This window comes from Paenibacillus sp. GCM10027626, assembly GCF_042676285.1.
GTDB lineage: Bacteria > Bacillota > Bacilli > Paenibacillales > Paenibacillaceae > Paenibacillus_Z.
Genome location: NZ_JBHTHC010000033.1, coordinates 1 through 57,671, shown reverse-complemented (window position 1 = coordinate 57,671; position 57,671 = coordinate 1). Strand labels below are relative to the sequence as shown.

At 50.4% G+C, this 57,671-nt stretch carries 43 protein-coding genes and 1 pseudogene; 9 read left to right on the top strand and 35 right to left on the bottom strand.

The window, feature by feature from the left end:
• Positions 1–17: 17 nt before the first annotated feature.
• A complete protein-coding gene (locus tag ACFQ0N_RS35425; protein ID WP_379334840.1) occupies positions 18–392 on the bottom strand; it encodes a DoxX family protein in 375 nt (124 codons plus the stop codon).
• Positions 393–610: 218 nt separating this feature from the next.
• On the opposite strand from ACFQ0N_RS35425, the gene ACFQ0N_RS35420 reads away from it, so the two are divergent.
• Entirely contained in the window at positions 611–1,102 is a 492-nt protein-coding gene (locus ACFQ0N_RS35420) for a MarR family winged helix-turn-helix transcriptional regulator (protein ID WP_379334839.1), read from the top strand.
• A gap of 130 nt (positions 1,103–1,232) precedes the next feature.
• On the opposite strand, the gene ACFQ0N_RS35415 is transcribed toward ACFQ0N_RS35420, so the two are convergent.
• A complete protein-coding gene (locus ACFQ0N_RS35415; RefSeq protein ID WP_379334838.1) occupies positions 1,233–1,700 on the bottom strand; it encodes a hypothetical protein in 468 nt (155 codons plus the stop codon).
• 158 nt (positions 1,701–1,858) lie between these two features.
• Here ACFQ0N_RS35415 and ACFQ0N_RS35410 point away from each other — a divergent pair, with 158 nt between their 5' ends.
• The gene (locus tag ACFQ0N_RS35410; protein WP_379334837.1) at positions 1,859–2,770 is read left to right on the top strand and encodes a PadR family transcriptional regulator; all 912 of its coding nucleotides are present in this window, start codon (positions 1,859–1,861) and stop codon (positions 2,768–2,770) included.
• A gap of 333 nt (positions 2,771–3,103) precedes the next feature.
• Positions 3,104–3,763, top strand: a complete 660-nt coding sequence (locus ACFQ0N_RS35405) for a PBECR4 domain-containing protein (protein ID WP_379334836.1) — start codon at positions 3,104–3,106, stop codon at positions 3,761–3,763.
• 133 nt (positions 3,764–3,896) lie between these two features.
• Here ACFQ0N_RS35405 and ACFQ0N_RS35400 read toward each other — a convergent pair whose 3' ends face one another.
• Positions 3,897–4,601, bottom strand: coding sequence for a hypothetical protein (locus tag ACFQ0N_RS35400; RefSeq protein ID WP_379334835.1), 705 nt, complete (start codon positions 4,599–4,601; stop codon positions 3,897–3,899).
• Between the two features lie 199 nt (positions 4,602–4,800).
• Between ACFQ0N_RS35400 and ACFQ0N_RS35395 the strand changes: the two genes are divergently transcribed.
• The gene (locus ACFQ0N_RS35395; RefSeq protein WP_379334834.1) at positions 4,801–5,583 is read left to right on the top strand and encodes a gluconate 2-dehydrogenase subunit 3 family protein; all 783 of its coding nucleotides are present in this window, start codon (positions 4,801–4,803) and stop codon (positions 5,581–5,583) included.
• A 20-nt stretch (positions 5,584–5,603) separates the two neighbouring features.
• Positions 5,604–7,319: a GMC family oxidoreductase gene (locus ACFQ0N_RS35390; protein WP_379334833.1), complete on the top strand. Its 1,716-nt coding sequence runs from the start codon at positions 5,604–5,606 to the stop codon at positions 7,317–7,319.
• Between the two features lie 107 nt (positions 7,320–7,426).
• On the opposite strand, the gene tatA is transcribed toward ACFQ0N_RS35390, so the two are convergent.
• Together tatA and tatC are read right to left on the bottom strand one after the other, a co-directional pair.
• Positions 7,427–7,624, bottom strand: coding sequence for a twin-arginine translocase TatA/TatE family subunit (gene tatA / locus ACFQ0N_RS35385; protein ID WP_379334832.1), 198 nt, complete (start codon positions 7,622–7,624; stop codon positions 7,427–7,429).
• A gap of 19 nt (positions 7,625–7,643) precedes the next feature.
• A complete protein-coding gene (gene tatC / locus ACFQ0N_RS35380) occupies positions 7,644–8,381 on the bottom strand; it encodes a twin-arginine translocase subunit TatC (protein WP_379334831.1) in 738 nt (245 codons plus the stop codon).
• A gap of 211 nt (positions 8,382–8,592) precedes the next feature.
• On the opposite strand from tatC, the gene ACFQ0N_RS35375 reads away from it, so the two are divergent.
• Together ACFQ0N_RS35375 and ACFQ0N_RS35370 are read left to right on the top strand one after the other, a co-directional pair.
• Positions 8,593–9,279 carry a response regulator gene (locus ACFQ0N_RS35375; protein WP_379334830.1) on the top strand — a complete coding sequence of 229 codons (687 nt, stop codon included), beginning with the start codon at positions 8,593–8,595 and terminating at the stop codon, positions 9,277–9,279.
• A complete protein-coding gene (locus ACFQ0N_RS35370; RefSeq protein ID WP_379334829.1) occupies positions 9,272–10,393 on the top strand; it encodes a sensor histidine kinase in 1,122 nt (373 codons plus the stop codon). The genes ACFQ0N_RS35375 and ACFQ0N_RS35370 overlap by 8 nt, the downstream gene beginning before the upstream one ends.
• On the opposite strand, the gene ACFQ0N_RS35365 is transcribed toward ACFQ0N_RS35370, so the two are convergent.
• From ACFQ0N_RS35365 to ACFQ0N_RS35335, 7 genes are all read right to left on the bottom strand, one after another.
• Positions 10,390–11,835, bottom strand: a complete 1,446-nt coding sequence (locus tag ACFQ0N_RS35365) for an alpha/beta hydrolase family protein (protein WP_379334828.1) — start codon at positions 11,833–11,835, stop codon at positions 10,390–10,392. The two genes, ACFQ0N_RS35370 and ACFQ0N_RS35365, sit on opposite strands and share 4 nt — an antisense overlap.
• 360 nt (positions 11,836–12,195) lie before the next feature.
• Positions 12,196–13,788, bottom strand: a complete 1,593-nt coding sequence (locus ACFQ0N_RS35360) for a choice-of-anchor Q domain-containing protein (RefSeq protein WP_379334850.1) — start codon at positions 13,786–13,788, stop codon at positions 12,196–12,198.
• Positions 13,789–13,853: 65 nt separating this feature from the next.
• A complete protein-coding gene (locus tag ACFQ0N_RS35355) occupies positions 13,854–14,798 on the bottom strand; it encodes a carbohydrate kinase family protein (RefSeq protein WP_379334827.1) in 945 nt (314 codons plus the stop codon).
• A gap of 25 nt (positions 14,799–14,823) precedes the next feature.
• The gene (gene melA / locus ACFQ0N_RS35350; protein ID WP_379334826.1) at positions 14,824–16,125 is read right to left on the bottom strand and encodes an alpha-galactosidase; all 1,302 of its coding nucleotides are present in this window, start codon (positions 16,123–16,125) and stop codon (positions 14,824–14,826) included.
• A gap of 29 nt (positions 16,126–16,154) precedes the next feature.
• Positions 16,155–16,979: a carbohydrate ABC transporter permease gene (locus tag ACFQ0N_RS35345; protein ID WP_379334825.1), complete on the bottom strand. Its 825-nt coding sequence runs from the start codon at positions 16,977–16,979 to the stop codon at positions 16,155–16,157.
• A 19-nt stretch (positions 16,980–16,998) separates the two neighbouring features.
• Positions 16,999–17,934 (bottom strand): carbohydrate ABC transporter permease, encoded by a 936-nt coding sequence (locus tag ACFQ0N_RS35340; RefSeq protein ID WP_379334824.1) that lies wholly within the window; start codon positions 17,932–17,934, stop codon positions 16,999–17,001.
• A gap of 17 nt (positions 17,935–17,951) precedes the next feature.
• Complete coding sequence (locus ACFQ0N_RS35335; protein WP_379334823.1) at positions 17,952–19,250, bottom strand: ABC transporter substrate-binding protein; 1,299 nt, start codon at positions 19,248–19,250, stop codon at positions 17,952–17,954.
• Between the two features lie 235 nt (positions 19,251–19,485).
• On the opposite strand from ACFQ0N_RS35335, the gene ACFQ0N_RS35330 reads away from it, so the two are divergent.
• Positions 19,486–20,514: a LacI family DNA-binding transcriptional regulator gene (locus ACFQ0N_RS35330; RefSeq protein ID WP_379334822.1), complete on the top strand. Its 1,029-nt coding sequence runs from the start codon at positions 19,486–19,488 to the stop codon at positions 20,512–20,514.
• A gap of 404 nt (positions 20,515–20,918) precedes the next feature.
• Here the strand turns inward: ACFQ0N_RS35330 and ACFQ0N_RS35325 are convergent, their stop codons facing one another.
• The 22 genes from ACFQ0N_RS35325 to ACFQ0N_RS35220 form a co-directional block, all read right to left on the bottom strand.
• Positions 20,919–22,709, bottom strand: a complete 1,791-nt coding sequence (locus ACFQ0N_RS35325; protein WP_379334821.1) for a cache domain-containing sensor histidine kinase — start codon at positions 22,707–22,709, stop codon at positions 20,919–20,921.
• Between the two features lie 13 nt (positions 22,710–22,722).
• Complete coding sequence (locus ACFQ0N_RS35320; protein ID WP_379334820.1) at positions 22,723–24,300, bottom strand: response regulator; 1,578 nt, start codon at positions 24,298–24,300, stop codon at positions 22,723–22,725.
• A gap of 35 nt (positions 24,301–24,335) precedes the next feature.
• Positions 24,336–26,012 (bottom strand): extracellular solute-binding protein, encoded by a 1,677-nt coding sequence (locus tag ACFQ0N_RS35315; protein WP_379334819.1) that lies wholly within the window; start codon positions 26,010–26,012, stop codon positions 24,336–24,338.
• 86 nt (positions 26,013–26,098) lie between these two features.
• Complete coding sequence (locus ACFQ0N_RS35310; RefSeq protein WP_379334818.1) at positions 26,099–27,808, bottom strand: extracellular solute-binding protein; 1,710 nt, start codon at positions 27,806–27,808, stop codon at positions 26,099–26,101.
• Positions 27,809–27,880: 72 nt separating this feature from the next.
• Complete coding sequence (locus ACFQ0N_RS35305) at positions 27,881–28,777, bottom strand: carbohydrate ABC transporter permease (RefSeq protein ID WP_379334817.1); 897 nt, start codon at positions 28,775–28,777, stop codon at positions 27,881–27,883.
• Between the two features lie 34 nt (positions 28,778–28,811).
• Positions 28,812–29,783: an ABC transporter permease gene (locus tag ACFQ0N_RS35300; protein ID WP_379334816.1), complete on the bottom strand. Its 972-nt coding sequence runs from the start codon at positions 29,781–29,783 to the stop codon at positions 28,812–28,814.
• Between the two features lie 708 nt (positions 29,784–30,491).
• Positions 30,492–33,581, bottom strand: a complete 3,090-nt coding sequence (locus tag ACFQ0N_RS35295) for a glycosyl hydrolase family 2 protein (RefSeq protein ID WP_379334815.1) — start codon at positions 33,579–33,581, stop codon at positions 30,492–30,494.
• A gap of 13 nt (positions 33,582–33,594) precedes the next feature.
• Positions 33,595–36,321: an alpha-mannosidase gene (locus ACFQ0N_RS35290; RefSeq protein WP_379334814.1), complete on the bottom strand. Its 2,727-nt coding sequence runs from the start codon at positions 36,319–36,321 to the stop codon at positions 33,595–33,597.
• 18 nt (positions 36,322–36,339) lie between these two features.
• Positions 36,340–39,267: a glycosyl hydrolase family 65 domain-containing protein gene (locus ACFQ0N_RS35285; protein ID WP_379334813.1), complete on the bottom strand. Its 2,928-nt coding sequence runs from the start codon at positions 39,265–39,267 to the stop codon at positions 36,340–36,342.
• Positions 39,212–39,472 carry a hypothetical protein gene (locus ACFQ0N_RS35280; protein ID WP_379334812.1) on the bottom strand — a complete coding sequence of 87 codons (261 nt, stop codon included), beginning with the start codon at positions 39,470–39,472 and terminating at the stop codon, positions 39,212–39,214. Before ACFQ0N_RS35280 ends, ACFQ0N_RS35285 begins: the two co-directional genes overlap by 56 nt.
• 21 nt (positions 39,473–39,493) lie before the next feature.
• Complete coding sequence (locus ACFQ0N_RS35275) at positions 39,494–40,327, bottom strand: carbohydrate ABC transporter permease (protein WP_379334811.1); 834 nt, start codon at positions 40,325–40,327, stop codon at positions 39,494–39,496.
• Positions 40,324–41,220, bottom strand: a complete 897-nt coding sequence (locus ACFQ0N_RS35270; protein WP_379334810.1) for a carbohydrate ABC transporter permease — start codon at positions 41,218–41,220, stop codon at positions 40,324–40,326. The genes ACFQ0N_RS35275 and ACFQ0N_RS35270 overlap by 4 nt, the downstream gene beginning before the upstream one ends.
• A gap of 67 nt (positions 41,221–41,287) precedes the next feature.
• Positions 41,288–42,589 (bottom strand): ABC transporter substrate-binding protein, encoded by a 1,302-nt coding sequence (locus tag ACFQ0N_RS35265; protein WP_379334809.1) that lies wholly within the window; start codon positions 42,587–42,589, stop codon positions 41,288–41,290.
• Positions 42,590–42,681: 92 nt separating this feature from the next.
• Positions 42,682–43,848 (bottom strand): response regulator transcription factor, encoded by a 1,167-nt coding sequence (locus ACFQ0N_RS35260; RefSeq protein WP_379334808.1) that lies wholly within the window; start codon positions 43,846–43,848, stop codon positions 42,682–42,684.
• A 10-nt stretch (positions 43,849–43,858) separates the two neighbouring features.
• Positions 43,859–45,643, bottom strand: coding sequence for a cache domain-containing sensor histidine kinase (locus ACFQ0N_RS35255; RefSeq protein WP_379334807.1), 1,785 nt, complete (start codon positions 45,641–45,643; stop codon positions 43,859–43,861).
• A gap of 249 nt (positions 45,644–45,892) precedes the next feature.
• On the bottom strand, positions 45,893–46,717 hold the full coding sequence (locus ACFQ0N_RS35250; RefSeq protein WP_379334806.1) for a carbohydrate ABC transporter permease: 825 nt from the start codon (positions 46,715–46,717) through the stop codon (positions 45,893–45,895).
• Between the two features lie 18 nt (positions 46,718–46,735).
• Positions 46,736–47,686, bottom strand: coding sequence for a carbohydrate ABC transporter permease (locus tag ACFQ0N_RS35245; RefSeq protein WP_379334805.1), 951 nt, complete (start codon positions 47,684–47,686; stop codon positions 46,736–46,738).
• A 534-nt stretch (positions 47,687–48,220) separates the two neighbouring features.
• Positions 48,221–49,684, bottom strand: a complete 1,464-nt coding sequence (locus tag ACFQ0N_RS35240; RefSeq protein ID WP_379334804.1) for an ABC transporter substrate-binding protein — start codon at positions 49,682–49,684, stop codon at positions 48,221–48,223.
• A 146-nt stretch (positions 49,685–49,830) separates the two neighbouring features.
• The gene (locus ACFQ0N_RS35235) at positions 49,831–51,381 is read right to left on the bottom strand and encodes a response regulator (protein ID WP_379334803.1); all 1,551 of its coding nucleotides are present in this window, start codon (positions 51,379–51,381) and stop codon (positions 49,831–49,833) included.
• Between the two features lie 2 nt (positions 51,382–51,383).
• Positions 51,384–53,078: a sensor histidine kinase gene (locus tag ACFQ0N_RS35230; RefSeq protein WP_379334802.1), complete on the bottom strand. Its 1,695-nt coding sequence runs from the start codon at positions 53,076–53,078 to the stop codon at positions 51,384–51,386.
• Positions 53,079–53,447: 369 nt separating this feature from the next.
• Positions 53,448–54,437: an alpha-L-fucosidase gene (locus ACFQ0N_RS35225; protein ID WP_379334801.1), complete on the bottom strand. Its 990-nt coding sequence runs from the start codon at positions 54,435–54,437 to the stop codon at positions 53,448–53,450.
• Positions 54,438–54,515: 78 nt separating this feature from the next.
• A complete protein-coding gene (locus ACFQ0N_RS35220; protein ID WP_379334800.1) occupies positions 54,516–55,388 on the bottom strand; it encodes a phytanoyl-CoA dioxygenase family protein in 873 nt (290 codons plus the stop codon).
• Positions 55,389–55,557: 169 nt separating this feature from the next.
• Here ACFQ0N_RS35220 and ACFQ0N_RS35215 point away from each other — a divergent pair, with 169 nt between their 5' ends.
• Positions 55,558–56,433: an AraC family transcriptional regulator gene (locus ACFQ0N_RS35215; protein ID WP_379334799.1), complete on the top strand. Its 876-nt coding sequence runs from the start codon at positions 55,558–55,560 to the stop codon at positions 56,431–56,433.
• Positions 56,434–57,222: 789 nt separating this feature from the next.
• On the opposite strand, the pseudogene ACFQ0N_RS35210 reads toward ACFQ0N_RS35215, so the two are convergent.
• Positions 57,223–57,671: pseudogene (locus ACFQ0N_RS35210) on the bottom strand (gfo/Idh/MocA family oxidoreductase); the annotation flags it as partial.

The following is a 57,671-nucleotide window of genomic DNA, read 5'->3' as shown; positions in this document are numbered from 1 at the left end:
GCGAATCACTTCCATTCTTAATTCAGGTTCAATATAGCAGATAACTCCGACAAATGCGAAAAAATCAGAATTAACGGTATAATCGCTAGAACAATTGGAGCAATATATTGCTTTGCAGGATCCTTGGCCCGAGCATGAAATACAACCGCTCCTGCCATAACGCAAGTAATGAGCAGCGCTGCTAGCGATAAAATGCCTTTATCCCAGAAGCCCATAATCAAACCGACAACGCCCGCCAGCTGTACCAATCCCGTTACGACTCGAAACCATTGCGGCAAGTTCAAATGCTTGAATGCTTGGACCTGCATCTGCGCCCCTGTTATTTTGCTCATTCCGCTAAACAAAAAAGCCACAATTAAAAAGCATTGCACAATAATAAGAAACACTGACATGACGACTCCTCCTTGTATTCGTTCCTCCGCTTCGTTTGCAACAACAAACGTAAGCTGATAACATTTATTAAGTGACATTACTCATAATGAGGATACTCAATATATCTTTAGCTGTCAACATGATTTTGATTATGCGCCTTACTTCATATCCTTAGGTTCCTTTGTTATAATGGACAGATAGCTTAATAACGTCAGCAGCACAATATGGAGGAATGCATATGACAACTCCGTCTGAACCAACCGGCTCACCGGAAGCCATTGATGTTATTCATCATTTAATCCGCACAACGCACTATCTACAAAGAGAATTTCAAGCACAGCTAGCTGCGCTTGAACTGCCTTTTCAAATATCTGGTCCACGTTTACGCGTATTATCGACCGTATCCGACGCCGGCCGAATTCGTATGAGCGAGCTAGCAGCCAAGCTAGGAATCAAAGCCCGCACCGTTACCGACTTCGTTGATGGCCTGGAAAAAGAAAATTTGCTTGTCCGCTGTCCCGACCCGCAAGATCGCCGGGCTACTTTGGTCGAGCTGACAGATTTGGCTCGTTCGCATCTTGCTGAAATTCTAACTTTTCAAGCAAGCATTGCCGAAAATATGCTGCAAAATATATCTGCAGAGGAGCGCACGCAGCTTTTAAATGCCATCGTAAAATTGGCGGCAGACAAAGATCTGTCCGCCATCTGTTTTGCGGAGGGCAATGACTAACAAAAAAAGATCGCTATCGGCACGCTCCTGCATGAAGGCGTCTATCGGTAAGCGATCTTTAAACTTTTGGCTCTGACGCCGTCTCTCTGGCCGGCAAGAAGGAAGAGTACAACAATTTCGTCTCATCTCATCATTGTTCCAGCACTAGCCAGAAGTTGTTCTCGTCATATCCTTTAACTGTACCGGTAATCCTATAGCCGGGGTATAGATGTTCCAGTTTGGCGGACTTGCGCACTTCGTTAAAGTCAGCTATTGCGTAGACATCCTCCTCAATTTTTACAATGACCCCCTGCGGGTAGAACATGGCAATTGCCCCGGCAACGGAATGATGGAGTGAATAACATTGTTTTGCCCGTTCCCACGCCGGTTTGTACGGTTCTATCGCCCTCGTCCACACCTCGCCAAACGCTTCTGCGGAAATTTCTTCATCGCCTTCAAAAATCTCCACTTCAGTCTCGCTAAGCTGAAAATCCGGCGCGATCGAGACACTGCAATGATCGTCTATAATCGTCACCTGGCGATACGCCACATTATCATCATCGATCTCAAAATAATACCACTCACCGTCTTCCACACCATGCGCCTTAAAATATTTCAACAAAGGCTCCCCCTTTACCCAGAGTTAAAATTATCCTTCCATCCCAAGTATAGTGAAGTGTTTACCGGAAGACAATTCAAGAAGATGAAATCGGCCCTTTATATCTTCAATAACATATGTTATTATTAACATAATAAATCAAGGAGTGAATGTATGCGATGTCCATTCAATATGCGATTCTGAGCTTGCTGAACAACCGATCTTTAACCGGTTATGATATGAAAAAGCTGATGCAAAATTCGGCGATAATGCCATGGTCCGGCAACAATAATCAAATCTACAAAGCGCTGGTTGAGCTGCTCGAAGACGGCTGCGTCACCAACGAGCTTCATCATCAGGAGAGCGCGCCTTCGAAAAAGATTTATACGATTACCCGGGCTGGCAAAGAAAAACTGCGGGAGTGGTCACTCTCACCGGTAGAACCGCCTGAATTTAAAAAGCTTTTTCTGCTGCGGCTCACTGCTGCATCACAGCTATCTAACGAGGAACTGCTCAGGTTAATCACAAGCTACGAAGAAGAAATCCGGATGCAAATTTTATTGCATACGGAGCAAGCCGCCCCAAGCTCGCCCCACACAAGCAGCCGGGAACGGCTCATTCAAGAGAGCATCCAGGACAACATCATCTCATTTTTCACCCATGAATTAAGCTGGGCGCAATCGCTGCGCGATTCGCTAACTAACAATGCCAAGGAGGCAAACGGATCCATGAACTATCAAGTCGTTAATAAAAATGAAAAAATTTATCTTGAAAGTACGCCATCCCACCCGCCGCTTCGTACTGAGGAGGATGCCCGCGAGCTGATCGCGGCTTGCATGGAGCACCAGACCTCCTATTTGCTGCTGCACGCCGGGGTACTTTCAGATGAATTTCTGAATCTGCGTACCGGCCTGGCCGGATTAGTGCTGCAAAAGCTGATCAATTATCGGGTCAAAACGGCTGTCGTGATGGATCAACAGCTTGCACTCTCCAAACGGTTTCAGGAGCTTCTTTCGGAGTCCAATAAAGGGAACGATTTTAGAGTGTTCGCGGATAAAGCCGACGCGGAGAAGTGGCTGCTGGGCGAATAAACGTACTCCCACAATAACGTATATTGTAAATCTATAGTTACAAAAAATTTCTATAAAGAAAATTTTCTGAGGAGTTATTTTTTATTTGTCCCGTTTAAAAAGGGGATTTTTGGGGTGTACAATTCCATAGGAAGTGGTTATAATACAGTTACAGCACTTCATTGTGACTGTTGAAAAATACGTGAATGGCGTCATCATTGCCGGCACTTCACGTACCGCGCCGGGCGGCACTTCTATTATTAGAAGTGGAAAATAATTAAGGCGTTTAATGCTACAATAGCGCTAGCAATAAAGGCGCTCTTGTCTAGGTGCTATCCCGCGAGGAGAATGTCCTTGCCGTTGCCGGACTATTATCATGAATCGACCTTGAGCGTATCAAGGTCGTTTCTCATTTTAGGAGAAAAAATCTTGTCCCTGAGTATAACAGATCTCCTTACCATTAATTACATACCGAGTCCTGAAGAGGTTTCTTTACAAACGATTGCTTTTTTTTATGAAGAGCACTTAATGAATCATCAGTTTCGTTTCCTTATCAAACACAAGGCTCAAGAAATCAGGGTTCGTTTTGAGGACGGCGCATTATGCCATTTGCTTGGCATTCACCATTTCGTATCTGGACAAGCGGGTAAATCTCATCAAGGACATATAAGCTTAATTGACGGAACCATAACATTTGAATCGTTAAAAAAAATGAATTCTGGCCAGTTCGAGAAAGATAAGCAAAGGTTATTAGCCTTCCCACTAGTGTACCAAATCGTCAAAAAACCTTTATTTTTGGAATTGGACCCACGAATCGATGAAGTACGAGCAAATTGGCAAGTATACAATCGCTTCGAAAAAGTCTTTGTTCAACTCAAATTACGAAGGCAGGACCCAAAACGTCCAAAATTTTATGTTCCTGTATCTTTGCTAGTCCGCGAACACCTTCCAGCTAAGAAACGGATCGACGTTAAAGAAGTTGAAGTATTGTCGTTAAATGAGGGATGGTCATAATTTTTTATTTTATATTTGAATGAAAGCCACTTAAATAAGTGGCTTTTTAACATTTGATGTCCTGTGTTTAAAAGTGCAAAGCTCGTTTCAAGATATTAAGGGCACCAACGAGTGCCCTTATCAGTCTACTGCGTCACTTCTTTTTGCCCGCCAGCTCCAGCAGCTTCTTAACGCCTTCCGCCACTTGCTTTGGGGTTCCGCCATGATCCGCTGACGCGCGCAACTGCTTGATTGTCTTTACCGCCTCCGGGCTAACAACTGTGAGTACCCGTACATCGCCCCCCACAAAAGTTTTGATCCGGCTTTCCGCCTGCTCCAAGTTATCGGCCATCGTGTTTCCCGTTCCGTAAGTCCCTGGCTTGCTGCCCGGCTGCCTGCCGTGGCCCGAGAATCCGGCCGTTCCGCTAAGTACCTTTTGCTGCATGGAATCATATTCCGTTGCCGTGAACTCGCGCTTGTCCGTCGCCAGCACGACCATATCGTCGAGGACGAAAACACTCACCCCATCGATTCCGGCATTGCTCAGCCTCGACTCCAGATGCGATGAGAATCCGCCGCTGTTCAGCCCCGAACTGCCAATCATGCTGTAGACTGTCGTTCCCATCCCCGATGTCGTCTTCCCGTGAACATTGGTCGTCCGAATCTTCATCCGGTCGATGCTTGGTATAACTTTGGCGTCGCTTAAATTTTTTGTATGACTGCGGTACGGGTCATGGCTTTGGCTTTGGCGGACAGTCTGAACCTTCGCCTTCTTTTGTGATTGACCGCTATTTGCCGCACAGCCGGTTAACGCCAGCGAGCCGATCACAATCACTGATAATAATAAGGTTGTCCTCATAACGATTCCTCCATCATCGCAAGATATAGAATTGAACGAGAAGTCATGAACAACCTCCGCGGCGGCGAGACTCCACTTATTCGTTCAATCGGTATATCGAAATTAAATTTGCTATTATCTTCTCCCTCGCCGCATAAATGTATAAACGTTTATTATTGGAAAAATAATAACAGCGAATGATCTACAGGAGGTGAATGTTTTGGATCAAAACGGCGAGCATAAGAAACCCGGAAATGATAATGTTCAGGAGCCTTCCCGCAGAAAATTCCTCGTCAATACCGGGTTCGCGATCGGCGGTGTCGTCGTCGGCGGCGCACTTGGCGCCCTCCTTGGCAAGAAGTCGAAGGGACCGGCTGCCCCTGCACCTGCCCCGGAAACAGGGAAACCTGCCGGGCCGGCCAACTATAACCGCGCTTTGATGTTTCTCACCCCGGAACAGTTTGCGATTGTGGAAGCCGCGACAGAGCGGATCTTCCCTAAGGATGACAATGGGCCCGGAGCGAAGGAACTGGGGGTCGCTTTCTTTATCGATCACCAATTGGCCGGCGACTGGGGCTTTAACGCCAGAGAATATATGTCTCCCCCTTATTTCAAGGGCGAGAAGGTACAAGGCTACCAAGGCCATCTGAAGCGGCGCGAAATGTATGATATCGCCCTCCAGGAAATGGAGAATTACAGCCACTCCCAGTACCAAAAGGGCTTCGCCCAGCTTTCCGGCGAGCAGCAGGACGAAATATTAAAGGCGTTTGAAGACAATACCGTCCAGCTTGGAACGATATCCCCGAGCGGATTTTTCAGAGTATTGCGCAGCAGTACGTTGGAGGGGGTATACAGCGACCCGCTGTACGGCGGCAATGCCAATATGGAAGGATGGCGCATGCGCAATTACCCGGGCAATCAAATGAGCTATACGTCGATCATCGACAAAGATTTTCAAATCATCGCTCCAAGCAGCCTGCAAGATCATATGGCAGCTCATTAGCGAAACGAGGGATCCCACATATGGCTACGAAGCTACCGAAAACTGATGTTGTCATCGTAGGCGTCGGCTGGGCCGGCGGCATTATTGCCTCCGAGCTGACCAAGAATGGCTTAAAAGTCGTTGGCTTGGAGAAAGGCAAATCGCGGAAGACGGAAGATTATTATATGGTCCATGATGAGCTGCGTTATGGGGTACGTTACGACTTGATGCAGGATTTATCCAAGGAAACGGTCACCTTCCGCAGCAATGATAAAATGCGTGCGCTGCCCATGCGGCAATACGGTTCATTCCTGATCGGCGACGGTTTGGGAGGCTCCGGCGTACATTGGAACGGACAGACTTACCGCTTTCTGCCGTACGACTTCGAAATTCGCAGCAAAACGATCGAACGCTACGGCAAAAATAAAATCCCGGCCGATATGACCATTCAGGACTGGGGAATTACATACGATCTGTTGGAGCCTTATTACGACAAATTTGAGAAACTGGCGGGTATATCTGGCGAGGAAAATCCCCTTGGCGGCAAACGATCCGCTCCTTATCCAACGCCTCCGATGATAAAATCGCCTGCCTTGGTCAAATTCACCGACGCCGCGAAAAAGATGAAGCTTCATCCGTATATGATGCCTTCCGCCAACCTGTCCGAGACCTATACGAATCCGGATGGCATTTCCCGCGCTGCCTGCCAATATTGCGGTTACTGCGAGCGCTTTGGCTGCGAATACGGCGCAAAGGCCGATCCGGTCGTAACGGTGATCCCGGTCGCCAAAAAAACCGGCAATTTCGAAATTCGGACCCATTCGCAGGTGCGGCGTATCCTGCATAGCGGGAATAAGGTGACAGGGGTCATGTACACGGACGTCACAACCGGCAAAGAATATGAGCAGCCCGCCGATATCGTTGTGCTGACGGGATATGTATTCAATAATGTCCGATTGCTCCTCATGTCCGGCATCGGCAAGCCTTACGACCCGAGCACGGGCACGGGCGTCATCGGCAAAAATTATGCCTATCAGGTGATCAAAGGCACTGCGGTCGGCTTTTTTGAGAACGAACAGTTCAACAATTTCGCTGGAGCCGGCTCATTAGGCGTTAGCCTGGATGATTACAACGGCGATAATTTCGACCACACGGATCTGAAGTTCATCCATGGCGGCTCGATCTCAATCAGCCAGACCGGCCAGCGCCCGATCTTGAATAATCCGGTTCCCGCCGGGACTCCTGCATGGGGGCCTGAGTTTAAGAGCAAATCGCTCAAATACGCGAATCGTACGCTCTCCGTCGGCGGTCAGGGATCGTCTATGTCGTTCAAGCATCATTTTCTCGACCTGGATCCGACCTACAAGGATGCGTTCGGCGATCCGCTCATACGCCTGACTTTCGACTTTGAAGAGCAGGATCGCGAGCTTGCCAAGTTCTTGGCCGGCAAGTGCGGTGAAATTCTGAAGGGGATGGGCGCGAACCATGTCGATTCCTTAAAAGAACTCGGACCCTATGACATCGTCACCTATCAGTCGACGCACAATACGGGAGGCGCCATCATGGGTACATCCCCCGACACATCGGCGGTAAACTCCTATTCCCAGATGTGGGATGCCGAAAATTTGTTCGTCGTCGGTGCGAGCTCCTTTCCGCAGAATGCAGGGTATAACCCGACAGGTACGGTAGGCGCGCTTGCTTATAGAGCCGCAGAAGGCATCGTGAAATACCGTGCCAAAGGCGGACTCGTGGAGTAACCGGCGTAAGAAGGCATCGCACTGGCGGTGCCTTTTAAATTGAAAAAGGCAGTCCGGCTTGGTTACGATTGCTCCCTTGCCGGACTGCCTTTTTGCACGCACGATTGTTAGACCAGTTTCTTCGGTTCATCTTCTTTCCGCGCTTCGATCACTTCTTCCTCGACAATTCCTTTCGTCGAATTGCGGAATTCCCGCAGCGTATCGCCGAATGCCCTCCCTAGCTGGGGCAGCTTGGCCGGACCGAACACGATCAGCGCAATCAGCAAAATGATGACTAGCCCCGAGATTCCGATATTGTTCAACATATCATATATTCTCCTTTCGTTAGCCGCCCGACGGCAAAGGAGCGGCAATTTTGCGGTTGTAATACCTCACAGATATGAGGACGCTCAATTCGAACAACAAGATTAGCGGAATAGTTACGGACAGATGCGAGACAAAGTCCGGCGGCGAGATGCAGGAGCCGACAATCGCCAGTCCGACATAAGCATACTTTCTCGTTTGGCGAAGTCTGCTTGGCGTAAGCAGCCCGAGACGTGTCAGAAACAAGATGACGAGCGGCATCTCGAAGGCAATGCCCAGCGGAAAGACGACATTGAACAAAAAGCCGAAGTACCTGTCGATGCCGTAAGTTTCAGTTGCACCGATGCTTTGATTCATCCGCATCATGAAGCGCAGCATCATCGGGAAAACGAGGAAGTAGCTAAATGAGATTCCGCTTAAAAACAGCAGGAACGAGGCCGGAACATACGCAAGCGTTCCCTTCGCCTCCCTTTCCGTCAAACCGGGGCGGATGAATGCCCACGTATGGAACAGCAGCACGGGAAGTGTGAACAGCACCGCCAAGACGAAAGCGCAGCGGAGATAAACGAACAGTCCGTCGGTAAAGGAGAAGACGTTCCATTCGATCGGTACGGCAGCAGGCTGCGCTTTGATATAGATCAGAATTTGCGGCGAGACGTACAGCCCGCCTCCAAGTGTCAACCCAAACCAGCATAAGACGATAATTAACCGCTTGCGGAGCTCCGTCAAATGCCGGATCAGCTCTTCATTATTTTCCATGTCAGGCAAGCCTCCCCTAGAGGAATAACATGCAGTTATCCCAACATTTTCATGAAGGGTATGCTTATTTTTCTCCAATCGGCCTCCTATTATGCACGTGCAGCCAATGATCCTTCAGATATTCTTTAGATTTTCCCCGACGAAGTCTTCATATTTTTTTCTTATGCTGAGAGCAAAGACCAATTTTGAGTAGATAATCAGGAGGTTGCAGATGAATAAGGCCACCGTATTGGTTGTGGATGACGACCCCGAAATTAGGGACTTTATACAGATCTTCTTGTGTAATGAAGGATATGATGTGCTAGAAGCGGAAAATGGTTTACAGGCATTGGAGATTGTCAAAACATCACCCGTTCAATTGATCATTCTGGATGTGATGATGCCCCATATGGATGGGATCAGGGCATGCCAGAAAATCAGAGAAACCTCAAAGATCCCCATTATCATGCTGTCCGCCAAAGAAGAAGACATTGATAAAATAACCGGGTTAACGACCGGGGCGGATGATTATGTTACCAAGCCTTTCAGCCTCCTGGAATTGGTGGCCCGGGTCAAGGCGCAACTGCGTCGGCAGAGCTATTCCGTCAAGGACCAAGAGGAAGACGTCATTTTAATCGGGGACTTAAGTATGGACAAAGCCAGGCACAAGGTAACTGTAAAGGGTAAGGAAATATCTCTGACACCTCTTGAATTTGCCATACTCGAACTGATGGCAAGTCATCGCGGATATGTGTTCAGCGTGGATAAAATTTACGAACGGGTTTGGAAAGAAACTTCCAGCATCTCGGATAATACGGTTGTTGTTCATATCCGAAACCTCCGGGAGAAAATTGAGGAAAACCCCCGGGAACCCCGGTACGTCAAGACGGTCTGGGGAGTGGGATACAAAATTGAATAACAAACTCTTTTCCCTGATTTCCGGTAAAAGCAGCATTCGTGTGCGCATGTTTTGGTCGTTTATTCTCAGCTTAATCATTGCGATGAACGTATCATCCGTTGTCAACGAATCTTTGTTAAACCATCTTCTTGCCGCTAGCCGCTTTCCTTTTTTATCAATCATTCTATATGCCGTTTTATCTAGCGTTTCGTTTATCGTCCTGTTTATTTTGAGCTTTTCCCTCATGACCCGTCGCATCGTACAATATTTGCTTCGCCTGGCGGAAGGACTTGATATTATCGCCAGAGGAAATCTGCATTATCGCGTCCCGCTCTCAAGGAAAGACGAGCTAGGCAGAGTTGCAGAAAATATTAACGCTATGGCCGAAAAACTGGAACGTCAAATCGAAAAGGAACGCCAAATCGAAAAGTCCAAAATGGACTTGATTACAGGCGTATCCCACGATCTGCGAACACCCCTTACCAGCATCATTGGATATCTGGAGCTGTTGCAAAACAAAGTCTATCACAATGAGCAGGACCAGGAACGTTTTGTTAACAACATCTACAATAAAGCCATGCAGTTGAAGAACCTCATTGATGATTTATTTGAGTACACACGTCTCACAACCAATGACGCCAAACTTGAAACGGGTCAGTTCGATATACGGGAATTGCTCACACAAATTCTGGCCGAATTTCAACCCTTCGCTAAAGAATTTGAGATCACTGTGGAGACGTTTTTGGCGTTTAAGGCAATGCCGATCCCAATGGATCCAGGAAAAATAAGGAGAGCTATCGATAACCTTTTGATGAATGCTTTGAAGTTCTCTGTGAAGCCGGGAATTGTTCGCGTGTCATTGGACGCACGTTCTTCTTTTGTTGTCATCAAGATCGAGAATGAAGGAACTCCGATATCGAAGGAACAAGAGAAACTATTATTTGAGCGGTTTTATAAAGCCGATCACTCGCGAGCGGCCCAAGCCATCCAAATCGGTTCAGGATTGGGGTTATCCATTGCCAAAAATATCGTCGAACGGCACGGCGGCACATTAAGCCTGATTCATTCATCGGGACATTATACTTTTATCATTGAACTTCCCTTGACCGCCGCCGCCCATGACGATGAAAATTAGTCGTTCACCTTATAATTCACTTCCGGGTATTTGGCTGCCAATGCTTGCAGTGCGGAATCGTCCTTTCCTTTTAAATACCGATCGAAAAAGGCAACACTGAATTCGTTCACGATGCGGTGATCCCGCCGCGGGTCTGCGCCGCCCAAGCCCAGCAGCGGAGAGAATAATGCAAGATCGGAGTAGCTTGCATGCTTTGAACCCGGAATAAGGATCGATAACCCCCCGCCTGCCAAAGCATTGCGCGATTTTTGTATATATTCTTTTCTCGGGGCTTCAAACTCTTCGCGGCTTACCCCACCTAACTGCTTAGCGACATCGTCGTATGAGGCCATCACCAAATTGTGGATCTCCTCGGAATACATCTGAAAGAACGGTTTTCCCAATCCTTTGTCGGAAACCGGCGGACCATAAATCCCGCCGTCCATGCACAGGGCAGCCTTCACGCGCGAATCGTTCTTCGTCATTTGCAATGTAACGGCTCCCCCGAACGAATGTCCAAGCATGCCGATTCGATCGATATCGATTTTGCCGGTAAAACGGCCTGCAGGATCGTTCCGATTAAGCTTCTCCACTTGATTGAGCACAAAGGTAGCATCCGCGGTCCAAAGCGGGATATGCTGTTCGTACTGGGCATTGGAAGTCAATTTGCTGTCCGTTCTGCTCGGGGCTACTCTTCCGTCGGGAAACACGGAAGCGGCAGCTTCATAAGCATAATCGATGCCTACCACGATATAGCCGTGGCTTGCCAGTTCTTCCACCTGGAACATATTTTGATTGCGATACCCGTTCATTCCGTGAGAAAAAATCAATACCGGATAACGGCTTTCCGCATCCGAAAGCTTGGCTTCCAACAAAGCATGCGTTTTGATCAGTCCCAGATGGCTAAACGTGAAACCCGGAAGGTCGAGTGTTTTGGACGATATTCCTCCAGTCACTTTCGACGCGTTTAAAAGATAAGGACTCCTCTTTTCCCCTCTTCCTTCGGCGGCCGGATACCAAACTTGCACCATCAACTCGCGTCGGTCTTCAGGGTTGCTCGAATACGTTTCCCGCCGCTGTTCATCTATCCAGTGATAAACCGTCGTTCCGACCGCATATGGCCCCGTCGGTTTCTCAAACGAGAATACCGGCAATATCGCAGGCGGCGCAACCGAAACCAACAAATATACGGTCAATAGCACCGCTTGAACCGTAACCGCAATCCGGCTTCTGCTGCCCTCCTTCCGCTTGCCAATGAAGAAATAAGCCGTCAATAAGAGTGGTGTCAAGTAGGCCGGAACCATCTCCCACCGTCCACCTTCCACGACAATCTGCACAATTACCAAACTGTAGGCGATCCCTAAAGGAATGAACAATCCCCGGCCGCCTTTCTTGTTCGCGATTACCGCCCAGTACAACAGGCCAAAATTAACCACGATCAAGCCTATCTCCAAAAACCTCATGCCTATCTTCCTCCCACTGCAATAAATATGAACTAGTTCTAACTTACAAAAAAGTTATAAAGATGAAATGGAGGATTTAATAAATTTCTTATGAAGAGGGGTTATCATCATCAAATAGCAGCGCACAGTTCCGTTACAATCTCAGATCGGTCAAATTTGCGGAAATAGCGGCCGTGACTTCCGTTAGCGTTCGTTCTTCATGGACGGAAGCGGGCCGGAGCGGACCAGTGGATCCGTTATCTGTGAACAAAACAGCAAAAGCGGCCGGTCGCGGACCGTATCGGAAAATAAGCCGTTCAGAGACAAAACGAACCCATCTTCCACATAAAGTGGATTGACAGGTTCGTTTCTTCCCTCTACTTAATATTCATCCGCGCCGATATCGACAGCACTGCCCGCTACGCGGTTATTCCCCTTAAAATCCAGTTCACCCATCTTATAGCCCAGGTTCGTACCGGCATTAATGGCCGGCGATCGCAGAGTCAGACGATAATTGCCCACCGCCGGATTGGCAAGCAGCGGATCGGCGAAAATCGCGTTGTTATCTTGGCCCGCTCCCGCTTTATAAGCGGCGAATCCGCTATAGCTGACATTTTTCCACTGCCATTTGGCACCCCCGGCGCTGCCCGGCGCGAAGTAAAGATTATAATTTACCTGGTTGCCGCTATTTTTTTGATACGGGTTGGCAATCAGCAGCTTCGACACTCCGGCCACGAAGATGTTGTTTTTGATCACATTGTTTTTAGTGTCGTATTGCAGCAACAGTTGGCCGCCGCGCAATCCTTTCGTATCATTCATATACACGGTGTTGCCGATTACCGCACAGCCCTCGGTCGATCCCCGTTTTTTGTCATAGCCGCCCATCGCGATGCCGGTATAGTTGTTGCCGGCAACAATATTACTGCGCACAATAATATTGCTGGTAGCCTTTCCCCTATGTTCGCTGGCAATCTCGATGCCAATATCATTGTTGTAGCTGAAATTGCGTTCAATGATCGTGTCCTTGCCCCCATCGACATAAATGCCATCTGCGCCGTAGGAGTCGTTGGGAAGCGAATCGCCATAGGCTGGATTATTGACCGAAGTAATATTATAGACCAGATTTCCGCTAATCAGCCCATTACGCGCCTGATCGTAAGCAGGGTCCGGTGCCGTTCCTTCGAACCCGATCACATCGATGCCGATATTGTCATTGTCATGCACCGTATTCCCTTTTATCGTGAATCCGTCCACATTGCCATTGACCACCATCGACTCGCTTGACCCAAGAATCAAATCACGGAGTGTATTACCGATGATCGAAATTCGGCTCAGCGCATCAGGTGCTCTCGTCCCGTATACGGCAATGCCGTGCGCATTGCGTCCCGACAGGTCCGCCCGCACCGCAGCCGTATTACGGATGCCGTGGATATAATTGTTGCGGATCACGATATCGCTGCCTGCGCCGCGCACGAGAATGCCGGAAGGCACCTTGTCTCTTGTCGCTGTCTTATAATTGCGAATCTCAAAATCTTGCACGACGATATAGCTGGCATCCGTAATTTCGATCATACCCTCGTCATCTGTTACGGATAACCCTGCCCCGTCGAGAACGACCGTTTGCGAGTTATAGCTCTGGAAGGTGATAGGCCCCGCCTCTGCTGACCCTGAATGCCTGATTTTCAGCTTTTGCTTGTAGATTCCGCCCATCACATGTACCGTATCGCCGGCCGACACACTGTCGGCTGCATGCTGCAGCGTCTTCCATGGCGTGGCAGTACTCGTCCCGGAATTGCTGTCGCTGCCGGTCGTGGACACATAATAATTAATCCCGGGTCCTCTCACCGTAACCGGCAGCGGCACCGTCCCATCTGCATCTGTAGCCGCGGCCGCGGAAACGGCGGCATCGCCTGCCCCCGCTCCGCCCAGCATCATACCCACGGCCAGCGTCAGCACAATGCCATACAGCTTCATCTTGCTCAAGGCCGAATTGCGAATCGCCGTCGTTAACGCCACCAGCATCCTCTCCCTCCGCGTTATCAAAGCTCCTGCCCTGCCTCGCTCCCCATCAATCGTTCAGCTGCAGCGACTGTCGGCAAACAGCCCGTACCACCGACGCCCTGCACCGACAATGCGCCGCAGGCACAAGCGAATTGCAGCAGCTCCTCGCCGCGGCGGCCGGTTCTATAGCCGTATATGAGACCGGCATTGAAGCAATCGCCCGCGCCCGTCGTATCCCGGACGGTCACCGGATAAGCAGGCACCGCCACCGGCGGGTAGCCGGCGCGATACAAAACGGCGCCGCTCGCTCCACGTTTGACCGCAACCGCGCCCTCTCCCACTCCGGCCGGCATCTCTTCCCAGGCTGCTTCCAACGAATCGGCCCCGTACAGATGCAGCAGTTCCTCCTCGCTCGGAATAAACAGATCCGTCACCGGGAGCAGCCGGTCGATTCCTTCGCGCCGCCACTCATTGGATACATCCCATCCCGTATCGAAGGACGTGGTCTTCCCTGTGCTTCGCACCCTGCCGAACAAGGCCGGCCATTCGTCCCGCATGCCGCTTTGCAGAAAATACGAGCCAAAATGAACATGGTCCGTCTCGGCCAGCAGCGATGCCGGAATATGCCGGGGTTCGAGCAGCGGAATCGTCCCCGGAAACGTGAGCAGACTGCGGTCGCCCGCTGCCGAGAACGACAGCGTTACTCCTGTCTGCAAGCTGGCATCTACGCTGACATGACGGGTCGAGACCCCCATCCTGTTCAGCTCCTGCAGACAGAAGCGGCCAAAATCGTCATCGCCCACCAGGCTGACGAATTCCACCTCCGCTCCAAGCGCCGCCAGGGCGCATGCTGTAATCGCCGATGAGGAGCCGAGCACAATGTCCATCCCGTCCAGCAGCTTCTCCCGATTCATCTCTGGCATAATATCCGTTCCCGTCAAAATCATATCTACATTTAACTCGCCTAGTACCGCTACTTTCATCCCTGTCGCTCCACTCCTTGCATCCTCACTTCATATCCGGTATAAACCGCCGCTCCGCTTCGAACAGCTCCTCGAACATCGCCTTAATTTCTGCCAGCGAGCATACCGCGGCGGTAAGCGGATCAACCATCAGCGCATGCATGGCCATCTCTTTATCATTGTTCAGCACCGCGGAGACAGCCAGCTCAAAGAAGGCCATATTGCTGCGGCACATCGCGGCCAAATGCTCCGGCAAGGAGCCGAAACGGCACGGGTTGATGCCATTGCGGTCGATCATGCAAGCGACCTCGACCACCCCGTCATGCGGCAAATTGGCAATTAACCCGCCGTTGGGCACACTGCCATAGATCGTCTTTACTTCATGTTTGACCATCGCCTCGATAATGACTGCGGCATATTCATGGCTGGATTCCAGTTCAATCGGCCGTTCCCCCGACAGCTGTCGCTTGATCTCCTCGTCGTTGTTCCGCCGCCAGGTCGGCCAGTTGTTGGCGTAATAACCGGTAGCTCCGTTATACCCTGAACTGCAATGGCGGTCAATCAATACCTGCCTTTTCCGGTAATACGGATTGTACTCCGAAAAGTGGCCGCTGGATTCCGAGACGAACGCGCCGAGATATTTCATTGCATCGAAACGGACCGGATCTTTGGCCAGTAGTTCGAATTTGGAGATATTATCCAGAAGCACTGGATACAGGTCGCGACCCTGATGCGTCAATTCCACAAACCAGGACATATGATTAATACCGCCTGCCCGCCATTTCAACTCCTCATAAGGAACGCCTGCATATTTGGCCAGCTGCCGAGAAGTATTTTGAATCGAGTGGCAAAGCCCTACGACTGGCAGCTCGGTAATTCGCGACGTCAGCAGTGTAACAGCCGACATCGGGTTCGTATAATTCAAAATGACGCAGTCCGGACAGAGCTCCTCCACATCGCGGACAATCTCGATCCAGCTCGGCAGCGTCCGCAGCGTTTTGAACAGCCCGCCCGGGCCAAGCGTATCGCCGATGCACTGATTGACGCCATATTTTAACGGAATTTCATATTCGTAACGCACCGTTTCCAGACCGACGACCTCAATCTGGTTGATGACGAAGTCGGCGCCTGCGATCACTTCCCGGCGGTCGGTAGAGGCCAGCACCTGCCATCGCTTGCCCGTCATTTCGATGATTTTGCTAACCAGATCGCGGGCGATCGCCAGCCGGTCCGGATCGATATCTACTAGGGCGATCGTCCCCTCGGCCAATCCTTCAATATTGAAAATGTCGACGATTATTTCCCGGGTAAAGGCGCTGCCTGCGCCGATAATGGCAATTTTGGTCATAAACAGGTTCTCCATTCCTTAATAAGTTGTTATTTCATTCCGGTCATCGTCAGCCCTTTAATGAACTGCTTCTGGAAAATAAGGAATACGACAATAACGGGCAATGTAATGAGCACTGCCGCAGACATCACGACATTGTAGTTTACCTGATGCGCACCGTTGAAAAAGACAAGCGCCATCGGCACGGTCATCCGGTCCATATCGTTGAGCACGATAAGCGGCCACAAGTAGCTGTTCCATGCTGCCATGAAAGTGAAAATCCCCAGCGCAGAGAGCATCGGCAAAATAAGCGGCGCCACGACGCCCCACATAATGCGCAATTCCCCAGCTCCGTCGATCCGGGCAGCTTCCAGCAAATCTTTCGGAATATCCTCGATAAATTGCTTTGCCAAAAAAACGCCGTAAGAGCTGATCAAATTAGGCAGTATAATCGCGGCCAAATTGTTGATCAGTCCCATTTCGGAGACGATTAAATAAGTTGGAATCATGACAACCTGAAACGGTATCATCATCGTTGCCAGGACGAGGACGAACAACAGCCGTTTGCCGGGAAAAGTGAACTTGGCGAATACATAGCCGGCCAGAGCGCTCGTAAACAATGTCGCTGCTGTAATAAGCACCGACGTCACGGCGCTGTTCAACAGCCAGGTAAAAAACGGCGCCTCCTCAAAAACTGCCTTGTATCCGTCTAATGTCGGATTTTGCGGCCAAAAGGTCGTAGTCGATGAAATAATCTCCAGGTTACTCTTGAATGAGGCTAATACCATCCACAAATAAGGCATTAGCATGATTACGGCGCATATCGTCAGCACGGCAATGATGACAGCTTCGAACACACTCCAGCGCTTGCTCATTTTGATCCATTCCTTCCGTTCAATGTTCCCATTGGGAGCGGCCCGCCTTCAGCTGTATGAGCGTAACCAGCAAGATGATGAGCAGCAGCACAGCCGCCATCGCAGAAGCATAGCCCATATTGGAACTCGAGAATGCCTGGTCGTAAATATGTAGCGCCAGCACTCTCGTTTCGTTGAACGGCTCCCCCTTGGTCATAATCTGAAATTGCGGGAATGCCTGGAAGTAGGATACAACCGTCGTCACCGAAACGAATAACGTCGTTCTGCTAAGCAGCGGAAGCGTAATATGCCAAAAGGTTTGCAGCCGAGTCGCGCCTTCGAGTTTGGCTGCTTCATAATACATATCCGGCACCGAATCGAGTCCTGCCATGAACAGGACGACATTGTAGCCGATATCCGCCCACAGCGTCATCATAATAACCGAGACAAGAGCGTATGCCGGATCGCCGAGCCAATGAACCGGTTCCAGATGAAGCTTGGTCAAAATCATATTGAACAGCCCGCTGTCATAATTGAACATCGTGCTCCAGACTACGGCCGTTCCGGCAAGCGGCGCAATTGCAGGCAGAAAAAATACGGTCCGGAACAGGCTGCGCAGCCGCCGGTAGCGCACGCTGTTGATGGCCAGCGCAATCAGCAGCGTAATGATGATGTTCGACAAGACAGCGGCGATGACAAATTTAAAGGTAACGCCAAGCGACTTCAGGAACAGCTCATCGCGAAATAAGCGAATGTAGTTCTCCAGCCCGGTGAACGGCGACTTGTCGCTTAGCGGACTGTATTGATAGAAAGACAAGATCAGACTCCAAAAAATCGGCACAAATGCAAACACAGCGAACAGGATGAGGATGGGCGTCAAAGACGCCGTTACAAACAGACGCTGCTTGCGGTTTTGGGCGGAGGAGCCAGGCAGCTCCCCGGCCCCTCTCCCCCTTTTAATACTGCTGGTAGCCATGCGCGAACACTCCCGGTTTACTTATGTTGATCTTGACTGGCATTGACAGCTTCTTCGATTTTGCGCAGCCCATCCTCTACCGTCGTTTTGCCGGCAACCATAAGCTGAAAATTGTCGTTAATTTGTTTGAACAAATAGTCGCGGTCCCAAACCGGCCCGATCCATCGGCCATGCTGCAAAATGTCGATCGAAGTCTTCATATACGGATTCTCTTTCACAAATTCAGGATCTTCGGCTACCTCTTTCTTGGCCGGAACTGTGAACGTATCCAAGTTCCACTGCCGCAGTTGCTCCTTCGAGGTCAAGTAGTTGATAAAGTCCCAAGCTTCCTTGGCATGCTTGCTTTTTTGCGAAACGACCAGCCCCCAGCCGGATTCGGCCGCGAATACCGGCGGTTCGGAGGTGAAGGACGGCACCGGCACATAGTCAAAGTCGTTCACTTTATAGCTGTCCAGGCCGCTCGCGATTGTCCACGGGCCGCGGTAGGTCATCGCTGCCCCGCCCTTGAAGAAGTAATCCGACGTGTCCAGCTGTCCGCCGAATGTTGTCAAATCGGCGACTTTGTCACCCACAATGAGCTCCTTGAGCGCGGTCATCGCTTTGATTGCCTCAGGCGTCTGGAAGTTGACATGGCCGTTCTCCCCCCAATACTCGCCCTTCTGCTGCAAAATGAAAGAAAGGAACGTAAACGTAATATTGTCGCTGGACACGAAGTCGAAGCCTTTCACTTTTAGATTGCCGCCTTCCGCCACCGTAAGCTTCTTGGCCGCCTCAACCAGCTCCGGCCACGTAGCCGGCGGATATGAAAGTCCTTTGTCCTTGAACATCTGCGGATGAATGAGCATGCCGCCATTTTCAATATTGTATTCCATTGGCAGTCCGTATAATTTGTCATCGTGCATATACCCGCCTAACGGAGCTTCATAAAATTCGTTTTTCTTGGCTGCGCCGTCCGGCACTTCCGCGAGCAAGCCGTTCTTCGAATACTCCGGCACCCATGTGCCGAAAACCTCGGCAATATCCGGCGGATTTTTCGCGGAGAATGAAGCTTTCAGCTTCTGGTTGTAAACGTCATAGGGAAAGTTTTGAAATTCAATTTTCACATTGGGATGATCCTTCTCATAACGATCAATAATGGCACGGTAGCTTTTAATAAAGGCATCCGCCTGATGGCTCCAGAAAACCAGGTTGACCTTTCCGCCCTCATTGCCGCCCCCTGCCTCTTTGGAGCCGGAACAGCCGCTTAATGCAAAAACTGCAAAAATTGCAAGGACCAGAACAACATAAAATACGGCCGGTTTTCGAACGCTTTTCATTGCAAAACCCCTCTCACCGTTTCTTCTCACATAAACCGCTTACACGTTGAAATGTAACTTTTTTCTAGGCAAAAGTCAACAACTATTTTTCAGTTATTTGCGGCAAAATATAAATTATTTTTCATCATTTTTCATGAAAATTTGCATACATATTAGTTGACCTTATTGTCTTTTTTGCTTAACATAGAGATTGTGCAAACTAGTGTATGAACGTAATAGAAAGGGACGGTTGACTATGGCGACTTTAAAAGATATTGCGGTGCGGGTAGGCGTCTCTGTCTCCACCGTTTCCCGTGTGCTGGCCAATGATTCCAACCGGCTCGTGAATACAGACACAAAGCAAAAAATTTGGGATGTCGCGCATGAGCTTGGCTATCAGGTAAAATCCCTACAGCCGGACACTGCCCAGGCGGTCAAGCTGATCGGCTGCGTCGTGTCTACCTTGCAAAACCGTCATTACCATCCCTATTTCTCTGTCATCTTCGATGGAATTGAGAAAGAGCTGTCCAAGCATGGCTATAAAATTGCTTATACCTATACGCAGGAGGAACTGCAAAAGCCCGAGGTGCTGCGCAGCGCCCTGCACGACAGCCCGCTCGAGGGTTTGATCGTGATCGAGGGAATCGATAGCAAAATTTATGAGCATTTCAAGAAGCATGTGAAGGCGATTGTCGGCATTGACGTCTCCGATCCGAATATTCCTTGCATCGCTTACGATCGCGTGGAGGCAGCGCGGATTGCAGTCAGCCATATGATCGGGCAAGGCCACAGGGACATTATGTTTATCGGGGGTACCGGCCTGTCGGGGCGCTTCGAGAAAGAGAAGCGTTATCGGGGCTACAAGCTGGCTATGGAACAAGCGGGGCTGGCCGTTCAGGAAAATCGCGTCTTGGATGCAGCCTGGGAGCCGGACAATGCGTACCGGCTGATGCTGGCTTATTTGGAGGAGTATGCGGGGAATCTGCCGACAGCCGTCTTTGCAGCCAGCGACATTATGGCCATGGCGAGCATGAGGGCGATTTCCGAGAAAGGATACCGCATTCCGCAAGACTTTGCCGTCATTGGCTTCGATGACAACGAGCCTTCGCGCTATACAGTCCCGCCGCTGTCTACGATCCGCATCCCGACTTTCGAAATCGGCGTCATTGCTGCCAAGACGATGCTGCAATGTATTCGCGATCCATATCCGCTGCCGATTCGCATTTACGTACCGTTCGAGCCCGTTTTCCGTCAGTCGACAGCAAGAGCGGCCGAGGCCGACTAAGCAGCCGAACGACAACAAGTCCGGCCCCTCGCTTCAAAGCAAGTAGAGGGAGCCGGACTTTCATTATATTTACAGCGGACGCCAACGCCAAAACTTGAAAATTGCCATTGTTTCTGTTGGCGCCACGCGGGCATGGGTGTAAGCGCGGGCAAAGCGGGCCGTAGCGGACCATGGATCCGTTATCTGTGAACAAATGTGCCAAAACGGCTCGAACGCGGACCATGGTTCCGTTATTTGCCGCAAAACGGCGCGAAAGCCAGGCAAAATACGCAAATAACGGATCGTGTGTCCGCGAAAGCATCCCCTCACTGGTTTTCGAGCAAATTACGGATCGTATGTCCGCTTGACCTCACAGTTGTCCGCTGCATGACGGCGATCGGTCGACAACATACGTCATCGTGTCCCTAAAAATCGGGACCGGCCAGGCGGAGCGGCCGCTTGCGTTCTTTGGCCGGAATGCGGATCTGCACAGATGTGCCAATTCCTGGGCGGCTGCAGATGGAAACGCCATACAGATGACCATACTGCAGCTTGATCCGCTGATCGATATTGCGGATGCCGTATCCGGTTTCGTTCTCGCTTGACGGATTCAAAATTTCCTTGATCCGCTCCGGCCGCATGCCCATGCCGTCATCGATGATCTGAAACCAAATCTCATCGCCTCGCTTGCGGGCGGCAATGCGTATATGGATGCGGTCGCCGGACCAGGCATGCTTGAGGACATTTTCGATAAAAGGCTGCAAAATAAGCTTGCTCGTCTCGTAAGGCCAAACATTGACATCAATATCAAATATAACCTCCAGCCGCCTGCCATATTTTACCTTTTGAATGTCCAAATAGGCATTCGAATGCTCGATTTCTGCCGAAATCGGAATTAATGTACGGCCCGAGCTCAAGGTCAGCCGATAGAACTTCGCCAGCTCCACCACCATTTTTTGCAGCTTTTCATTCTCTCCGAACTTGGCCAGCTGATTAATCGATGATAATGTATTATACAAAAAATGAGGATTGATTTGCGCTTGCAGCATCTCCAGCTCGGCTTCTTTTTTTTGCAGCTGGGTCAAATAAACTTTATTGATCAATGCCTCGACATCTTCCCCCATGCCGTTCAGCGCTGTAGCAATCTGCGAAAATTCATCCTTGCCCCGGTAGGCGATTCTTTTGTGCAAGTCTCCTTCGCGGAACGCGTTCAGCACCGATACAAACTTCGTAATCCGAATCGAAAAGTAGCGGGAAATAAAAATGCTGGCAAATGCAAACAAAATAAAACAGAGCACGCATATGCCAATAATAAAGGTGCGGACCTTTTTGGCCTCCTGATCAATGATCGTCATGGGAACTTGGGCGGCAATCGTCCAGCCCTGTTTTGCCATCGTCTCCTCAATCGTCATATACTTGTTTTCCGGATTGCCCCGTTCACTGCCGCCGGCAGCCAGGCTGCCCGTTGAATAAAGAATGCGTCCCTCTTGATCCTTGACGGTCAGCATGCTTCCCTCGCCCAATTTGGCATAATCCACACTATCGAACAAATCGGTCAGACGGACGCTCAATCTCATAATGCCGATTTCTTCAAGCTTAAGCGGGTTATTCGTATCGACGATTCTGCGGATAAGGGAGATGCGGTTTTCCTCGGCATCAAGCTCTACCTGCTTCCATTGCATCGTCAAACTATACTGCTCTTCCGGCAATTCCTTATACCATTCCTGGTCGATGATACGGTTCATATGATAAATATCGTAGGTTTGCTCGATCAGCCCCGTATCTCCTCCTTCGACCCGGAATTGGTAAATTTCATTCACCGAATCATTATGGAAATAGACGGACAACCGCTGGCTGAAGCCGATCGACCTCGATGTGCTTTCGATTTTGGGGATGATCGTCTGAATCATCCGATAATAATTGTCTTTGCCGGTTTCATCCGTACGCAAGCTCTGCACCAGATTATAATCATCATACAGCAAAGATGAAATCCGGGTCATATCGTCCGTCTTGTACGCTACATTGTCCCTGATTTGCAGCAAGGTGCCTTGAAGATTTGTCCGCGTCTGCTTGCGCATCGAAGTATCATACATGGATTGCGTTACATAACCGTTCACGGACACAAGAATAATGATAAAAATCATGTAGGATAACATTAACTTGTATCCGATCGGGATGTACCGGTGTTTGGTTCGGTTTGTCCGGATCAACTTCATTGCTGCCACACCCTCATTGCTCTCGCTTGCGATACTCAAGCGGCGTCATTCCGAATTTGTCCTTGAATTGTCTGCTGAAATAAGGAAGATTCCTGTACCCGACCTGGTCGGCAATCTCATAGATTTTCATTCCCGGCTGCTTCAGCAGCTCGCAGGCGCGCTCCATCCGCAGATGAACAAGCAGCTCGTTAAACGTGAAGCCCGATTTTTCCTTCACCAGAAATCCGAGATAGCTCGGCGAGAAGGAAAACTGTTCCGCAAAATCCTTCAAAGTGACATTCTCGCTCATCCGTTCTTTGATCGCCTTGACGATGCTGCGCATAAACTTGCTGCCGGCCGTATTGGACTTCTCGTGCAGCCGTTCGGAAATTTCGAATACCCGGTGCATCAGCCAGGAACGGATATCGCTTATCGTCTCAAATTGCAGCAATATATCCAGATTATGCAGCTCGATATCCAGCAGCTCGAACAAATTTTCATCGATCGAGTTTAAGTGCTGCTCCAGCTTCCATATAATGAAATTCGCTAAGTTCAGGACGGTAAACTTGGAACGGAGATTCGTCAGCGATAAAAACAAATTTTCAAATTCATCGTAAATTCGTACAAGATCATATTCTGTCATCGCTTTCAACAAGGCTTCCATCCGGGCATCCAAAGCCCTGGCATCGAGCATCTCCGGCTCACAGCGCACTTCCTCATACTTGATCAAGGTGCCTTTGCCGAGAAACATCTTGCTTTCAACCGCCTCTACTGCCTGCTGATAAGAGACATGAAGCTGCGCCAGATCAGCCACGGGTTCGCCGAGGCCAGTCGTAATCGATACGGCCAGCTGCTGCTGAATAGAGGCATATAAGTTATTGATGCAATGCTCCAGCCCCGTCTCCGCCAAAAGGAGCGCAAAGCGCTGGGAGTTCAGTTTGCAATAAGGGATCTGCCGTTCTCCCTTGACCGCTTCATGCAGCAGCTGCATCAAGATCCGCGACATTTCCTGCAGTGTCTTGCGGCTGTCCGCAAATTCCCAGGTCAGCTTGTCGATCTCCATAACGGCAACCCGGACGGGCCATTCCAGCCGGTCCAGCCCATAAATTGACGCCTGCTTTGATGACGTTTCCCGGTCTGCAGCCGAATCGCCCTCCAGCAGCTGAACAAGCAAATTGCTCTTGGCGATCGGCATCATCTGCTGATAAGCCTGCTCCACCTCACGCTGCTTGTTTGCTTCGTCGAGATCCTCCTTCACATTGCGCAAGGTGGCAATCAGCTCGCTGTCATCCATCGGCTTCAGCACATAATTGTAAGCTTTCAATGACAATGCCTGCTGCACATAGCTGAATTCCTGATAGCCGCTGACAAAGATAATGCGGATGTCCGGCGTCCGTTCCAGCGCGGCCCGCGCCAGCTCCAGCCCGGACATATAGGGCATATTCACATCGCTGACCAAAATATCGACCGGATATTGTCCGAGCAGTTCGCTGGCCGATAACGCATTGTTTGCAGATCCGATTACTTCCATTCCGAGTTTCGACCAGGGGATGAACCGCCTCATCCCCTCCAGGTCCAGCTCTTCATCGTCTACCAATAGAACTTTATACACGAGAAGCCAACCTCCTTATCCAGTCAGAGACTCAACTAGTCCGAGTTCAACATCAATAGATTCGAATGCCATTTGGCCGTAATGTAGTCGAGATACTGCTGAAATCCAACCGCCATCGACTGGTTGTGGGCATCGTCCAAAATCTTCAACACTTCTTCATCCGTCGCGCCAAACATCGCATCGGCCCTGGCCTTCAGCCATATATCCTTGACTCTGCGGTAAATGACCCCTTCCTCCGATTCAGGCATCGGATGCAGGTTAATGAACGGGGTCGCATCCCCTTGCGATTTCCAGGTCACCTTATGCTGCCAAGTTGAAGACCAATTGCGTTTCTCCTCCGGCAGCGTCGCCTCATACTCGCTTTTGGTCTGATCCAGATATACAGTGTTGCCTACCCAAATCAAATCGCCTGAAATGGCTTGAATCTGTGTCAGCCCTTCCGGATCGTCGCCATATTTGCTCGTAAACGCCGGGGTAATGCCGTCTTCTTTGAAGCCGTTCCAATATCCGTCCGGTCCGGGCGGCCCCCACATTTGCACGGCCGACCCCTCCGGCCCTGTCATCCAGTCCAGCATCGCAAAGATCGCCTCCGGATTTTTAGCCCCTTTCGTAATCGTCGCGACGTTCCATCCGAGCAAATTGTAGGTGCCGGGATAAATCTTGCTTCTGTCCAAGCCTTCCTTGTAGATCGGATCGATGAAAAAATAACCGTCCTGCGGATTTTTTTTGGACAGTTCAGCATCTGCCGTCATCACCATTTTCATCGGATCGGCACTGGCGAATACGGCTACGCGGCCGCTCATCAATTTCTCGCTGACCTGATCCTCTGTCTGAGTTAGCGCATCCGGCGTCATCAATCCTTCCCGCATCAGTTTGGCCACATAGAGCGCCGATTCGCGAAAGCCTTCATCTTTATAGATCGATGTCATCTTGTCGCCGGTTGTCACCGCAAAATTGCGCGTAAAGCTGAAATTGTTTTCTTTGAAAGCAGAGAACAGCTGATCAATGCCGATTCCCTCCTTGGCCAGCCCGGTTTCAAACGGAATCACTTGCGGGTAGCGCTCCTTGACCTGCTTTAAGTAGTGATACAGATCGTCGGTCGTTTCCAGCTTCGGTGAGCCCAAAGAGGCATAAATCCTTTTATTTACTACATAACCCGCATTTCCGTAGGGCCGATTGGAATAATAGTTGGGAAAATAATAAATATGACCGTCCGCCGCCCGCAGCAGATTCAATATTTTGGGTCCTGCCCACTTTTTCAAATTCGGATACTTTTCAATATAATCGTCAAGCGGCACAAGCAGCCCTGCTTCCCGCAGACGCTCCAGGTCGGAGTCGCGCTGGCCCCATATAATATCCGGCAGCTTTTTGCCCGCTATCATTTTCTGCAGCTTCTGTGCAGCGTTGCCTTCGGCGCTGATGGCCGTTATATGAATATTTAAATGATCGCGAATCCACTTTGATGACGGATCCGCCCCCCACGCAGGCATATTATAGTAGCTGTAGTGCGCATAGAATGTCACATTCAGCGCTTCTTTCCCCAGCTCATATAACGCGCCGTCCTGCTTGACGCCGGTTGTATCCGGCTCCTCTTCAGGCTGAACAGTCACAGGCGGGGGAACAGGCTTTTCAGCATTATTGCAGGCAGCGAGCGCGCAAAGGATAAGCGCAACCCAGATCAGCCTTAACCTCCCATCTCTCTTTTTGTCCACTGCAATCCCCCTTGTAGGCGAAATAGAGATATCCCAAAAGGTTCGACAAACCTTTTGGGAATACCTCTTTTTTACACAAATGGACCCTATTTTCCGGCTAGCTTCGCTTTATTGGCCTGCCATCTTTCTGTACGGAAGTCCAGCAGCTTGTTATAGCCCAATTGCTGCGCATCTTTCTCCGCTTGATCCAACATTTGGTCTACTTCTTCATCGCTCTTGGAATTGGTAATCACATTGGCATAAACCTGCAAGAACAGATCGACAATGCTCTGCCGGATAGCGCCCAGATCGCTGTCCTTCGGCGGATCCAAATTGATAAACTCCGTGACATTGTATTGCGTCGGCCATGTAATCGTGCTTTGATAACGCGCCATCCAGTTCTGCTCCTCTTCCGGCTTCGAGTTCTCATATTTCATTTTTGCCGGATCGATATAGCTGGTATTGCCGTTAATCATAACCTTTTCGTTTTTATTTTGGATGTCTTGCACCTCGGCCGCATCGTAGTTGGCGGTAAAGTTAGGCTGCCCGTTCTCATCAAATCCGTCCCAGTTGCCGCCTTCCGGACCGAAGAACTGTAAATTTTGCCCTTCCGGACCCGTGTACCAGTCCAGGAAAGCAAAGATCGCTTCCGGATCTTTCGCCGCTGTCGTAATGACGCTCGCATTCCATCCCAGACTCGTGTACGTTCCCGGAAAAATTTTATTTTTATCGAGTCCGGGCTTATGAATCGGCCAAATCATAAAGTAACCGGCATCAGGATCGGTTTTCGTAAGCTCCTTGTGACCCTTGCTTGCATAATCGGTAGGGTTCGCGCCGGCATAAACCGCCACTCGGCCGTTCAATACCTTCTCCTCAACCCGATCGGTCGTTTGATTAAAGGCCTCCTGGGAAGTCAGCTTCTCCCGGTACAATTTGGCAATGTACTTGTTCGCTTCGCGGAAGATTGGATCTGTAAATATACTCGTCATCTTCCCGTCCTTCGGTACAGCCAGCATACCGCTGTTCAAATAGCTGTACAGCGCCTGATCGCCCTCGCCGAACGCGGTATACAGCACGCCGAAGCCTTGCGCGTCAACAGCGCGGTGCGGTTCGAACGGCACAATCTTGTCGCCGTACTTCTCTTTCACTGCTACCAGATACTTATACAGGTCTTCGGTTGTTTCCAGCACCGGCGAACCTAACTCCTTGTAAATTTTCTTATTGATCGCATAGCCGGCATTGCCCATTGGGCGGCCTGTGTACCAGTTAGGGAATTGATACAGCTTGCCGTCATCGGCGCGCAAAATATTCAAATCGCTCATCCACGTCTTCAAATTCGGATATTTGTCCAAATAATCGTCAAACGGAACGAGCTTGCCATGTTCGCGAAGCTGTTCTACATCGGGATGATTGCGGCTCGTCCAAATCACTTCCGGCAATTCATCGCCGGCAATCATCGCGCTCATCTTCTGGGCGGAATTGCCGCTAGCGGTAATCATTTTAATATCGACCTGCTTGTTCTCCTTCAGCCATTTGCCGGCCGGCGTGCTGTCCCAAGCCGGAAAATCAACGTCGTCATAATGCGCATACATCGTAAAACTAAGCGGCTTGTCGCCGAGCACCCATTTGCCGTCCTCGCCTTTGCTCGTGTCATTTTCTTTCGTATCGCCGCCATTATCGCCATTGCCGGTTGCTGGCGGAGTAGTTGGCGCAGGCTCCTTATTGCCTTTGTCCGAACTGCTGCACCCGGCCAGCACAGTAGCGAGAACGAGGATCGCCGATACCGTAAGCAGCATTACCCTCTTCATCTTCTTCATGCTTTGGATTGCCCCTTTCAATAGTAGAATATATATGTTCAAAGCGGTAATCGCCTTAAACCGGAAGAAGTGTTATTCTTTCAGCGAACCCACCAGCACGCCCTTGACAAAATATTTCTGAACAAACGGATAGACGAGCATAATCGGGATCGTAACGACCATCATCATCGCCATCGTCAGCGATTTTGTGCTAACGGTACGCGTTTGCTCCATCAAAGCGATCGATGCGCTATCCAGCACCGAGGATTGATTGGTCACAATCGTGGAATTGAGCGTTTGCCGCAGCATCGTCTGAATCGGCAGCAAATGGTCGCTCGTAATGTAGATGCTTGGCAAAAACCAGTCGTTCCAGTGCGCGACGGCAGTGAATAGCCCCAAGGTCGCAATGACCGGTCCGGATAACGGCAGCACGATCCGCCCAAAAATTCCCCAATTGCTGCAGCCGTCGATTTGCGCCGACTCTTCCAGACCGACGGGAAGGTTTTTAAAGAATGTCCGGAATACAATCATGTTCCAGACACTGATCAAGGAAGGAATGATAAATACAAGGAATGTATTCATCAAGCCGAGCGAGCGGTTTAACAGATATGCCGGGATCAGGCCGCCGCTAAAATACATCGTAATAACAAAATAGACCATATAATATTTGCGGCCGATCAGATTGCTCCGCGTCATGCCATAGGCGAGCAGCGCGGTCATCAGGATGGCGCTGATGGTACCGGCCACAGTACGGCTAACCGAGATAAAAAATCCGTTCAGCAGCCGGGAATCGCTCAAAATAATTTTATAGTTTTCCAGCGTAAAAGCCCGCGGCCAGAACGTAATGCCACCCAAAGCGGTATCTTTGCCGACATTGAAAGAAACAACGAGCGCATTCCAAAACGGATAAAGCGCTGTAAAAGATAACAAACCGAGAAAAATATAGATGCAAGTGACCATCAACCGGTCACTGTAGCCTAATCGCGCCAACAGCCCCGCCTCCTACTCGTAAAAATGTGCCGCATTACCACAGGCTGTTGCCCGACCTGCGCGCGATAAAGTTCGCAAGCGTTAACAATCCGATATTAATGACGGCTTTGAACAACCCCACTGCAGCGGCATAAGAATAGCGCTGATTGCCCAGGCCGACCCGGTAAACATAGGTATCAATAACATCTGATACCGGCCTTAGTACAGGGTTGTTTGCGAGCAGCAAAATATCCTCGAAGCCGGCGCTAAGCAAATTGCCAATCGCCAGAATCATAAAAATTGCAACAACAGGCATAATGGTCGGCAGCGTGATCATGCGAATCTGCTTGAATTTGCTTGCCCCGTCGATATCCGCGGCTTCATACAGATGCGGATCGACCCCGGCGATCGCCGCTAAAAAGACGATGGAGTTGAAGCCGATCTCCTTCCAGACATTCGTCGTGACAAGAATACTCCAGAAGTATTCCGGCATCGAAAGAAAATTGACCGGTTCATCGATCGCTCCTGCCTTCTGCAGCAGCAGATTAATGCTTCCATTCTCTGTTGAGAGCAATGCTGAGGCGAACCCTGCTACGATAACCCATGAGAGGAAGTGGGGCAGATAGGTGACCGTCTGTACCATTCGCTTAAAAAACAAGTGGCGCACTTCATTCAGCATCAGCGCCAAAATAATCGGCGCCGGAAAACCGACGATAAATTTCAATAAACTAATGAAAATCGTATTGCGCATAACAGTTCCAAACTCCGGCGCATTAAAAAACATTTCAAAATGCTTGAAGCCGACCCAGGGATTCCCCCAAATTCTCCCTCCCGTAAATATGCTGTAATCCATAAAGCTAGTAAAAATCCCGTACATAGGCAGGTATGAAAATATAAATACCAGCAAAATTCCCGGCCACACCATCAATTGAATATCCCATTGCTTTAGGAGACGGGAGGCGAAACTTTTCTTGTGCGAGTTCCGCTGCGGGGGCAGCGCCTTATTTTCTGCAGATGTTACGGACATGCTCATCCTCCCTTGCCAAAAAGTATTGTACCGATCTGCTTGGGCTTACACATTTATTCTAGCCTTCTAAAAATTGTGAAACTATATAACAAAAACCCGATTTTTTGCACTTCTGCACGAACTTTATGCTCGCTGTGCAAAAAAGCGGCACTTTCCGAATACAAGAAGAAACTGTCTGTGCAAGAAAGGGCCGCTAACGAACCTGGCAACCCTTATTCGGCCCAAAATGGGGTCTTGTGGGCCGTAACGAATCTACCGATCGTTATTCACCGAAAATCAGCCGCTTCCCCGCCTTTTTTCCATCAATAGCGTGTCTCAGGTTCGTTAGCCCCACTCGTCAACGTGTCGATTGGCCGTGTGTGCTTCTAACCAACTTCTCATGCGCTTTTAGCGAATCCAATCTTTCTGTAACGTTAAAAAAAGCTATCTCGCAGCAGTTAAAAACCTACTGTTGAGATAGCTTTCCGTTCTGAGTGTGTCTATTACTGGGTAAATGCGGTGAAGCGGGCCGCATACGGACCATGGATCCGTTATTTGTGAACAAACCTTCCAAGACGGCTTGCACGCTGACCGTAGATCCGTTATTGGCCGCAAATCGCCGCCAACCCCCGGCAAAATCGGCAAATAACGGAACGTGTGTCCACGAATCCTCCCAATGAGCCGGTATTCGATAAAATAACGGATCGTGTGTCCACATACTCTTCGCAATCACGAATATGAAACTAATGTTACTGTTCCATTTAACCCCGAAACAGCCGGATGTTTGTTGTACAAATTATCAAGCGTATTGGCAATACACAGTTTTAAATCATTGCTTCGGCTTTTTAAAAGACCTGTGCAATCCCATTCATAAGGCGGCCACAAACAAGTGCCTGCCTTAACGTTGTTTACATACAAAACTGCGCTTTCACGGATATCGCTGCAGCGAACAACGATTTTCTTTCCCTCAATCTTTTCGGGGCCAAGAGTTACAGTTGTTGTATATACCCCTACTCCTGAATAATGAGGAAAGCCATTTGCCGCCCAATCTGCCGCTCCACGCTCAGGCGCAGCCCCGATGGTCTGACCCTCAATTCCAAAATTGCCTGTGAGATAGGCTGGATAATGCAAGCCTTGCATCGGTTCCAGCAAGGAGAACGTCAGCAATTCCAGTTCGTTTTCACCGGGTATCAGCGCTTGTTTCAACTCAACCTGCCGATAAAACGGGTCCTGCCACGCAGAAGGCTGCAGTGCATCAAGGCGAACGCCGTTCAGATACAGCTCCAGATTCCGTCTTCTTGTCAGGAACCCGATATGGGCAGGAATGTATTGCGCCATCTCGTCCAGTATAAGCCTTACATAGGCAGAGGGATCCTCTTGAACGGCTTTCAGCCAGCCGGGCTCCACCATAAACCTCGTGCGGTAGGTGTTCGTTTGTCCCGGCATAATGGTTTTCATTCTGGACTGCCGATCGTTCAGGATTACTTCCCATCGATCGAGCAGCAGTACATTCGGCTCGGCCGGATGAAAGAAAAACTGAGCGGGATCAAGCTCTGCAACAATCTCGGCGCTTTTATCCGCGTATATCGTTTTTTGCCCTTTTTCCGTCTTTCCCGCTGTTGCCGAAACGCGGCAAAAGATGCGCATCTCTCCGCTTTCGAGGGAGAATCCCTCGCTAACATAAGCGGAAGCGTCGCTGCAGCTCCCGTTTTCCAGATGCCATTCTTCCCATCGTTCCTGCATTCCTTCGTAACGGATGGCAGCGGCATGCTCCGCCGTGTTCAGCACCCAAAAAAAGGAGGTTCCATCATTGCTTACCGTATGCTTGACAAAGAACCGGTCAGGTGCGGTGGAATGCCAGCCGGCATTATCGCCCAAAAACGGAATCTGGCTGCGTTCCGCCAGTACATGAACAAGTCCGCAGGCATTGTCTTTACGAACGGATGCTTCATCCAGCAGCAGCAAGCGGCCACCGCAGCCTTCCGTCGACTCCCATCGATCCCACACCGCCTTCAGCTCGCCGCTGGCGGAACACTGACGATCAGAGGCTGCTTGCGCCCCGATGACAGCCACGATTCCCCCCGCTTCCATGTAGGCTTCCAGCCACATCATTGCATGCAGATCAATGACAGAAACCTCCGGCAAAATGACAGCCGGTATTCGCTTCGCCGCTTCCTGCGGCGTTCCCAGCGCAGCGAGCTGACTTTCATCCGCATAAATATAATCGCATTTGGCCCGCAGCAGCCGGTCGGAGAGGAAGGCAAACAATTCATCGGCCGAAATCGACATCCGCGCTTCCCCGTAATCGAACATCTCCCGGTAGACGGTGCGAATCGGCGAAACGATAACGACAGGGTATGGCGCTGCGGTCTTGGCTCCAAGCAAACTGAGTCTGGCCGTATAATCGGCAAAATGGCGATAATGAGGCCAATGGGGCGCATGATAGAACTCGGTTTGGGGAAAATCGGTTTTGCGATGCCCCGCGAATGAATAATAAAACGCATGCGGGATAAATAAATTGACGCCGAGAAAGCTCATAAAATTGGCATCCAATCTCCGCTGGCGCATCGAATACTCATGATTGCTGGCCCCGAACGCCTCACATATGACCCGCTCCCTGTTCTTCAGATACGCAACGGAAGAAGCGCATTTGACGGACAAAATGCGATGTGGATGATCAGGATCCCCAATTCCCGCTTGCAAATAATCCAGTCCGGGATAGGTGAACGATTCCAGTACCTTCAACTGGTTGCCTTGCGAGCGTGCTTGCCCCCACAGCGGTTCTTCCAACGTATGGCCGATGTAACAAAGCCCGCGGCTCTCGCACCAATGGCGCAGCGGCTCATGATACGATTCGATGTACCAGCGGGTCACCGTATCGTAAAATCGCTGTCTGCCCGCATGGCAGCTGCCGTCAGCCATCCGATACACCAGACCGGCGACCTCCCCCAGCAGGTCTCGGCCATGCATTTCTTTAAACCGGTCCACCGCTTGTTCGGTCCAGGGCAGTATATAACCCGGAAGGCTGTATGACGGATCCTCGACCGTCGTTTTAATCGCCTCTACGCCAAAGAAACCGTCATGGGCCATCAGTCCGGGTTCGTCCGTAAAAACACCTTGCACAACCGTCCCGAAATAACGCGAGAATCGCTCAAGCGGCTCATAGGCTGCATTCATAAACGCCTGTACGGCTGCAGGATTCATCGTATCGAGGTAGTAGCCGCTGCCAAACGTCAGCCGTTCATCCGTTTCACATTCCCAGTAGGCCAGAAGCACATATTCCGCATCCCCAGGAGCTTCCCACTCCCACCCCCACTGTTGATCCAAATCGGCAGATGCCGCAAAGACAGGCTGATTCACCAGCTTCACCCTATTCCCGTCGCGCTCTTCAACCGGGTAAGCAACAGCAGCAAGCAGCCGGTTTCCTTCTGGAACCGGGGATTTGAAGGCAAATGCACGCTGCTTGCCGGAAAGAACGGCTAATGTTTCAACACGCAAATATTTCATACGAAAGGAAGGATGCTCCCGCGTCAACTTTCCGCCGACCGTCCCGCTGGGCCAGTTGTCTTCATCATAGAGCCAGACCAGCATGCCAAGCCGCTCACAGATTTGCATGCAATACTCGAGCATTTGCATATAATCTTCGGAGAGAAATTCGGCCCCCTTACCGTGCCGGGAATGAAGCACAACACCTCCCACGCCTTGAAGATGCATCTCTTCCAGCTGACGGCACAATTGATCTTTATCGTAACAGTGGTTAAGAAACCAAAAAGGCTGGGGCCGATAAGCGGCCCCGGGATTTCGAAATTCGTTCTTCATTTGTGCTGTTCTCCTATCGATGCAGTTTAAATGTAAACAGACCGAATGCCGGCAGCTCAACGGGAACAGTACCATTCGCTGAGGTCAGTCTGCAGACCGGCGTTTCTTGCAGATCGGTTACGGTTATCGATTCCCCACATTTCAGCCCGCTAATGAGCGCTGCCGCCTTTTCTCCGGGATTCCAGAGCCGGAATATAATGCCTGAACCGTCCTCTGCCAGCTTCGTACAGGAAAGATGCGGCGGCTCCCCCTCTGATTCAATCGCGATGGGTGAAAAATTTTCCTGAAGCTGTCTTCCACTCGCCCCCGGATCAGCAGACTCCGCTATGACATCGACTGCATAATTGAGCGCCTCGCGAACGATTTCCCCATCCGCGTCCGTTCCAAACGGATACAGGCTGTAAGCATAAACATGTTTACCATGATTTTGCCCGCCGGGAACCGGATGATCCGCTCCCGCCCAGGGACCGAGCCGGCCAAAACAACGCAGCAGCGTAAGCTGCAGCTCCGTCTGCCCTCCGGCCGTTTTCGCTTGACAGGCGGGCAAGCCTTTACTGAATAAGGAGATTCCCCTGCTTTCATTTTTCAAATAAACGGCATGCTGAAACGGCTCATCCGACCAGAAGTGATCGCTCGTCGCCGCCCGCTTCATCACGCGAAAATGATCGTATGCGTAAATGCTGTCCGTTTTCTCGCCGAATGGGAATGCGACACGAAGCATGTGATCCTTACACAGGTTGTCTACAGCAGCTTCGATGTCGATGCGAGCCGAATGGCTGTATACAGTAATAGCAAGATCAACTTGAACCGTTTTTGTCGTCAGGCTTCTGCGGCCGCTTGCCCAGTCATACCGGGCCGGAAGCGAAATGGGGAACGAGGTTTCAGCCCTGTAACATCCTTCATGCACCTGGCCGATATGCCACTGAACCTCCCCGGCAGGCGCCCCATACTCTTCCAATTCCAATTGCTCCTGATCTTTATGTTCGTACGCGTCCCCGAGCTCAGCCCGGTCCCTGAAGGCATGAAGTCCGCTGTAGCGGATGCTGTTTGCCTTGTCTGCCAGGTCAAATGTTCCATCGCTGTTGAGATGTACGGTCAAGTATTCATTCTCGATCGAACTTCCGGACGCAATCCGAATCCATCCCTCATCGGCCGGCTTGGCAGTCTCTATTACCTCATCCTCTTGCACAAGATAATAGACCGATGGACCGATTCCTGTAACGTCAGACAAATTCGCCCTTACATGCACAACGGTGAAACAGGCATCATCCGGCTTGCTTTCGTCATCCTGCTTGGAGAGTACGGCAATAAGCTGTTCATGGGTCATATAGACACTTTCCAGATCCTTTTGTTTGACCGCCTTGATTTCAATTCGCGCAGGATACTGCTTGCCCTCGCCGTCAACCAGCGCCCATGCCTCTCCCGCCAGTCTTCGCGGTACGCGGATAAGCGAATCCAGAACGGCAGTCTTCCGGTACGGGAGACTGTTAAATACGACAATCGGAACGGCATCCCTATACGGATGCCGGGTTTGCATGCGCCCGGCAAGCTTTTGCATCCCGTCTTTCAACAAATAACGGCCGGCAGCCATAATATCGTCAAACCGCGTCTCCATATCTTTATGCACCTGATCCAGCGAACAGCCGCAAATCGAATCATGCGGATGATTCAGCATCAGCAGCCGCCAAAGCCGCTCAAGCACGCCTTTAGGATAGGGCCCGTCAGCAGAACGGTGTAAAAAGCTGTATAGAGGCTCAAGCTTTTGCTGCAGCAGCAGCTCCGCCTCTTCATTCAACTGTTTTAACCGGAGGCGGGAGCTGAGCGTACCGTTGAGCCGGATAGGCTCACTGGCTGATCCCCTCATCTCGCCGTTATAAACCGCCAAATTTGCCGCCGGCGCTCCCTCCGCTACAGCATGGAAATAAGCTTCCGGGCCAGACAGCACAAACTCGCTCTCTGCAGCTCCGTCTTGTCCGCGTGCGCGCTCGAGCAATCGAAGCAATGTCTCCCTCGGCTCCATATGGTCGATACCGGCGGATAAATAGACATAGGGAGTTGCGGCATGGGCAAGCTGCTGCTGAACGTCTGCCTCCATTTTTTCGATAAGCGCAGCGTAATCGGGTTTATAGGCACGCTCGTGATGAATATCTGACCAGATGTCGGGATAGCTGAGATAAACCGCATTGCCATAACCATGATTAGCAGCCAGAACTTTTGAACCGTCTTGAGCCTCCCACCAAAATTCAAAATGGGGCAGCGCTTCATTCCAGTATGGACGGCCTCTCCCGAAGGACGCGTATGGTATCCCAAAGCCTTGCAAAATCATCGGCAGCGCACCAATGCTGCCGAAGGAGTCGGGTACATACCCGACCCCCATCGGCCTGCCTCCCCATTCGCGAATTTGCCGCATTCCCTTCAACAAATTCCGGATCGTCGACTCTCCGTTTTGCAAAAATTGATCGGCAAGAACATACCACGGACCGCAAATCAATTTCCCGGAGCGGAGATAGTTGATCAGGCGCTCCCGCTGTTCCGGCCTGATCTCCAAATAATCTTCGATCACAACCGACTGTCCATCTAACAAAAAACAGTATTCTTCATGCAGGTCGAGCAGATCCAGCACCCGGTCGACCGTATCGCCGAGACGGATTTGATATTGCCCGAAGGTCATCACCCATTCCCGGTCCCAATGCGTAGTCGGTACAATATAGATGCGTTTTGCCGCCAATGGTTTCGCCATTTCATGTACTCCTTGCATTTACTTGTTGATTTTATATTCATGTCTTCCCGAACCGCCGGTTTGAAAGGCAGCGAAGCCGGAGGCATCAGCTGTAACGGTTGTCCACGGGCTGCCGTCCCGGTAAACGGTGTACGCTTGATTGGCGGCCAGATCGCCAATCTTGATTGTAAGCGGCGCCCCCTCTGTTGTCAGGGTCACTTGAGTACGCTCTGCAGATCCGTAGATAGCAGCATCGCTGCCTCTGTAATTGACATGCGTAACCTGCATCCAGGTCAGATCGGCCGGCAATTTCGGGGCAACGACAAGTGCATCCACATCGGCGTCGACGCCCATAAATCCGTAAAAGGCAGAGAGTGCCGCAATCGTAGCATCAGTGAAATCGGCATCGACACCGATGCCGCCCGCGCTTCCCGCTCCTTGCAACGAGAGATTGCGCTGCGCATAATACCATCGGTAGCCGCCCTCGTCCTGGGTAGCCTGGTACCAATCCAGCACGCCTTTCATCCGGTTCCAGGCATTGTCTGTATTTTTGTACTTCAGTCGGGCCATCACATCATAATAAGCCTCATACAATACAGCGCCGCCATCCTGCACTTGCCCTCCCCATGGGAAAGCATGCGGTTCCCATGTCCAAACATACCAATCTGTATTTCGCTTCGTTGATGCACGCGGAGCAAAGCCGTGAAAATAAATGTCCGCGCCTGTCGAGGTATCACCCGCTACTGTGCGCACCCCGTCGATCCAATCGAAAATATCCTTGCCTCTTGCGGCATTGCCGAGTCCATAGTAGAGTGCTTCCAGATTCATAAATGTGTATCCAAAATCATGCGATAACCCGGCCGCGTCGACAAGCGGCACATAACGTTTGGTTGTGTTATTCCAGAACAGGGAATCTTCCGTTACTTCTGAGGCTACCTTGTCGCGATAGGAAGCGATAACTGCTGCATCCTCCCCGTATGGATTGGCCGGAATATTCCATTCTGGATGAAGCTGTACCAGTTCCTCCAGCTTGTTCATCTCTGTGAGCGCTGCATAATAATAGACGGTAGCATACAGATCCTTATGCCCCGAAGGCAGCAAATCCCAGTATCCGCCGCCAATGCCATATCCGGTGCGCGTAGCCGGAGAGAGCCCGCTTGTTCCGTCATGCCCGTTATAAGAAGAGAAAATATAGCCGTTCGTTGCCCCCTTCAAAGTATCGTTCATGTAGTGAATCGCACTGCGCAGGCGCGGCATTTGCGCTTGCAGGAACGCCGTATCTCCGGTCCATTTATAGTATCTGGAGCTGCCCAGGATGAGAAACGGATTATTATACCAGCTCACATCATAGCTGCCATTAATATAATCGATCAGTACCCAGCCGCCTGGAGAACCGCTCTCTGCCGGATCAAGACGCAGTTGCGTAATGGTTCCGTTCCACTCTGCATGCGTATACATCGGGATATGATAATTATGATATTTGCCATCATTAATGACTTTGAAGGTGACCTTCTTCTCTTCGCTAAACCCTGGCGAAGCGGATGTACTGAAATATACGGCGCCTGTGGTATTTGCATTCGAACTGGCCATCCGAACGAGCAAATACGGCATATTATAGCTGTCGACCGTCAAAACTGGAGAGACGAGCTGCGGATCGGCAGCTTCGGTCTGCATATACCAGCGCCTGGCCGCTACCGAATCGTTCGCCACATTATAGGATGTCCAGCCCTCCTTGGTCGTGCCGTCGAATTCCCAACCCGCCGATTTGCCGTTGCTATTCTGATACGTTGGAAAAAACTGACCAAGCTGATTTCGCGCTTCCTCCCCATACATCAGCACAAAGCCGTTGTCAAACATCGGTGTATTCAGCAGAAGCGCACGAACATCCTCATTGGCATCATCTCCGTAAAACCGGTTCTTGTTCGTATCAATCCAGCTGTTTGCCAGCGTATCCCATTCCCGCCACCAAGTCGCCTTTATGCCTCGCCCGCTTTTGGCACCATTTAAGCCGGGATCGGTAAACCAGTGCATCTGGAACATCCGGTTCAATCTGTCCATATAGGTTGCATTCGAGCCGGAAAACACAGGGAACGTATCCGAGCGTCTGATCAATGTGTCCACCTGAAATTTATTGGACCATGTTTGCGTCGTATCGGCCCACATCCCAACCTCAATCTTCGTGACATTGTTTTTGAACGCCCATTCCGATACATCCAGCTGAATTTCATTCCAGGCGTTAGGTGAGATAGCCTGCGTCTGCTCGAATACATTCGCGTTGCTGAAAACTTTTACCTTGGCCCAGTATTTGGCTCCATAGCCGCCGGACAGCCCCGGGGCTCCCCCCCAAGTATTCAAATGTACCAGCGCAATCGGCTCATTCGTCCAATCCTCGCCAGACAATGTCTTGTAGACCGAACGGTATTGATTTCCCGGCACATTCGTACTGGCCGCCTCTAGCATATAGAGCCCGCGCATACTATTGGAGCCGTATCCCCCGCCGGGAAAAGCCAGCGTCTGCTCGGTAACGGCCATCCCGGCTACTGCATTGCCCATATTCCACGGCAGCTCGAAATGCCAGTTCCCCAAATAATTGCGCTTCAGCGTTTCTCCCGCAGCATTGCTTCTTTTCACATCATCGATCTGGAATGCCGCGTTCCATGCCGCTGAAGAATCTGCTTTGTAGGATACCTCGATCCGCTTGACTCTGGATGAAAACTCCCAGTCTGAGATGTTCATAGACAGTGCATTCCAGCTATCGGGAGTAATATTGTAATTTTTCTCGTAGCGCTGATTATCCGCTGTAAGGACAGCCAGCCTGGTTGTGTAGGCATTGGTTCCAGGTGCGCCGCCCCAGCCGTTGAATTGCAGCGAAAGGATCGGGTAAGCGGTCATATCCAGCTCTTCCGGAAATTCAAAGTAAATCGTCCGCCAGCTGTTGGCGGCCACAGAACTGCCTAACCGCTTCAAGCATAGCCTCTCCTTCAAACGGCTTTCCCGGAGCATTCAGCGAAGCGCTTACCGTTTGTACGCTTGTTACATTCACACCGGCTTGCCAGGGACTTTCAATTTCGGAAATCATTTTATCGCCGGCAAAAACAGGCAAAGGCAAGCAGACTAAAAATAAACCCGTTAACAACAATACAGTCCAACTATACTTATAAACGATACGCATCTTTTGCCCTCCCCCGGTTTATTAACCTTTAATGGAGCCTGCAGAAATCCCTTTAATAATGTTCTTTTGCATCATCAGGTAAAAGAGAAGCATCGGCGCGATTCCCAGCACAAACATCGGCAATAGCGATGTCCAATCTGTCGTAAACAAGCCGACATTCGTATAAATTTTCCGGGTAATCGTCTGAAGGCTTGAAGATTGAATGAATAAAAGCTGTGTCATAAAATCATTCCACACTTCAATCGACTTCAGGACAATCACAGTAGCCGTCACTGGCCGCAGCAAAGGAAACACGATGGACACAAATGTACGATAGACGGAGCTTCCGTCAACACAAGCCGCCTCTTCCAGCTCCAGCGGCAAGGAGCGCATAAAGCCGCAATACAGGAAAATGGCAAAAGGAAGCGCCGTAAACACATAAACAAAAACGACGCCTGGCACCGTATTCATCAGATGCAATACTTTCACGATGCGGTACAGCGGCATGATCATCATTTGGTAAGGCATCATGATGGCGCCGACGAACAAATAATAGATCGCGGCATGATACCGGGTCTTCCGGCGGACGAGCGCATACGCTGCGGTGGATGCAAGCACAATGATGATGAAAACCGAAATCACCATGTACATCACCGTATTGCCGAAAACGACGGGATACTCCATTTTCGTCCAGGCATCCAGATAGGACTGGAAGTTCCATACATGCGGCAACGACAGCGGATGCTCCGTGGCATCCTGCGGCTGCTTCACCGTGTTAATAAACAAATAATAAAAAGGGATTAAAATTACCAGACTAATTAACCACAGTGCAAGCTCCAAACCGCTATACGCAAGTTTTTTCCGAAGAGTCATCATCCGATAGACGCCTCCTTACGAAGCAAAATGCGCAGCTGGATGACTGAAATCACCGCGATAATCGCAAACATGATGACCGCGAGCGTCGACGCATAGCCGAATGATCCTCCGGTGAAAGCATAATAAATGATCGTAGTCGTCATCGTCTCGGTCGCAAAACCGGGGCCGCCATTCGTAAGTGCGACAACATGATCGAACACTTTCAATCCATTGATCATCGTAATGACCAAATTGATCGTGAACGAGGGAGCCAGCAAATGAAACGTAATATAACGGAATTTTTTCCATCCGGTTGCCCCGTCAATGGATGCGGATTCATACAAATCGGCAGGAATGCCCTGCAAATTGGCAACAAAGATCACCATCGACCAGCCGACCGATTGCCACAGCGCGACGGCAATGACGGAATTGAGCGCAAGGGACGGATTTCCCAGCCAGCTTTGCGTCCAGCTCTGCAGCCCCACTCCGTTCAAAATCGAATTCAGCAAGCCGCCATCGCTGGATGACAAAATATAAGACCACAGATAGCCAATCACGAGCGGACTGAAGACAACGGGCATAAAGAAAATCGTGCGCAGCACATTTTTACTTTTAATTTTTGCATCCAGTGCAAGGGCAAGCGGAAGTGCAAGGCCGTTTTGGAAGATCGTTGTGACGAAAGCAAACCACAGCGTGTTGGTTAGCGCCGATAATATACGCTCGTCTTGAAATACTTCCGGGTAATTTCTAAAGCCGATATAGTTGAATTCCGGACTTAAGCCATTCCAATCCGTAAAGCTGTAGTTTATGGTCCAGAAGAAAGGAATGACGAAACATAAAATAAATCCTGCCAGAGAGGGCAGCAGCATCAGTTCATAGGGCAGTACCCTTCCAAGTTGTCGTTTTGCTTTCATTTTCCGGCTCCTATCAAAATAAGGAACGGTCAGGGGCCGAAAAGGCCGAAACCCTGACCGCAATCATTTATTTATTCAATTCTTTTTGCATAAACTGGTCCAGTTGACCAAGAATGTCTTCTACCTGCTTGCCGCTGGCTACAAAGTCCTGATTGAGCTTGAACCAGGTACGGACGAAGTTTTCGCCGCCCACTTTTTTCAATCCTTGCCACGGCGCATACATCCGGCCTTCATTGACGGCTTCGAGCGCGCCTGTCAGCGCCTCATCCAAACCGCCCTCTACTCCTTTTGCCGACGGACCGCCTTTCGTCGCGGCAATAAACAAGGCATTGCCTTCCGGACTGACCAAATATTCCAGTACCTTCATCGCTTCTTCCTGGTGTTTGGAGTTTTTGTTGACGCCCATGGCTGAGCCCGTTCCGCCGACAAGCCACGGTTTGCCGCCCTCAACGGACGGGATCGGGAAAATGCCGAAATCCAGCTCCGGATTTTTCTGTCTGATGTTTGCAATTTCCCAAGTACCGGATTCGGTCATCGCGGCCTTGCCCGATATAAACTCGCTAATTTGCTCCTCATAGGAAATACCGAGCACATCCTTAGAGATAATACCTTTCTCCAAAATTTGACTCCACTGCTTCAAGCCGTTAAGCCACTGCTCCGTATAAGTCGTTTTTTTCGCTTCGACATCCGCTTCGATATTCGGGTTTTTGGCATAAGCGTCCGACAAAACGACGCCTAGCGATTGCTTGCCGAGCACATCGCCATTTTTATCGCCGATCGAGATCGGCTTGATTCCGGCAGTCTTCAGCTTCTCCGCAGCAGCTATAAATTGATTCCACGTCTGCGGCACCTCAATGCCCTGCTCTGCAAATATTTTCTTGTTGTACAGGATGCCTTCGAACCAAGTTTCCAGCGGTACGTACCAAACTTTCCCGTCCAGCGTTGCCTCCCGTTTCGCGGAATCCGTCAATTGCGCGACAAACAGCTTGTCCGTCAGCTCCACCAAATAGCCTGACTTGACGATATCCACGCCCGAGAGTACAAGATCAGGCCCTTCGCCGGCTGCCAGCTGGGTGTTAATGAGCTGTGCGCTTGATGCATTATTCGCAAAGGCAAATTCAAGCTTGATGTTCCCCAATTTTTCCTCGACAGCTTTCTTCAACGCTTTGAAATTGTCCGGGTTATAATTGGTATTGAACGTGATGGTAACTGGCTCTGCGGAATTCGGGGCCCCGGTCTCCGGTGTCGTGGCCGCTGCCTCATTACCGGGCGCCGTTCCCCCTGAGCTTGCGTTTTTGCTGCCGCATCCGCTTACGATTGCGGCAAGCAAAATAGTCACTCCAAGCAGAATCGTACTGCTTTTTTTCATTGTTCCGTTGCCCCCTGATGTGTGAATTAGCAATTGCTATCCTTATTTAATCATGGTTCCGCTTTCATGACGATAACCAGATGTTCGGATTTCTATTCAATTGTTTGGAACCTGTTCTTGTATTCATTCGGAGTCATGCCCACCCGCTCTTTAAACACACGGCTGAAATGGCTCGGATTTTTGTAGCCGACTTTTTCGCCAATGTGATAAGCGCTAAGCGACTCGTTTAAGAGCAGCTTTTTGGCCGCTTCAATCCGCTCGGAAGTGACATAATCCCAGAAGGTCTGATTCGTCTCCCGCTTAAACAGCGTTGAAAAATAAGTCCGGTTTACATTCACATGACTGGCAACAAGGTCAAGCGTCAGCTCATCGTGCAGGGAGGCCAGCACGAATTTTTTCGCCTTGGCAATGAGATAGCGATGCTCCGAAGCAGAAGTTTCGGGTTCATCGAACAGACCCTCCCTGTTTTGCATAATAGGTTGAAACCGTCGCTCCAGCTCGTTATAGCTGCGAACTCCGACTGTTCCCTGAAATTGAAGCGTTTGAAGAGCCTGCTCCGCTTGCGACCATGCTTTGGGCAGCTTGGCGCATCCTGTAACCCAGTCGCTCATACCGGCCATAAAATCAGATCTCATTGCGGCGATTCGGTCCGCAATCCGGCTTTCTTCCCACTCTACCACGACCCATTTCTCTGAAAAGGCCACCGCCCAGCATCCTTGTTCCCTGGACCAGTCCAGCAAGCCTTCGAATATGCTCTGTTCGTCGCTGGCTGTAAACAATGTCATGCGGAAGCGGTGAGATGCGGCCTTATCCCTGAAGATTGGCAGCTTGGACAGCATTTCATCCTTCCATACGCCGCTTGCCAGCAACGAGCAAAACATTTCCCGGGAGCGGTTCACTTTGTGTACTGCTTGTGTAAGCACTGTGACAAGCTGAGTCTCTTGAATCGGCTTGAGCAAATATTCGCTTACCCCCAGCCGCAGAGCTTGCTGGGCATACTCAAATTCCCGAAAACCGCTCATCAGTATAAAGGGGCAATCCGGAAGCTCGGCTTGCAGCCGGGCAAGCAACTCCAAGCCGTTCATACCGGGCATTTGAATATCTGTGAGGACGACATTCGGCTTCTCCTCCCCGAGTCGCGTCAGCGCCTCCGATGCCGAAGACATGGTTATGATATCGAACGGCAAGCCGTTCCGGGCAATGAGTCTTTGCAATGACTCTACGATAATTAGATCATCATCCAATATCCATAATTTCATAGTTGCCTCCTTATTTTCTGCTCGTAATCGCCGGGATAACGATGGCGGCAGTCGTGCCCTTTCCTGTGGTGCTGCTAACTTCAAGCTTTGCATCACTATCGTAAGCCAGCTTGAGCCTTTCCTTGACATGAATAATTCCAACGCGGTCCAATCCCGTATGTTCGCCCAACAAATGACGGTTCAGCATATCCAGCCGCAATGGCTCAATCCCGTCTCCATTGTCGCGGACCTCAATCTTTACCTTGTCGTTCGCCATAATGGCTATCACACAAATTTCCAGTGGGGCCCCGTCTTTTCTGCCGCCATGTTTCAACGCATTCTCGACTAGCGGCTGCAGAAGCAGCTTCGGAACTTGAACGTTTTTTGCAGCATCGTCTGCCTGGATCTTAAAGGAGAAGTTACGGCTGCCTTTCCACTGATACGAGGATAAGTAAAGCGAAAGATAATTCATTTCCTTCTCCAAATCCACCCATTCCTCATCTTCATATAGCACATAAGCGAACATCTCGCCAAGCTGCTCGATTAATTGTTCTATATCGGAATGCCGCTCAAGTACAGCAAGCCCGCGAATCGTCTGCAGCACATTATTAAAAAAATGCGGATTAAACTTCGCGCGCAGCGCCTGATATCTGGCTTCCTTACTTTCAATGGCGACAAGATAATTTTCCTTCACAAGGTGATCCAGCTTGCGCAGCATTTTGTTATATTCTTTGGTGAGCAGGCCGATTTCATCTTGCGTCGTCACTTCAACTTCCTGGTCATATTGACCGCGGCCGACTTGCGCCATTGTCGCCATCAGGCGGCTGAGCGGCTTCGTTATCGCATTGGCCAGAACATAACTGAGCGCAACCATAATGACGATACTGATCGATACGACGAGTGCGGTGGCCCAACGAATTTTCCCTGTACTTTCAAAAATAGTCGCTTCCGGAATGACAATGGCGGTCTTCCAGCCGGTAGTAGAGGATGAATTAAAAATGACCAGGGATTGTATTCCGTTCACAGCATCAAAAAATACACCGCTCTCTTCCGGCCGTTCCGGCAAATTAAGATTCACATGGGTGGTATGATCCGCTTCATTCAGTGAAAACGATTGCAACAACACTTCATTCTTTTCATTTAAAACATATAAATCGCCTCTGGCTGCTTTTCCGGTTTGGTTGATCAGCGATTGAATTTCGGCAAGACTGATATCGGCAAGCAAATGGCCTTGAGGCTCTTTGCTTGTCTGAAACGGGGAATAGATCGCAATTAACGCGGAAACAACCTGCCCCGACGGCAGCGGATTAATGTAATAGTTATGCTCGTGCGGACCGATAAAAACAACTTTTCCGGCACCTAGTCCGGCTGCGCTGAACCACGGGGCGTGCTGAAATTCATAAAAGCGGTCATTGCTGTTTGCGGCAATATTATAGATTGCCCGTCCGTTGCGAATAATGATCAAATCCTCAAGAAAAGGGTTAACCTGACTGTAGGAAAGCAGCAAAGCATGAAAAAACCAGTTGCTATCCACCTGCCGCTGGTAATTGTCGTCGTAAGTCTCCAGCGCTGCGGCTGTCTCCGAATTCCCGGCAATCGTGTAAAGAATGGTGCTGACGTTATTGAAATAAACGTCCAGGTTGGAGGTCAATTGTTGTACAAGAGCGGTGTTATACTTAATCGCATCTTGTCTAAGCGTACTTTTCGTAGACTGATAGATGAACAAGCCAAGCAGAGACAGCATCAGAACCGCCGCTGTCGTAAAAAGCACAAGCATCTTGAATTTCAGCTTGTGCTTCCATTGTCGGATTCGCATGAGGGCAACTCCTCTCACTTGCATTACAAGATGTGCAGCGCCATTTCATTTCCCGGTTGTATGATTGTATACCAGTTCAAAATTGCTGACAACAAGAAAACAAAAAACCTCCTTTTGCAGAGGCAGCGCGTTACCCGCTACAACTTCTACAGTAGGAGATTTTTGTATGTTTTATTTATTCACCCATAAAGATCCTCCCGCCTGCAAATGCATTGCGTAAACTGGACAAATGGGCTGTTTCACATGCGCTTACATCTTGATCGAGCCCGAGGCCAGCCCTTCAACGAATTGCTTGCTGGCGAAGATAAATAGCAGAATGAGCGGCAGCGAGGCCAACACGTAACCGGCAAACAGCGGTCCCCAGTTGGTGGTGAACATCTGCTGGAAGCTCATTAGCCCGAGCGTGAGCGGCATTTTGCTCTCGTCGCTGATGACCATAAGCGGCCAAATATAGTCGTTCCACGTGTTGAGAATATTAAGCACGCCGAGCGTGGCAATTATCGCTTTGGACAGCGGCAGCACGATCGAGAACAGGATGCGGAATTCATCCGCCCCGTCGACCCGGGCCGCTTCGAACATTTCTTCAGGCAAGGACGAGAAGAAGGAACGCAGGACAAAAATGCAGAAGACCTGCCCTCCGGCAATGTAAGGCCCCCATAATCCGAGCCAACTGTCGAGAATCTGGAATTTGACCACAAGGCTGAACAGCGGAACGAGCGTCAGCGTAAACGGAATCATGAGCAGTGCAATAATGAGAAAATAAATTTTCTCCTTCAGGAAAAATTTCATCCGCGCCATCGGGTATGCCGCCAGGCATGAGACCGCCAGTACAGCGACAACCGTTACACCGCTTATAATAAAGCTGTTAAGCACATATTGGCGGATAACTTCCCAGGCGGCGGAGTAATTCTCGAGGTGAAACGGAAACGAAACCGACCACCGCTCCAGGTTGAACTGGGACAAATCTTTCAACGACAAATTGATAAGCATCAAGAACGGAATCATCGTCAGGATGCCGAATACGAGAATACCGCCGTGCGTCAGCACGGAGCGCAACCGGTGGGAACCGACCATCGTCATCTGCCTCCTTCTCTATTCCGCGCCGTACTCTGTCGACGATTTCAAATATTTATTGTTAATCAGCGTCAAGGCAAAAATTAGAATGAACAGCACAACCCCGATCGCGCAGGCGAAACCAAGCCTGTTGTTGCTCATGGCCTCCTGGTACATAATGAGTCCCGGCACGGTAGTCGAGTAGCCCGGACCGCCGCCGGTCAGGACGAGCTGCGTCTGAAAGCCCTGCAGCGTGCCGATAATCGTCAGAATAAGGATCAGCTTGACCTGAGAGAGCACGAGCGGCAGCTCGATAAACACCAGCTTTCGCAGTCCTGCTGCGCCATCCATCGTAGCCGCTTCCACGATTGAGCGTGGTATGCTTTGGAAGCCGGCCAGAAATATAAGCATCGCTACGCCGTCGACCCAGGGAAAACCGATCAGCATGATCGAAATCAATGAGGTGTCAGGACTGCCCAGCCATAAGGGCAAGCTGCTCTCCGGAATGCCCAGCCATGAAAGAATCGCATTGATCAATCCGACGTCCGGATTTAAAATAAACTGCCACAGCAGCAAAATGACCATCATCGGGATGACGAGCGGAAAAACAAACAGCAGCCGGTACAAATTTTGCAGCCGTGAGCTTTTTACTTTGTAAATCAGAAAAGCGACAAGCAGCGGAATCGTAATCGATATGATCACCTTGACCAGGGACAGCCACAACAAATTCCAGAAGGCCTGCGTAAACACCTTGGTCGTAAACATCTCCGTAAAATTGCGGAGGCCGACAAAGCTTGGCTGCGTAAAACCGTTCCAATCGGTAAACGAGTAGACGAAGGCGGCGATCGCCGGATAGTAGTTGAAGACAAGGATCATGACAACCGTCGGCACCAGAAATAGATAAGCAATGGCCGTCGTTCTCGCACTCAATTTGCGCGTTCGTGCGGAACGGGGCGTCGGAGGCAGCGCTGCGGGTTCGGCTCTATTCAAAATCGTTCAACCTCCTTTACTTTTATCTGAAAATGCTGCAGTTTGTGCAACAAGTCCATGGCGGGAAGCTAGCATACCCCCAAATTGTTGTACGAAATGCAACAATCTGCTGCTGCGAGGGGGCGAAATGGCGTTGATTGTTGCATAACGTACAACATTTCCGGCAAATAGGGCTGCATCGTGCTCCAAATGTTGCATAACGTGCAACATTGCGGCGGACCGGGGAACGCATACGGACCTGCACTGTGATTCGCTATTGACTCGAAAAAACAGGCGACTGAATAGTTTCACGGACACACGATCCGTTATTTGCCAAAAGCCAGTTAAGTTGGAGGTTACGCGGACAGACGTTCCGTTACTTGCCGATTTTGCCTGCTTTTCGCGGCAATTCCAGACCAATAACGGAACCAGGGTCCGCATCCCTCCCAATTTGGCACGTTTGTTCACAGATAACGGATCGACGGTCCGTTCAGGCCCCTTCAGGTCCCTTTAGTCCGCTCAGGTCCGCGTGCCGCCCCTTCGCCAAAACCGATACTAGCTTCCCTGCTGCGAGATCGTTTCCTCCGCACCTTGCTGGTAAAATTGCTTCATCTGCTCCAGGAATTCATCGATTGTCAGCTTATCCGAGAGATAGAGTGACAGCGCACTGTCGAATTTGTCGAAGAACGCTTTGCCCAGATAAGCCCCGTAATGCTGCACCACGATAATCGGCAGATCCTCCTGGAACACCTCGTGTCCGGCCGGCGCCTCGGCACCGACAATATTCGGCTCGGACTCCGTCTCCTTATCGAGCGCAGAGATATTTTCCGGATTGCTCAGGAACATCAGGTAGTCCATGATGACCGGGATTTTGTCTGGATCGTCCTGCTGGAGATAGCCTGGTACAATCCATTGCCCCGGGCCCCACGGGCCGTATATTTTCGCTCCCGATTCGGTGGACAGCGATGCCGATTCCTTTTTCAGCGTAGGGAAGTTGAATGCGCCAAATTCAAATGGCAGCTTCATCGCCCGCAGTTCAGAGATCGTCCAGCTGCCGCCGAACATCATCGCTACCTTGCCGGAAGCAAACATCTCGTTCTTGTCATATTTGGCTGCGAAGCCTTTTGGCCAATATTTCGCCCATTCCTTCATCAGTGTAAACTCCTGCTTGCGGATATCCATATTCGGCATTTTGCCCGCTTTTGTCGCTTCAGCAATTTCCAGCGGATCAATGCGGTTGTTATGATTTGTATCCAAATCGCCAATATTGCCGATCAGGAACTGATTGTGCAGCAGCGCATCCGACCATTGCGCATCGCAACAGCCTTTGTTGACCATATTGAAAGCGAAGGGAACTTTGCCGTCAGCCTGAATCGCCGCCGACACCTCCATAAATTCGCTCCACGTCTTGGGCTCTTGCAAATTCAGCTTTTGGAATATTTCCTTGTTATAGAAAATGGCTACGCCGACGCCGTCGGCCGGAATGACATACAGCTTTCCGTCCGGTGCCCGTACCGAATCCAATATTCCCGGAATGAACGTGTCCTGCCATATTTTGTTCTCGTTATACGGATTTGGCTTGGCGAGCCAATCGTCCAGCGGCATGAACCAGCCCTTCTTGTAATTCGTCCACGTATCCTCAAAGTTGGCCCAAAAAATATCCGGCGCATCCTTGGCCATCATCCTGGCCTGCAGCCATGCATTGCGATCCTGATTGGCCGGCACCTTCACCAGCTCAATCTTCACGTTCGGATGCTGATCCATATATTTTTGATTCAATTCATCAAGCACTTTCTTCTCGGTAGGATCCTGGGCATCGGGCTTTTTGGGCAAATGAGCTTGCGGATCATAGCGGATGACGTATTGTTTGTTATCCGTCTTGCCGCCGCTTCCTCCTTTGCCGGCGTTGTCCGGCTGATCGGTGCCGGAACCCGTTTTCCCCCCATTGCCAGAGCATGCGAGTAGCATAACCGACATTACCATTAAAACGCTTACAATCGCAGCGATCTTCCTTTTCAATGACAGCAACTCCTCCCATAAAAGTTGGCTTGGCTTAATGATTTGGCTTACTATCCATATTGTAAAACCGGCAGTATCGCGAATAAAGGCAGGCAGTTGACCTATCTGTGCTGCAATTGACTTGTTGCTGCAGCATGTCCGGAAATTTATGGCTCCAGGGAATCGCGATATTCCGAAGGGCTTACGCCGACGAATCGTTTGAATACCTGGCTGAAGTGCGACGGATCTTTAAACCCTACCCTGTACGCAATTTCGAACGCTTTCTCGTCGCGCTCGTTCATCAGTTCCTTCGCCTTGTCGATCCGGCGCTGCCACAGCAGATCGCGGAAATTGACACCTGTTTCCTTTTTGATCAGCCTGGACAGATAGGAATGGTTAATATGCAAATGCTTGGACAATGACAGTAGTGTCACCTCCTCCGAACAGTGCTTGTCCAAATAGTCGTACACGCGCTTGATGAGTGCCGGGGACTGTGAGTGGGAGCGGCTGCCCACTTTGCCGGCCGCTTCAAGCAAGTAACCGGATAAAAATTGCATCAGATCAGCCAAAATGCCATAACGGTAAACCGACTTCTGCGCCTCCATCCGCCGTTCTTCGCACATCGGCACCCGCAATTCCTCCAGCAGGGCGTCGGTCCGGTTCAGGATGTCTGCCGCATATTGCTGAATAACAGATTTGTTCATGCCGGCCGCGAGCATTTCGCGATAAATCTTGCGCAGCGAACGGGAAATCTGCTCGCTGTCGGCGCGCCTGACATGGCCGATCAGTTCGACCACCGTCTTGTCCTCCTTGGCCCCCCGTCCTTGCTCCAATCCGGCAAGCGCATCATAGGCGATGATGGAGCCTTTGCCGAGCAGCATCCGGTACTCCAGACATTGCCGGCTTTGCCGCATGCCTTCGCGAATATCGGCAACCGAGGGCAGACGGCCGCTGATGCCGATCGAGATGCTGTGATTCGTCATACTGGCCACGCCAGAGACGAGATTGCCTGCAATCGTAAGCAGCTCCCACGAGGCATCAAGCTGCGGGCTCTCCGGCTCGAAGAAGACGATGACAATGCCGCTGAGATCCAGATACGTCCAGTACGGTCTCGGCTGGCTGCGCAGCAGATTGCTGGCGATCTCCCGCAGCGCCATAAGCGAGATCGGTTTGCCCGCCAGATGAAGCAGCTCGACATTGTCGATCTCGGCAAGCGCAATCTGAACGCCGCGGCCTTCAACCTGCTGCTTGCGGATCAGCTTTTCGGCTTGCTTCTCCGAAGCGCCATCTCCGGCAAGCAGCAAGGAAATAAGCTTCTCCTGTTCCATCCGGTCGTCCTCGTTCATCCGCAGCACGCCCTGCTGCAGCAGCTCCACAGACTCAACCAGCTCCGGGATCCGGATCGGCTTCGTAATAAAATCGCTGACGCCCAGCTTCATCGCCTGCCTGGCATATTCGAAATCGTGATAGGCGGAGATGAACATGACATGGATATCCGGGTACCTTGCGCGAATTTGCTCCGCAAGCTCAAGCCCGTTCATGGCAGGCATACGGATATCGGAAATGACCAGGTCGGGCAGCGTTTGCGGAATAATAGACAGCGCTTCCAGACCGTTCGCCGCTTTACCGACGATGGTGCATTGAAGCTCTCTCCACTCGGGCAGCGCCTCCAGATGATCGCGGATAAGCGCCTCGTCGTCGACGATCAATATTTTCATGGCTATCCCCTCTTCTCATTCAAAATGATCGGCAAGCGAATTTGCACGATGGTACCGGACGGCTCCCGGCTTTTGACCGTCACGCCATATTTGCCGCCGTACAGCAGCTTCAATCTGGATTCCACATTATCGAGCCCTGTTCCCAGTCCCCTCGCCGTTCCGCCGGGGGAAACCGTGAATCCCGGACCGTTATCCTCCACTTCAAGCAGCAAATCAAATTGATGCTCATAAGCGCGAATAGCCACCTGCCCTGGCCGGTCGACCAGTTGGTCGACGCCGTGCATAATCGCATTCTCGACGATCGGCTGCAAAATCAGCTTCGGCACGAGCAGCGATTCGAGGCCATCCTCCATATCGATCGACCAGGCCAGCCGCTCCTTGTAGCGGTATTTGTAAAGCTGCAAATAAGCGGTGGCAAGCTGAATCTCCGTCTCCAGCGGCACAAAATCGTTAGTAGGCGCTATCGATGAGCGAAGTATTTTGGACAGCATATCGACCATCTGCGGGATTTCTGCCGCCTGCTGGCTTCTGGCCATAATGCTGACCGATTCCAGCGTATTATAGAGAAAATGCGGATTCAGATGCATTTTGAGCATCTTCAGATCCGCTTCCTTTTTCAGCAGTTCAGCCTTGTACACCTGTTCGATCAAATATTTGATCTTCCCCACGAGCTGGTTGAAGCTGGCGCATAGCTGCGCAATTTCATCGTTTGTCGTAATGCCGCCGATCTGGTAAAACTCCTCTCGCTCCACGCGCCGCATCAAGCCGCTCAGCTTGACCAGCGGTTTCGTAATATGCTTCAGGATGATGAACGTCAGCAGAAAGACGATAATCCACGCCGCCAGCGTGATGCCGATCGCATAATACGCCAAATCCGCAATTTCGCGGTTCAAATCTTTCTTGGGCAAAAAGCTCGTATACGTAAAGCCCGTATAGTAGGAGCTGCGCCTGTTGACAACCATTTCGCGACCCTTGGCCTCCAGATCCAGCCGTTGATCAATCTCGTTCAAATCGTTCGCCGATAAAATCAGATTGTTGGCATTCGTAATGTAAAATGCGCCGGCATTGTATGAAGCATACGTTTCCTTCAGCGCTTCGGGCTTCAACATAATGGCAACGTATCCGATCGGCAGCTCAGTTGTGCGATTCAAAATCTTCATCGCGGACGTCGCCCGGCGTTGATCGGTGAAAAATGCCCAGCCAAGCGTGTTCACCTCCTGCAAATTGGCGATATAGGAGATTGCAGGGAAGCTGAGCACCGGCGTCGTCCCTTCCAGCATCGTCGCTCCGCCTTCCGTGTTGAACAGGTAAATGGCATCAAGCATGGGATTGCTTTTCAGCTCTGTCTGCAGCTCCGTCAGCAGTTCCTCCTTCAACAGTTCCCGCTCCTCGGCAGCCAGCGGATAAGTTTCAGGGTCGTGATCGTTGTTGAGCAGCTTGCTCGCAGCAAACGAGTTTGCAATGCGTACAGCCTGCTGCTCGACAAGCTTCAGCAGGCCATCGATTTTGTCCACGGTCTCCACCAGCGTCTGATTGCTCGATGTCTTCATTTTCTCTTCGATAATGACGGTGGTGCGAACATAGAACAGGCTGATGATCAGAACGAGCGGAATGACGGTCAGGAGCGAATAGACGATAAGAATTTTGTAAAACAGCTTTGAGGTGAGACGGTTCCACAGTTTTCGCAATAGCGGCATAGGCTGGCCTCCTTCAAAGGACATGCTGAAGCGATGAATTTTTAGGGAACAAAATTGGCGAGGTTCAGATTGCATTGTGCCGGCTTGGAGATGCTTATTCGGCGGCTGCAGCGGCGGCGCCAGATAACAACATCCTAACAACATCTCCATCTTTGGACAAGGGGAATTTGGGATACGCGATATTTCCTATTTCCGGAATAAAGTATAGTATCAAAAAGACACCTCTACATATTGGGTATAGTGCGGTTGTTGGCCAACACTAACCAATAGTAGAGGTGTCTCCTGCCAGGCTAAGGAAAACGTAGCGGCAATCACCGGATCTGCGGCTTTACAATGAAGTTGCAATTTGGGCAAATTGGCGCCCTCTGCTCATATTATCTTGCCGCTCACTTTTATGATATTTGCTTTCAGACGCATCAGGGCGTCAACGTAATGCTGGGGGATTTGTCCCTGTTTATCGGGGCCGACGTCCAGCAGCAGGTTCGTGCCCCGTGAGCGCGAAATTAAATACATACCGAGCAGTTCCTCATCGCTGCGTACGGGGTCCCCTTCGACGTAAAACCATTCGCGCCCAATCGGGTCGCATACTTCGCCCGGCATATAATACGTTTTGCCTTCGATTTCCCGCCACGGCTGATGTCCGGTATGGCTGTTCGGCAAAAACCGCTCGATGGCGATAATATCGCACGGCCAGGCGTAGCCGATATCGAACTTCGAGCCGTCGCCGATGCCATGGTTCATCATCACGATCGCATCCGGCTGCAGCTCGTTGATCCGCTTGTACAGCTTATGGCGATAGCCCCGGGGCAGCAGCCCGGGAATGTCGATCCATACTTCACCGATCGGGCCGTATTGGGAGAGCAGCTCTTCGAGCTGATTCCACTGAAACTGCAAGTATTCCTCAGTCGTATAGGCAATTTTCCACCACGACTCCCCGAATCCCGTCATAGAAGGCGTCAGCGAGCCGAACAAATGATGATTGTCCCAAGAACAATAATAGAGTCCCGGCATAATGTCGTATTTGCGGCAGGCATCGACAAAAGCGCGCACGACATCCGTCGTATTGCCGCTTGTGCCGACATGATAATCCGTATACTTCGAAGGCCACAAGCAATGGCCGGATACGTGCTTGGCCGTCAGCACCGCATATTTCATCCCTGCTTCCTTCGCCACCCGGATCCACTGGTCGACGTCCAGCGCGGAAGGTGCGTATACGGTTGACGGCTGATCGCCCATTGATAATTCCTGACCGTCGAACGTACTCATCCCAAAGTGGATGAACATCCCATACCCAAGTGCCTCCCAGCGCTTCAGCTTCTCCAAACTTAATCGTTGGCTGCCTTGCTGCTCCTCCGTCATCCTTCCCATCTCCCCTCATTGATTGCGGGCTCCGTTACGAGCACCCCCATATGCCCAGCTAGCCAGACACACTCACTCCTACTGCCTCGCCTGATGCTCCATCCTTTCTGCAAGCCAATCCTCAAGCGTGGCGACGCGGTTCGGATACTTGCTGCTCCGCGCAAGAAATCCGATTCCATGGTTCAACATCGGGTCCTGGTCGGTCGGCTGATAACGCAAATCGACGCTCCAACGGACGCCGTCCGATTCATTCGGTGTGGACATATGCAGCAGCCGATCATTGAACAAAATCGCCGTACCTGCTTTTACAGGCAGCGCCAGCGTCTCGATATCCCCCAGCTGATGCTCATGCAGGGCAGTATATCCCGTCCCGCTATACTGTTCGTTATGCCAGTCAAGCAGCTGCGAAAGGTGAGTGCGCGGTTTAATATGCAAGCAGCCATTATCAAGCGTTGCGTCTACGAAGGAAATCCATACCGTAATGACCGGATTAGCATTGGAGCCCGGCCAATACGATTTGTCCTGATGCCACGGCACCGCGCCTGCAGCCACCTTCGGCACTTTCGGCCGTACATTGTAGACAGGACTTGCGAATATTTCCGGTCCAATTAGCGATTCAACCGCATCCAATATGTTCGGGTTGCTCATCAGCTCGAAATATCCGGGCAAACGATCGCGCCAACCGCGGCCGTATTTCAAAAAATGTTTATCGGTTAACGATTCGAACAGACCGGCCAGCCGCGATTGAAAAGGGAGTCCCTCCAGCTTGTCGGTAATCAGTCCGCTTGCGAACAAATCGTCGGCGATCATCGACACTTTACCCGTCATCGCTTGCCGGACAGACAGCATCTCTTCCTCTGAAAGCAAATTTTCGATGACAAGATAGCCTTCCCGTTCATAAAAAAGCTGCTGCTCTTTGGATAAACTTCCACCCTTCGTCCTCTTATCCATATAAATATGCCGCCTCGCCTTCTTTTCATATTTACGATAAAATATTATCATCTAGCATTAGAGATGTATTTGGCTGGGCTTCCATAGATTTGTCTGAATTTCCGCCAATCTGGTCAATTCTTTAAATCGTTCAAATGGTTTGATTTCAACTGGAAACGGAGGAATCGCTTTGGAAGCAGGGGGACGATCAATCAAAGATATTCGCCCTTATTTGGGGTATGCCAGCTATTATTTGTATAACGGCGGTGTATACGAAGGGCCGCGAAGAGGGAATACCTACGCCTTGCACCTGTTTATTGGCGGTAAAGGCTCAGTATCCGTGGAAGGCCAATCGTTTCATGTGGAGAATGGCACTCTCATATTTATCCCTCCGGGAAAGCTTCATTCGTTTCATGTCGACCAATCGCCGCTCCCCTCATACAACCTGTATTTCGATTTGTGGGAGCAAGAGGAGCACGCCAAGTCCCGCCAAATATATTTTTCACTTGTTCCCCAGCCATTGCGCCCTGAGCTGAAAACGAAACAGGAGCCGTCGGCAGAGCTGGACAGCTTGCCTACCCGATATATGCTCCAGCTGTTCCCGCATTTGATGGACAGCTTTATGCAAATCCAGCAAGTATACGACCACTCCGTTTATTACCGCCGCGAGACGATGAACAGCCTGCTTTATTCGTGGCTGCTCCAATGGTATAATGCGATCCATGGGCAGCGCCCGACAGATCAGCGCATTATCAGGATGATCCGCGAGATTGAGCTCCATCCTGAGCGCCATGTCCCCTACGAGGAATGGTGCAAAAAATGCGGCCTGCAGAAATCATACTTTTATGAGCTGTTCAAAAAAGAAACCGGACTGTCACCCAAAGCCTATTTACTCAAGGTGAAAATGAAAAAAGCGGCTGCGTTGCTGCTCGAAAGCAGCAAAAACATTACCGCTATATCTGAGGAGCTAGGCTACTCCAGCATCCATAATTTTTCCAGACAGTTTCACGCTTATTATAAGGTTACCCCTTCTTCTTACCGGAACCGGGAGATGCTGAACGGCTAACGATGCGGAGGGGAACGCCAGATAGGAATTATTCCGTTAACGTTCGGGCATTGCCGGGTCCCCCTCCGGTTCATAATTTTGTAAACAGAAATAGACCGCCGCCGATTAATTGCTGCCGACGCCAGTCTGAAATCTAGTATTGGCTGGATGAGTAAGCTATAATTCAGCCTAGATCTATTTTTGTAATGAAACTGTAATATTTCCTTCATGTTCCTTTCACATTACAAAACTATAATACAAATATGACCCCCCTTTATTATATATTCTCTCTTGTTGCCTGCGGATGTTGCCGCAGGTTTTTTTTATATTATGATTTTAATATAGCGTAGGAATTGGAGGACATGAAACTGCATCAATAAATCTAGGATCAATTCCGTAGAACGTCCAGAATGCTCCATTCCAACGATAGCCTGAAACTTCACCATATTCCACCCGTGTCGGATAAAACCAGAAACTTTCCCCATTCCACAACCAAACATAAGTGTATTGAAATAAGCAGTCGACAATATAAGATACAGCGGGTTTTTCCGGGACGAAAGCTGGAGGTGGAGACTGTGGCATATATGCCATTAGAGTTCACTCCTAATAAGGGAATCAGTGCATATGAGTATAATATGTAGGTAAATAACCAAATGATTGTACAGACGCCTAAAAAAGATTTGTGGGCAATGGCTGGTAAAAAACAAAAGCGAGCCCTAAAAATAGGATTCGCTTTGTTTTTTGGTTAAATATACAGCAAGTTGCTGCTCACCGCTCGCCCGAAAATAGCCTAAAGCAAGCGGCAGTTCATCATGAATAGTAGTCGCGCAAGTCGATCTTACAACCAGCCCTCGCACTATCGATCGCCCCGAGCACCATCGCCATACTTTTAATGTTGTCGCGGCAATCCGTTTCTGCCGGTCGCCCTTCCTCCAGCGCGGCGAACATCTCGTCGAAGCAGCCTTCATGGCCGGAGCGCCCTTGCCATTTAAAATCAGCCTCTACCCGTTCATAGTCGCGTATAAATTTCCCTTCCTGTTCTCCCGAAGCGGTTCTCTCGGCATACGGCGCATCTTCCCCATTCCAAATCGCGGTTCCTCGCTCGCCGTTAATGCGCCATTCGGCCTCCCACGAGGTTGGCGCGCCTTCAGCGCACCACGAGCCGCGGTACGAGAATACCGAGCCGTCCGACATCTCGAATATACATAGCGCCGAGGCGTTGCCTGCATACCACGACCCTGGCGGATTGAATTCGTGAC

What these genes read in the sequence shown, in the direction of transcription:
- ACFQ0N_RS35425 (WP_379334840.1), bottom strand. Translation starts at nt 392, where the DNA reads ATGTCAGTGTTTCTTATTATTGTGCAATGCTTTTTAATTGTGGCTTTT.
- ACFQ0N_RS35420 (WP_379334839.1), top strand. Translation starts at nt 611, where the DNA reads ATGACAACTCCGTCTGAACCAACCGGCTCACCGGAAGCCATTGATGTT.
- ACFQ0N_RS35410 (WP_379334837.1), top strand. Translation starts at nt 1,859, where the DNA reads ATGTCCATTCAATATGCGATTCTGAGCTTGCTGAACAACCGATCTTTA.
- ACFQ0N_RS35400 (WP_379334835.1), bottom strand. Translation starts at nt 4,601, where the DNA reads ATGAGGACAACCTTATTATTATCAGTGATTGTGATCGGCTCGCTGGCG.
- ACFQ0N_RS35390 (WP_379334833.1), top strand. Translation starts at nt 5,604, where the DNA reads ATGGCTACGAAGCTACCGAAAACTGATGTTGTCATCGTAGGCGTCGGC.
- tatA (WP_379334832.1), bottom strand. Translation starts at nt 7,624, where the DNA reads ATGTTGAACAATATCGGAATCTCGGGGCTAGTCATCATTTTGCTGATT.
- tatC (WP_379334831.1), bottom strand. Translation starts at nt 8,381, where the DNA reads ATGGAAAATAATGAAGAGCTGATCCGGCATTTGACGGAGCTCCGCAAG.
- ACFQ0N_RS35375 (WP_379334830.1), top strand. Translation starts at nt 8,593, where the DNA reads ATGAATAAGGCCACCGTATTGGTTGTGGATGACGACCCCGAAATTAGG.
- ACFQ0N_RS35365 (WP_379334828.1), bottom strand. Translation starts at nt 11,835, where the DNA reads ATGAGGTTTTTGGAGATAGGCTTGATCGTGGTTAATTTTGGCCTGTTG.
- ACFQ0N_RS35360 (WP_379334850.1), bottom strand. Translation starts at nt 13,788, where the DNA reads ATGAAGCTGTATGGCATTGTGCTGACGCTGGCCGTGGGTATGATGCTG.
- ACFQ0N_RS35355 (WP_379334827.1), bottom strand. Translation starts at nt 14,798, where the DNA reads ATGAAAGTAGCGGTACTAGGCGAGTTAAATGTAGATATGATTTTGACG.
- melA (WP_379334826.1), bottom strand. Translation starts at nt 16,125, where the DNA reads ATGACCAAAATTGCCATTATCGGCGCAGGCAGCGCCTTTACCCGGGAA.
- ACFQ0N_RS35345 (WP_379334825.1), bottom strand. Translation starts at nt 16,979, where the DNA reads ATGAGCAAGCGCTGGAGTGTGTTCGAAGCTGTCATCATTGCCGTGCTG.
- ACFQ0N_RS35340 (WP_379334824.1), bottom strand. Translation starts at nt 17,934, where the DNA reads ATGGCTACCAGCAGTATTAAAAGGGGGAGAGGGGCCGGGGAGCTGCCT.
- ACFQ0N_RS35335 (WP_379334823.1), bottom strand. Translation starts at nt 19,250, where the DNA reads ATGAAAAGCGTTCGAAAACCGGCCGTATTTTATGTTGTTCTGGTCCTT.
- ACFQ0N_RS35330 (WP_379334822.1), top strand. Translation starts at nt 19,486, where the DNA reads ATGGCGACTTTAAAAGATATTGCGGTGCGGGTAGGCGTCTCTGTCTCC.
- ACFQ0N_RS35325 (WP_379334821.1), bottom strand. Translation starts at nt 22,709, where the DNA reads ATGAAGTTGATCCGGACAAACCGAACCAAACACCGGTACATCCCGATC.
- ACFQ0N_RS35310 (WP_379334818.1), bottom strand. Translation starts at nt 27,808, where the DNA reads ATGAAGAAGATGAAGAGGGTAATGCTGCTTACGGTATCGGCGATCCTC.
- ACFQ0N_RS35300 (WP_379334816.1), bottom strand. Translation starts at nt 29,783, where the DNA reads ATGTCCGTAACATCTGCAGAAAATAAGGCGCTGCCCCCGCAGCGGAAC.
- ACFQ0N_RS35295 (WP_379334815.1), bottom strand. Translation starts at nt 33,581, where the DNA reads ATGAAGAACGAATTTCGAAATCCCGGGGCCGCTTATCGGCCCCAGCCT.
- ACFQ0N_RS35290 (WP_379334814.1), bottom strand. Translation starts at nt 36,321, where the DNA reads ATGGCGAAACCATTGGCGGCAAAACGCATCTATATTGTACCGACTACG.
- ACFQ0N_RS35280 (WP_379334812.1), bottom strand. Translation starts at nt 39,472, where the DNA reads ATGCGTATCGTTTATAAGTATAGTTGGACTGTATTGTTGTTAACGGGT.
- ACFQ0N_RS35275 (WP_379334811.1), bottom strand. Translation starts at nt 40,327, where the DNA reads ATGATGACTCTTCGGAAAAAACTTGCGTATAGCGGTTTGGAGCTTGCA.
- ACFQ0N_RS35270 (WP_379334810.1), bottom strand. Translation starts at nt 41,220, where the DNA reads ATGAAAGCAAAACGACAACTTGGAAGGGTACTGCCCTATGAACTGATG.
- ACFQ0N_RS35265 (WP_379334809.1), bottom strand. Translation starts at nt 42,589, where the DNA reads ATGAAAAAAAGCAGTACGATTCTGCTTGGAGTGACTATTTTGCTTGCC.
- ACFQ0N_RS35260 (WP_379334808.1), bottom strand. Translation starts at nt 43,848, where the DNA reads ATGAAATTATGGATATTGGATGATGATCTAATTATCGTAGAGTCATTG.
- ACFQ0N_RS35255 (WP_379334807.1), bottom strand. Translation starts at nt 45,643, where the DNA reads ATGCGAATCCGACAATGGAAGCACAAGCTGAAATTCAAGATGCTTGTG.
- ACFQ0N_RS35250 (WP_379334806.1), bottom strand. Translation starts at nt 46,717, where the DNA reads ATGGTCGGTTCCCACCGGTTGCGCTCCGTGCTGACGCACGGCGGTATT.
- ACFQ0N_RS35235 (WP_379334803.1), bottom strand. Translation starts at nt 51,381, where the DNA reads ATGAAAATATTGATCGTCGACGACGAGGCGCTTATCCGCGATCATCTG.
- ACFQ0N_RS35230 (WP_379334802.1), bottom strand. Translation starts at nt 53,078, where the DNA reads ATGCCGCTATTGCGAAAACTGTGGAACCGTCTCACCTCAAAGCTGTTT.
- ACFQ0N_RS35225 (WP_379334801.1), bottom strand. Translation starts at nt 54,437, where the DNA reads ATGACGGAGGAGCAGCAAGGCAGCCAACGATTAAGTTTGGAGAAGCTG.
- ACFQ0N_RS35220 (WP_379334800.1), bottom strand. Translation starts at nt 55,388, where the DNA reads ATGGATAAGAGGACGAAGGGTGGAAGTTTATCCAAAGAGCAGCAGCTT.